The sequence below is a fragment of the Escherichia sp. E1130 genome (genome assembly GCF_005781065.1).
In the GTDB taxonomy this organism is placed as follows: Bacteria; Pseudomonadota; Gammaproteobacteria; order Enterobacterales; family Enterobacteriaceae; genus Escherichia.
Genome location: NZ_VATL01000007.1, coordinates 57,672 through 106,648 on the forward strand (window position 1 = coordinate 57,672; position 48,977 = coordinate 106,648).

A 48,977-nucleotide genomic window follows, 5' to 3' on the forward strand; every position below is an offset into this window, starting at 1 on the left:
CGATACCGCCGGTATGATCCAACTGATAAAGGAATTTGACGCTCAGGGCGTTACCGTCAGGTTTATTGACGATGGGAGCAGCACCGATGGTGATATGGGACAAGTGGTGATGACCATCCTGTCGGCAGTGGCGCTGGCTGTACGCCGGAGGGTCCTGGAGCGTACAAATGAAGACCGACAGGAAGCCAGAATGAAAGATGCGACAGTGTCATTTAATAAAACTGTCGCATTCAGAAGATAAAACCACAACGCCATAATTTACAAACAGAAATTCAAGGTGATATAGAAAATCATTTCAATTTTAAGACAATCCCATCTTTAAATGAAATATTGAAACTACTTAAAATATCAACTGGCATCTCATCTACGTACACGATTTTTAAGTCATTTAACGCCATTACATCTGGCAGGTTTTGAAGAGTTGCCGCAGCTAATGTTAGAGTCGCTTTTGAACCGGATTTAAAGTTAATCATTCCTGCCCAGCATTTTCCTGTTGGTTTCTGTAACTCTTGCACAGGAGCAATTGGGATAGTATTGTTCAATGGATTAATAGTTACCTTTGCACTACCTGACAACTGAATAATCTTACCCATCCCATTCCCCTGTGAAAACTGAGTTGTATGAATATCCACTGTCGAATTATCAAAAGCATCTATCGCAACATAATCTCCTTCGTTGTTATCAGGGACATCATTACATATAGTCCTTGCGAAAATATTTCCATAAGATGAATCATAAAAAGATAAACTACTCGAAAGGTTTAAATTTGAGTCAGTATGTTGCTCTAATCTAACATTTAGTAAGAGTGAAGAATTATTATTAAACCTCAATCCGCTAAGTATACTGCCCGCGATGTTATTTGTTGAAATTTCATTGGCTTGCACATCAAGTGTGCTGTATCCTGATATTATAGCGTTATAAAACAACTCAATATACTCTGCTGAAATGATGAATCTTGAATTCTGAATACCAGTAAGGTATGGGCTTTTAATTGTATCTAACCTTGACATTCCGAGGAAAACAGCGCGTAGATTTTCCAGTGTAACACGGCTATCATCGAACAATTTGAAATCAATTGCGAAATAAGGACGATGTCTCGAGGAATCAGTTAATGTTATGGTTTTTAAGTTTTTGTCACCTGCAATACGGAAATCAGCTTTTTCCAAAAACAGAAAAGTGGAATTTTTATCCTTCGTAGCTGGTACAGACCAATTAATAACGTCGGCTCCTGTACTATCCGGGAGAAGAATAAGAGGACCAGCTTGAACAGGACCAACGTGAACAGGACCAGTAGCCATACCGTAAACTTCAAGCCCGCATCCTTGCATTTTATTAAATGCTTCTGCAGGTCCCCTCAACGTGACTTCTCTGGGATAGTCAAAAGACTGATTACTTTCAGGATCCCAGTTAAACGTAGCGTCTATATTTTTCATAATAACCTATTTTCAAGTAGAAGTTGTAACCCAAAAAAGTATTAGGTTGCCGATGAACTGCCTGTTTTGTACTTGTAATGGATTAAAGTGTTAATTCATTAGATCTGAACATGAAGCACAATTGTTGTTTTATTTTACGGAATAGGATTACAACTATATATCACGTTGCTGCCATCAATATTTCATCATTACTGATGACCAAAAAAGCAACTGTATTTTTATTCATAAATAAATCTTCATTTCTAATGATGCAACATTTTATTTCATGGCCAAGTGACACTATAAATATTAATAGAATTAAAAAAGAGTTGTTGTTATTTACAAGTTATATATTGATATAGTTTGAGTTATTTTAAAATGATTAGATGTATATAGAAAATATTTTTATTATAAATCTGTGATATCAGTGATTGTAGTGGCACAGTAAATTTGACTACCTGATTAAAGGTGATATTCACACAAATAGCGGGTTGAGTCTCACCTATCCACTGAGTAGTAAGAATCTCTGGGCGTTATTCGCCAGATCGGAGCGGGGCAGAAGGCCGGTTACGTAGAGCTGATGACGTAAATAAAGCGCCTGTCTGGATGATATCGTTGTTGTGTTGCGTTCAACCTGATGGAACTCTGATGGCACTATTTTCAGTCAATACGCGTCAGGTCAATAGTCCAAAAAATCGGTAATCTCAGGATATTTTTGATAAAAAATGTCCTGCGCAATATTTATTGCACAGGACATTGGTGGTTATTCAGACTGATGCAGTAGGTAATCTCACTGCGTTAGCCAGGCACCCTTATCGGATGCTGGCGTGATTTCTGTTTAGTTAATGGTTAAATCCACCGTCATATTGTATTCAAATTTCCATGTTCCGTCGGTGAGAATGTAATGGATCAAACCGGTGTAATGTCCAGCAGGAAGGTCGGGGTTATCGCTGCGCGACCAGTCAAATAAACTTCTCGCAAGAGAAAGCCCACAACCAATCACAGTGTTGAAGGAATAAAGACCACAAGCTGTAAGCTTTCTTGCCCTTAACTTGAGCGTATACTCCTTGCCGTGTTCATCGATGATCGGTGTCTGAATCACTTCATTATCGGGATTGTTTCCTGATGATAGTGTTGTTGGGCCCATCGTGGGGGGAGCAACGATAAATGCTGTGTAAAGGTTAGGGGCGCTCAGATGCGCAGACATAGTTTGGGCTGTGTCAGTATTGATGACCCAGTGTTCAGATATCTCTGTCATAAACGCCATGTCTGGATCTGTTATCGTTGAACCATTCGTGCTTGCCGTTGTCGTCGCCATTCCTACTTTAGTACTTCGAATAGTGACACTTGTAATTCCGTTGGCATCGGTTTTTGACGTTTCCGCAGAAAGGAAGAAACCAGGTGTTGTCTGCCAGCTAACGGTAGCATCAGGGACCCTGTTATTGTTGATGTCCGTCACTATCGCTTCATAGGTTGCGTTATCCTTACCATCAGGGGCAACAATAGACTTATTACTATATATTGTATCCATTTTTGCGGTTTTAATATCTCCAATAAAGGTGACTCCAGGTGCCGCAAGCTGTGTGCCATTCACCGGTATGGTGGCGGTGACAATTGTTACGGCTGCGATTTTCGTGTGTCCGCTGACGGTGGCAACGCCCTGGTTATCCGTCAGACTGTTGGTGCCGTCTAACGTCAGATTCGGGGCGTTACTGGTCCAGTCGATCTGCACGCCCTTAACCGGATTATCGTGGGCATCTTTGACAGTAACCGACCAGGTTACGAGTTCCTTGTCATCGGCTACGGCCTGGGTTTTGTCCACTTTGCTGTCAGACAGGGCCGCTGTAGCAATATTGCCAGTCACATTCACCGTTACAGTCTGGCTGGACTGATTAATACCCGCAGTAATTTGCGACGCACCTCCTTTGGTGGTGGAATAAGCAACTTCCGCGATACCCTGACTGTTGGTGTCGGTGACATTACCAGGCTGGAAAATCCCGTTGGTATTATCGGAGCTCCAGTTAACCCGTTGGTTAATAACAGGATGTCCGGCTTCGTCCGTCACTGTGGCTTTCAGCGTTATGTTATCACCTGCTGCCACATCCGTTGTTGTGGACGGGGTGAGCGCAGAGACTGCGGCAGTAGCCGCATCGGCACCAAAGCTGATGGTTTCAGATGACTGACTTACACCATTGATGGTCGCCACAGCCTGACAGGCGAGTACATCCTCTGAGGTGAGCGTTGCTGTAACCTGACCCTGGGCGTCGGTTTTTTGCGGACTGCCGGTAAGATGATATTTACCTGTTGCTGGCTGAACCTGCCAGGTCACCTCACTCTGGCTGACGGGGTTCTTGTATTCATCTTCCACAGTGGCGGTCAGGGTAACCACATCCTTGTTATTCGCCATTGCGCTGGTTTTACTGGCGCTGACGTTAACCGGTTTTGCACTCTGTATATCAGGCGTGATGGTTAGCTGAATAGTTTTCTGGCTGTGATTGTCGCTGGATGCCGTAATGGTGGTGGCTTTCGCGAGCGTGCTGATGTAAGTCACCTTCACGTTACCCTTCGCATCGGTGTTCGATGTTGTTTCACTGAAAACACCTGCGGCATTGTCAGACTGCCAGACAACAGGTTTATTCGCGACCGGGTGACCGGATGCGTCCAGAACCTGAGCGGTCAACGTAACAATACCTTTACCGGCAGTGACACTGGTGTTATCTGCTGTCAGGCTTTGCAGCGTAGCAGACGTCGCATCCTCAGTGAATTTCACTGTGCCTGATGTTACCAGTGCTCCGCTGGCAGCATGGCCAATGTTACCGCTGATCTGATGCTCCCCACGTTGTTTTGAGGTCAGAGATACCGTCACGTTGCCGTTGCTGTCTGACGTGCTGGAGGCCGTTGACAGGAGACCTGTAGCAGGTATTGCTGCCCAGTTGATACTGATGCCCGACAGTGGGTTGCTGTTCGCATCCGTCACGATCCCCGTGAAAAAAACTTCATCGGCGCCGTTAGCGAGTGCGTTCTGTTTACTGAGTTTCAGGTCGGTAAGCTGCGCAGTGCGGGCGTCACCGATAAAGGTTACCTGTGGCGCATTAAACCCGGCACCTGTTTCTGCCTGGGCCGTGACTCCGGCATTTCCGGCTTTCAATGCGGACAGCGTGACGGACGCGACGCCCGAGGCACTGGTTGTTGTGCTCGGTGCTGAAAGCGTAACACCCGTACCAGAGGCGCTCCAGGTCACTTTATGATTTGTAACAGGGTTGCCTTTAGCATCTTTTACTGCTGCGGTGTAGGTAATAAGCTCCTTGCCGTCGGCAATAGCCTGCGTTTTATCCACGGTGACGTCAGTCACTTTTGCCGAAGTGCTGTCGGCAGTAAAGTGCAGACTTTGTGAACTTACTGCGCTACCGCTCGCGGTGCTGGCAGTAACCACCACATCCCCGCTTGACTGTGACGTTAGTGTTACCAGGCTGTTGCCACTGGCATCGGTGGTGTTCTGCGCGTTACTGAGCGTTCCCTTACCGGATGTAATAACCCACTTCACCTGGCTGCCGATCACCGGATGCTTACTGGCATCAGTGACCAGCGCCGTCAGTTGAATGGCATCATTCAGGTTGGCGATGGCAGTTTTTTTGTCGGCGTTAAGTGAAGTTACCGCGGCGGTTTTACTGTCCGCCATAAAGTGCAGGACCGGAGAAGCCAGCTTCTGCCCCTGCAGCGTGGCTGTCAGCGTAACCTCTTCCACCGCCGGAGAACTGACCTGAACAGTGACATGTCCCTGTTCGTCCGTCTGGGTGGTCGAGGCGGATAACTGCGCGGTATTGCTGGTTGAACTCCAGTCGATCTGGACATTCTTTAACGGATTACCCTGTGCGTCTTCTGCGACAGCAGTCAGCGTAGCGCTGTCCTTTCCATCGGCCAGCAGGGTGGTTTTATCCGGTGAAATGCTTTTCAGCACGGCGCTTTTGGCGTCGGCAACAAACGTCAGCGTGGTGGTTTGTTTCGCTGCACCGTTCGCGGTGGTGGCGGAAACAGTTGTCTGCCCGGCGTGTGTGGAGGTGAAATGCATGGTTGCAACCCCCTGATTATCCGCAAGGCTGCTGGTGCTGACGAAGATCAGCTTCGGATCGCTGCTGTTCCAGTTGACCAGTGCGCCAGGCAGAGTATTGCCGTTCGCATCTTTCACCGTGACCGACCAGGTCATCGGTTCGTTGCCATCGGCGACGGCCTGAGTTTTGTCCACTTTGCTGTCAGACAGGATCGCGGTGGCCATATCACCGATAATATTCACCGCTATATCCCGGCTGGTTTGATTCGTGCTCGCCGTGATGTGCGTGGCACCGGAACGGGTGGCCTTATATTTTATCTCCGCAATACCCTGACTGTTGGTTTCGCTGGCATCAGCTGGAATGAAATCGCCAGTGGTGTTATCAGAACTCCAGTAAACTATTTGCTTTGCAACAGGGTGGCCGTTGCTGTCAGTCACTACGCTCAGCAGCGTAATGACATCTTTGCCCGCAACGACATCGGCTGTTGTGGACGATGTCAGGGCGGAAACACGGGTGGTGGCCGCGTCGGCGCTAAAGTTGATGGTGGCAGACGATTTGTTCACACCGTTGGCGGTTGCCACGGCCTGACAGGCGACCACATCCTCTGAAGCCAGCGTTGCGGTAACCCGGCCCCGATCGTCGGTTTTTTGCGGACTGCCGGTAAGATGATACTTACCTGCCGGCTGGATCTGCCAGTTAATGTCGTGCTGGCTGACAGGGTTTTTGTATTGATCTTCCACCGTGGCGGTCAGGGTGACCAGATCCTTGCCATTCGCCGTTGCGCTGGTTTTATTGACAGTGACGTCAACAGGTTTTGCGCTCTTGACATCGGGCGTGATGGTCAGCTTCACGGTCTTCTGACTGTTATTGTCGCCGGATGCGGTGATCGTGGTGGCCTGTGCACGGGTGCTGCTGTAGGTCACCTTCGCGTTACCCTGGGCATCGGTATTTGAGGTGGTTTCACTGAAAACACCCGCGGCATTGTCAGACTTCCAGACAACAGATTTATTCGCTACCGGATGGCCGGATGCGTCCAGCACCTGAGTGGTCAGCGTGACGCTGCCTGTACCGGCGGTGATACTGGTTTTGTCTGCATTCAGGGCAGACAGGCTGGCCGTGGCGGCATCCTCGGTGAATGTCACGCTGTTTGAGGTAACTGATTTACCGTTCACCAGAGCGGTAACCTGATGCGCCCCGCGTTGTTTTGATGTCAGGGATACCGTCACGTTACCGTTGCTGTCTGACGTACCAGAGGCCGCGGACAGGTGGCCAGTGGCAGGTGTTGCGCTCCAGTTGATGCTGATACCCGACAGCGGGTTACTGTTAGCATCCATCACTGTACCCGTGAAGGTGACTTCATCGGTGCCGTTGGCGAGTGCATTCTGTTTACTGATTTTAAGGTCAGTAAGCTGTGCGGTGCGGGTGTCGCCGGTAAAGGTTACCGGGGAAGCATTAAACGCAACGCCTGCTTCAGCCTGTGCAGAGAGGCTGACCGTGCCGGCTTTCAGCGCCGACAGTGTGACCGAGGCTACCCCGGAAGCATCAGTTTGCGTGGTTGCTGCAGAAAGGATGACGCCAGCGCCGGAGGCATGCCATGTTACTTTATGGTTTGCCAGGGCGTTGCCTTTCTCATCTTTTACTGTCGCGATATAGGTTACAGATTCTTTTCCGTCGGCAACGGCGTGTTTTTTATCCACGGTGACGTCGGTGACTTTTGCCGAAGTGCTGTCGGCAATAAAATGCAGGTTATGAGAAGCCACTGCGCTACCGCTTGCGGTGCTGGCAGTAACCACCACATCCCCGCTTGAGGCTGACGTCAGCATGACCTTGCTGTAACCACTGGCATCGGTGGTGTTCTGCTCGGTGCTGAGTACCCCTTTACCGGACGTAATGGTCCACTTCACCGGGCTGCCGGATACCGGATGCTGGTGCGCATCGCAAATCAGTGCGGTCAGCTGAATGGCGTCGTTCAGGTTGGCAACGGCGGTTTCTTTACTGGTGTTAAGCGACGTTACCGCAGCACTTTTATTATCAACCGTAAAATGCAAGGTCGGGGAGGTCATCTTCTGCCCCTGGAGGGCCGCCGTCAGTGCCACATCTTCCACAGCAGAGGAGCTAACTTGGGTGGTGGCTTTGCCTTCATCATCCGTCAGCGCGGTTGTCGGGGCAAAATGCGCGGTAGTACTGAGGGTACTCCAGTCGATCTGGACATTTTTTAATGGGTTACCTAACGCATCTTCTGCAATAACGGTTAGCGTTGCGCTCTCTTTCCCGTCGGCCAGCAGCGTGGTCTTATCCGGTGTAATATTTTTCAGCACGGCGCTTTTGGCGTCGGCCGCAAAAGTCAGAGGAACGGAGTGTTTTGGTACCGCTTTCCCGGTTGTCTTGTCTCCGGTGGTGGCGGAAACAGTAACCTGTCCGGCACTGGTGGAGGTGAGAAGCATGGTTGCCACGCCATTCTCGTTGGTTTGGCTCTGGCTGCCAGCCAGATGTGCCGTGGTACTACCGGAACTAATGGCCCAGTTCACGGTCTGATTCGATAATGGGTGGTTGCTGGTATCGGTCACGATGGCCTGCAGGATGATAGTGTCCTGGCCATTGGCGATAGCACCGGTTTTATCGCCATCAATCTGGCTGATCACTGCGTTGGCATTATCCGCAATAAACTGCAGCGCTTCACTTTTAATAATTTCGCCGTTATCGAGATGGGCGCTGATTGTTGTACTCAGGAGCTGGGAACTGGTCAGCGAGATGCTGGCGTTCCCCTGGGCATCGGTGCGAGCGGACGTTGCCGACAGGAGAGCTTGCGCATTATCCGTGGTCCAGGTAACGGGGACGCCCGATACAGGATTTCCCGTTGCATCCACGATGTGCGCCGTGAGGCTGATGGCATCTGTGCCGTTAGCCAGTGCTGACGTTGCCGATGCGGTTATCCCGTGGGCAGCAAAGCGCTCGCTGGCAGCGGGAGATTCCAGAGTAATGGTCGTGCTGCTAATCTTCTGAGTCTTGTTATAGAAAACATCAACAGTTGTCTGCCCAGGCATATTGCCGGCATGGAAGGTAGTGACATATACGCCGGGCGAGTTTTCTTTAAACGCCGAGATACTGGCTGGCACCTGCGTTGGTGCGGTTGCCGGAGAGAGGCTGGTTTTCTTTTGCAGCCTGGCTTTCTTTTGTGGCTTCTGTTGTTTTGAGTTGGCTTCCGTGATTTGAGCACTGAGGTTAGCTGCCTGACCTGTGATTTTCTCACCACTGGCGGTGGTCAGCGTCACGCTAATCGGTGTGCTGCTTACTCCGTCTGCTGGTAGCGTCATTTTAGCGGCGCTGGCGGTGGTGACTGCGTGTTGAATATTAAAACTGTCAACCTGCACAGTCATGTACGCCGGGGGCGACTGGTTACCTTTCGTATCCAGAGCCGTCGCGGAAACAACATAGACATTCTTCACGGCGTTGCCGGTATGATAATGCGGGAGCGTGACGGACCAGGCGCCATTTTTCTCGCTGATGTTGCCGCCGTTTTTCAGCAGACTGTCGGCCTGCCAGTGGATGTGATCAAGCGGATATTTGCTCTTCACCTGCACATTTACCGGCAGGGTCATAGATTCAGTGCCGGAAATTTTATCCTGCAGGGTCAGCCAGATAACCTGTTGCTTACGGTACTCCAGCACAATGTCGTTGTTTCTGTTTACCAGCTCGTAACGGCTACCCATCAGCGTTCTGCTGGCGCCGACGGCGTCTGGATCGAGATGACTCGCCAGGGATTCGCCCATCTTCCAGTTGAGATTGAGGTTCACCTGGGTGTCGTTCTGATCACCTTTACCCATTTTTTGGTTCAGGCCCACGGTCATCAGCGGGAATGGCGTGTAGTTGACGCCCAGCGTCATGGCCCACGGGTTGCTCAGGCGCTTATCACTGCTGTTCTGCGAGAGCGCCACTTCCTCACCAAAGTATTGTTCCCACGCCAGTTCTGCACCTAACTGTGGATAAACGGGTAAATAACCCTCGGCGCGAATGTCATAGCCATTGGCAACACGTTCCTGATAATCGGCATAGCGTTTTGAATTTTTCCAGCCGGAAAGTCGGCGGTAACCGTTTGCGCTAAGGCGGAAGAAATCGCTGCCCAGCTCTGTCCCGACGCCCAGACGCTGATGCTTATTACCGGAGAGCTGCTGGTCGTAAAAAGTGTTGACGCCCCACATCCAGTGGTCAGCAAAGTAACGATAACCAATACCGATATTGACGATATCGCGGTCATCATTGCGGCGGGCACCAACTTGCGTAAACAGGAGATCCTGCTTCTTGTTGTCGTAGAGAGGCACCAGAAGATCTACGCTGGCATTATTAAGTGCCATTTTGCGGTCCAGCGTTGCATTAACTTTGGCAGTTCCGAACTGCTGCAACCATTGCTGCACTTCACTGGTGGCAATCGACGAGGTGCTGCCGATGGCAGAGGAGATCAATGCATCTGTTCTATTGCTCTGTTTTAATAATTCGGCAGTGCTGGTAAGAACTGAGGCGATTTTTTTATCGTCTTCATCATCCTGTGCTGTTGTTTTCGCATCGTGCTTTCCTTTTGCTTCTTGTCCGGACTTATTCTCTGGCGAATTCGTTACTGCCTGAGCAGGGAACGTAAAGACAAAGGAGTTCATAAAAATAACCATGAGCTGCAAAAATATTTGCAGGCAGGCTGTGAGTCTCTGTTTCATAATAACATCAGTCTGTTGTTTGAAATTTGTTAATAGACGGCGGACAATATTTATTTATCCGGACTAATCTTCCTTAAGGTGCTTTATTATTCTGTTCATTTTGTCTGAGACAGACACACGAAACAGTGTGTAACTAAATTCATTCAAGTGCTGTTGTAATAAATTTGGTTTTTGCTCACCCCTCCAGCTACATGTTACTGATAATAAAAACTAACGAATGTTAATGATTTTCTGTTGATAATGGAATGTTAGGATGATTATGTGTTAGTGCGTTTTTTTCAATAAGAACATGTCGTTGCGCGCGTCTATTGTTATAATTCCTGGTAGAGGGGGCGTTAACAAGAGAATATAGGTCTGTCTGCTATGTGAAATTACAGCATAAAATTCCGTTATTGATATGTTAGCTGGTGAGGATACTGTTATGATTTATCTCTGATTTATGTTTATATTTAGTGATATCAATGGGTTGATTGGTTGTTGTATTTTCATTTTGTGACATTTCATACTGATTTTTGTTGTCTGGTTTCTTTTTTGTCTAGGGTGTTTATCTTAATTTTTTTTTGGTGATGACAATTGTTGGGCTTAAAATGATAAATAAGCGCAATTTTTTTGTGTGATTTGATTTATTGTTGTAATGAAATGTATGGCATTATAACGATATGGCTATGCTATTTATCTGCTTTAATACTCTGTAATGCCGAACTTAAAGGATTTGATATCTTCAGGTTTGAACACCGTTAAAGGACGTAATTGGCTAACTGAAACGTTGATTAAGGTGGCAGTGAAAATATCAGAATCCAATTAGGTTAAATATATTCATTAATGGCAGCATTTCCACCATTTATTATGGCTAATTGCTGTTACGGTATAACTGAACAATTTATCGGTGCACAAATGTCAGTCAGAAGACATACACCAGGTTATAAGGATGAGAGCGATGTTGAAAAGTGTATTACTTACCGGGGCAGGTTTACTTGCATTAATGCCATTGGCATATGCTGACCAGAGTGTCAACTTTTCTCCTGAGAGTGTGTCAGTTGGAACTTCTCTTTCGGTGTTAAACGGGGAGTCTCGCGAATTTGTTTATGATGAAGGTGTGAAGTCGAGCCAGCTTAACTGGAAAATAAACAATGCGCCGGTTATTAAAGCTGGAATTACCTGGGACCCATTATCATGGTTGTCGCTGAATGCTAATGGGTGGACGACGTTGGCATCTCGCGGTTCTGGTATGGATGATTATGACTGGTCTTATCCTTCGCAAAGCCACTGGAGCGACAGGTCAAGCAGTCCTGACACGCATCTGAATTTCGCTAACCAGCTTGATCTGAACGTAACCGGCTGGTTGCTGAATGAAGATAATTTGCATCTCGGCGCAGTGGTTGGGTATCAGGAAACCCGTTTCAGTTGGCTGGCTGAGGGGGGGCATTATACCTATGATAATGGTGCGAATGTGGGCGATTTCCCGCGCGGTGAGCGCACCATTGGTTACCAGCAGAGATACCGGGTGCCTTACTTAGGGCTGACGGGGAAATATGTTTACCAGGATTTTGATATCACTGCACAGTTTAAATTCAGTCCGTGGGTAGAAGCTCGCGACCACGATGAGCATTACATGCGTGACCTGAGTTTTAACGAAACTGCCAGTAATTCAAACTATTACTCAGGAACTATCAACGCGGGATATAATATTACTTCCCAGGCTCGTGTCTTCACTGAATTGAGCTGGACGCGTTTCTCTGAAGGCAGGGGGGACTCAACTGTGCATGATAAAGTCACAGGTGACTCTGAACATTACAATGATGCTGCAGGTATTCAAAACTATAACTACGCCATTGGCGCAGGGATTGAGTACCGCTTCTGATGGTTAAATGCGTCTTCGGGGGGCAGTAAACGCCCCCGAATTTAAATAAAAATTACGTAGTTACAACATCCTGATAATTTACCCATCCGTTGCAGCAGCCGTCTTGCCAACATTAAGTACCTTTAGTCAGTAACTCTCTGGTGAAAAATTCAGTTATCCGGTATGTATAGCAATTGCTACACAGCAATAATCTGCTATGCTGTATAGCAAATGCTATACGGAGTGTTACCATGAAATCAGATGTCCAACTCAACCTTCGCGCCAGAGAATCCCAGCGGGCGCTGATAGATACGGCAGCAGAAATTCTGCATAAGTCGCGCACGGATTTTATCCTCGAAATGGCTTGCCAGGCCGCAGAGAATGTCATTCTTGAACGCAGAGTATTTAATCTGAACGAGGAGCAGTATGCCGAGTTTATCGATATGATCGATGCGCCGGTAGAATCTAACCCAGCATTAGAAAAACTTCTGGCAAGGAAACCACAGTGGGATTTGTAACTCAGCCTGAACCTTTATCGAGTTCTCATCAACTTGCGGAATTTGTTAGTGGTGAGGCTGTTCTGGATGAATGGTTAAAACACAGGGGATTAAAGAATCAGGCGCTTGGGGCTGCGCGGACGTTTGTTATCTGCAAGCAAGAGACAAAACGTGTAGTTGGTTATTACTCACTTGCAACCGGTAGTGTGAATCATGTCGAAGCAACGGGAAATATTCGCCGTAATATGCCTGACCCCATACCGGTGATTATCCTGGCTCGTCTGGCGGTCGATCTTTCGTTCCACGGTAAAGGACTGGGCGCCGATCTGCTTCATGATGCGGTGTTGCGCTGCTACAGAGTAGCTGAAAATATCGGCGTTCGCGCCATTATGGTTCATGCGCTTACCGACACTGCCCGACGCTTTTACCTGCACCATGGTTTTAAAGCATCACAAACGCAGGAGAGAACGTTGTTTCTCAGACTGCCGTAATAATGGGGGGCAAGGGAGATTGAAATGTGCATACTGAAGCCCTCCAGATACGATATTTAACATAATCTTTGTTATATGTACTTTAAAATCAATAAGTTACTTTTTTATGCGATTCATTGTACGCACTTAGGCATGGCTTGCGATAAATGTCACTCGGCCCCAGTCGGTTAACAGAACAGCAATATAGAACATTAAGCGCGATAGGTCAGTTATAGACGCGGACGGCGCTGTTGAGTGTCTGCTGTGAAGCAGACATTTAATTAAATAAATGACGGGATAACGATATTGCTCGTTCTCCACGGTTTACGGATTTTAAGCAAAGCTTTTTGTAAGTTATCAATTGTCACAGATCCAAGAGCAATCCTACAACGCTTATAGCGTTTATGCCTTGGGGTATACCCTAACTGTGCGACCATCGCTTACCACAAGCGAAAATTTCAATTTCATCTGGCGTGAGCCAACAACAATGAATAGCGGGTCCTTTGGGTTTCGATCACCGGTAGTTACGGTTAATCATCTTCTGCTGTACCAAGGGATGAAAAGGCTCAGGGTTCCTCCCCAGAATACGCCATCAATAAGTCCTGTTACACCGCCAAACAACATACAAAAACTTGCGGATGACCGTAATCCCGGTTGCAGATAAATGGCTGAAGTAAGTATGAACTTCATGCAAAAAGTAATCACAATCAGCCCCAGGGTCAGCGGCGTCCCAGCCCTGATAATCATGCCCGGATTATCTGAATCTCTCAGCGGTGGCTGTAAGCGCCACAACCTGTATCCAAGAGCCGTGCCTGCGAGCAGTCCTGCTGCCATCATTGAAAGGCTTGCGCCAGCAAGTGCAGTCTCAGTGATAACACCATATGCCCCCCAGACAAGAAAAAGCACTGGGAGAAAAAACAACCGCCTGATTGTCATCTCCCGGACATAAAGAGCAGCAAAGCCGCGTCGCAGTAAAAAAGCCAGCAGGATCCATATCCAGACAGGTGTATCTCTTAAAAAGATTGCAATATTCATAAGTTGTCCCAGTTACGAAAGTTAATCTTTTTCAGTACAGGTGAATCGGCACACCATTACTTTTCAGTGGTATTGTTATTCGATATTTTATTTCCTGACCGAAGAATTTTCTGCAACCTGCGTTGTTGCCATAAGGCGATTTTCCCTCGCATGATAAACACGCGTATTCCCCTGAGTATGACAAGTCCTCCCCATATAACAGCTACCACAACGGACCAGTAACTTTCCGGGGTAAACAGAGAGTTAATTATCATTAATGCTGTGCATACCAGAACAGCAGTAACCAGAATCCGATAAAACCGGGTTTCCTGTGCTACCTGAATTTTGGCTTCGCTGATGCGTTCATCAAGAGCCTGGCTGGCAACGTAAGTCTCTTCCGAGAGATCAGAAACATTTATATCAAAGGCTGAAGCAATCGCACTGAGTGTTTCCAGACTCGGCTTCTGGCCTTTTTCAGTTCGCTGCACAGTCCTTACAGAAAGAGAGGCGACTTCAGCCAGTTGTTCCTGCGACCATGCCTTTCTCAGACGATATGTTTTCACCTTTTCAGCGACAGTCATCATTGTTCCCGTTCTCTGCAATGTCTGTGACAATAATACTTGCACATCAGTCCGGCACCGTATACGACACCACCATGACAGCAAGGCGACACGCCAGTGTCATAAGGTCGGACCCCTGCACATTCAGTTGGGTCTGGGGTTGGGTGACAGCCGCAGCTTCCCGTTCTTTCCGTCGACTTCCAGCATCAGCGGAACGTCTGAATTTATGCTGAATATAGAGAAACTGAAGTAAAAGAGGAGCAGGGTTACCCCTTACTGGTGATGCCGCAGTAATGATGATTATCTCGTCTTATCCGGATTCCGGTCACAAGGTTATGCTCCGTTTTTGTGGATAACCAGCTGTCCGTCAGCATGGATCAACATATCATTCACCCGGCATAGTGGATTACCTACATACGGCTCGCGAGTCCTGCGACCAGTGTCTGTCATGATGGTGGACGCAGGGCTACCTGCGGCAAACTCCGATTCAGCCATGAAGCACACTATACCGGGTGCGCACTTTCACTGGATCCACTACACAGGGTACAGCTTTCACTTCAGTATCATCGCGTTATCAGAGCCGATCATCATTCACGATACACTGTACCAGGTAAAGTTTCCTAACCGTGCCATCACGCTATCAGGTATGGTGGCAATGACGTGATCCACTATATCGGGTACTGATCACATTCTTGGCTAAAATACACACAAAACACACAGAAAAGTCAGAAGAAAATGGACTGCATCGGGGTAATGGGGCTGACGCCACCCGGTGTAGTGGAGATGCACTATACCTGTATGGTCGTTTTTATCCGCGATCGCGGCTATCGCAGTGTTTATCCCGTAAAGCGGATAAAATGCGTTTGCAGATTGACTTTATCCTCACTAAAGGATAAAACTGAAAATATCCCCTAAAGCGGATAAACTTCTTGTGGACGTATGGCATGATAAGCTTTCCGATGATCTATAGCCCAACGCAATTAGCAAATGCAATGAAACTGGTTCGTCAGCAAAATGGCTGGACGCAGAGCGAGCTGGCGAAAAAAATCGGTATAAAACAGGCGACCATTTCCAATTTCGAAAACAACCCTGACAACACCACGCTAACAACATTTTTTAAGATATTACTGTCGCTTAAGCTATCAATGACGCTATGCGACACGAAAAATGCCTCGCCAGAATCAACTGATCAGCAAGATCTGGAGTGGTAATGCCTAAACTTGTCACGTGGATGAACAACCAGCGGGTAGGCGAGTTGACGAAGCTGGCCAACGGTGCCCATACCTTTAAGTATGCGCCGGAGTGGTTAGCCAACCGTTATGCCAGGCCATTGTCGCTTTCGCTGCCATTGCAGAGGGGGAATATCACCTCTGATGCCGTATTTAACTTCTTCGATAACCTGTTACCCGATAGCCCGATTTTACGCGACCGGATCGTTAAACGTTATCATGCTAAATCCAGACAACCGTTTGATTTATTGTCAGAAATAGGGCGAGACAGCGTTGGCGCCGTGACGTTATTACCAGAAGACGAAACCGTAACGCGCCCGATAATGGCATGGGAAAAGCTTACTGAAGCCAGACTTGAAGAAGTATTAACGGCTTATAAAGCAGATATCCCGCTAGACATGATTAGGAGGAAGATGACTTTCGCATCTCGGTTGCTGGCGCGTAGGAGAAGACCGCGCTGCTCAGAATGGGCAATGACTGGTGCATTCCGAAAGGAATAACGCCGACGACGCATATCATTAAATTGCCGATTGGTGAAATCAGGCAGCCCAACGCGACGCTCGATCTCAGTCAGAGTGTTGATAATGAGTATTACTGTCTGCTGCTGGCAAAAGAATTCGGGTTGAATGTTCCCGACGCAGAAATCATTAAAGCGGGAAAGGTGCGCGCGTTAGCGGTCGAACGCTTTGACAGACGCTGGAATACTGAACGAACGGTTTTACTTCGCTTGCCGCAGGAGGATATGTGTCAGACATTCGGTTTACCTTCATCGGTGAAATATGAATCTGACGGAGGCCCAGGCATCGCGCGGATCATGGCGTTTTTAATGGGGTCCAGCGAGGCGCTTCGCGATCGTTATGATTTTATGAAATTCCAGGTATTCCAGTGGTTGATTGGCGCGACGGACGGCCATGCGAAAAATTTCTCTGTGTTTATCTAGGCCGGCGGTAGTTATCGACTCACGCCATTTTACGACATCATTTCAGCATTTCCGGTATTGGGTGGCCCGGGAATACATATCAGCGATCTCAAACTGGCAATGGGGCTTAATGCATCCAAAGGCAGAAAACGGTAATCAATAAAATTTATCCGCGACATTTTTTGGCGACAGCAAAGGCACTGAAATTCCCGGAAGTGCAGATGCATGAAATCCTGAGTGACTTTGCCAGAATGATTCCCGCAGCACTGGATAACGTGAAGACTTCATTATCGGCAGATTTTCCGGAGAACGTGTTGACGGCAATTGAAACCAATGTGTTGAGGTTGCACGGTCGGTTAAGCCGAGAATATGGAAATGAGGGTATGAATTGATTAGATAAATTGATGTTTTTACAGATTTTGCTGCTGTTTCAAGTGTCTGATCATCACCTTTCCCTCTGGCATAAACTCGGTCCCATACCGTACAAGTCCGATACCTCTCAGTTCCGCATCTATGGCGTAACGCAGCTCCCCGGGCACTTGCTGTTCGAATAAAGTTACATTAAGGGACTGCAAACGTGGTTCATACTTGAGTAGAACACCGGCCAGCGTATCGATTAGCTCGTGGGCTGTTCCGGGCATGCCTTGCAGAATTTTGGTCATATCCGGCAAACCATAATCTGGTAGATGAGATATGGTCCCGGCCCGGGCGTTCAAGATACGCTGGATGTTATCCAGCACGGATAAAATGACCTGGTCTTCTTCGTTTACAACTTCAAGGGGAAGATCCCCTGTAAAGTTGCCAGTGAGAATTTCATATAACGATGGGGATTTTCTATTGGACATTTAGACCTCAAGAATCCGCTTCAGAGTCTTTAAAAAGTGGGAGGCCTTGAGATTTTCTCCACACCCTCACAATTTTGATAATATTATTGGGGTTCCCGTCTTCTGGTGATTCAGGATAGGCTATTAGGTCTCCTTGCTTAGGGTGCTCAGTAATAACTATGAAATGGTACATGAGCTTATCTAAGTAAGTATCTAATTCTTTCCCTTTTAGAAACTTATCTTTCCTTGTTGCTTTTCTAAATTCATGTAAGAATTCGAGAAATTCATTTTCAGTGTAATCATTAAACGTACGCATAAATTCAAACATATTTTTCTGTCTGTAATTATGGATTTAATAAAGTGTCATTTACTCTTGGAATTACATAGGGTTATAACGTTCTAGTTTAAATATCTTTGAAAATAGGAAGGCTTTGGGATATTCTCCAGTTTAAAACTGCCTCAATCAATCCTTCCGGAGTACATTTTGAATTATCCTTTGGGTGAAATATTAAATCGCTCTTTTCAGGATGCTCCGTGATTTTGTCAAAGTGATTCGATAATTTTGTCAAATAATCACTAAGAGATTCCCCCTTTGGCTTTGCTTTTCTTGAATTCTTAAAAAATTCATTCAAAAAAGCAAAAATTCTTGTTGTGTATATTCTGAAAATGAGTTTTTAAGTTCCATAAATTACCTTCTATTCATTTTGTGTGGTTTTATTAATCTTTAAAAAGAGCTAATCCATGGTTTTTTCTTGATTTTTTATTTCCTTAATTACGGATTCTGGATTGTCTTCTTCTGGGTGTTAGGGTAATATATAAAATCACTCGCAGTAACTGAGCCAACTAAGTAAATGATTTTATCCAAAAGCTTGTCCAAATAATTTTCTAATTCTGTGTTGCTTAATGATTTTTTTGATACTTGCTCGGGATAGAATTCACTTACAATTTCGGTGAATTCGTTCTCTGTATAATTGGAAATGTTTTCGCTCATCTCAGTTACATTTATCATTTCGTGTCTCCTATTTACCATAGTGAATAAATTTATGTTGAAATCGTGATGCCGATTTTACCATTCACACTGGTCTGCGCCAGACCGCATGGCATAAACCTCAGAGATCATCTTGGGCGAAAGTCATTTTGCGGGAATGATGTTAGTTATGGAGAAGTAGGAATTCCTTTAGCTCATTAGATAAATTTTTTTGCTCTACGTAATGTTTTTTCTTTTCCAGAGATAGCCTCCCCCAGAAAGGGTGCCAATATATACTCCACCATGCTTCTATATCGCCTTGTAGACTTCCGAATGTTTCTACATCCCGGTTAGGGAATACAGTGCTCGGTAGCGGTGGTTCTAAATATAAAGCGTAAATATTATCAATGAGGTTGTTGTCATTAGTTATTATATCTACTGCTGTTTGACCAAATTCTTTAAATTGATAATAGTGAAGAGTGCTGTTTTTGAGCGAATAAATAGCTTTATTGCTGGTTATCTTTTTGTTGAACCTTTCCTCGATCGTATCAACTAGCTTTGCTAAGTCATCGGATTTAATCATGAACCTGGTTGAGTATGCATATACCCCGCTCCCAACAAAAAAGAATGGTGGGTATCTTCTTTCTGAGTCTGGGATTGTGATAAAGGTATTTTCAGAATAGATATCCTGAAGGTTATTTTTTTTGCTAAATAAACGATCGAAATTAATTTTCATCAATATAATCCGCAACCAAGTCCGCTCCATAATATCCAGCGACTCCGAATATCATTCCCCAACAAGTCCATTTTTGTTACTAAATTAAGACCGTTACGCAGCAGTCATGATGATATTCTATTCATGATTCTTTGACCTAGAAGTCCTTAAATAATGGAAGCTCTTGATATTTTCTCCATTTAATTATTTCATTTAATGCACCTTCAGGCGAATCATTTTCAGGTGTGTCTGGGTAGTATATAAAGTCACTAACTTCTCCGGTCCCAACCAGTACAGTCAACATATCAAGGAGATTATCTAAATAAGTTTCTAGCTCGTTACCCTTAGGTGATGACGATGATCTATGTTCTGAGTAAAATTCATTCAATATTTTCATGAATTTATTTTTAGTATAATCTTCCAATTTGTTTTTAACACACCTATTATTAATCATAATCAGCTTTGCATTCCTCATAATGTGCAAGCAGAAATGTTTGGTTAGATTATCTCATCAGATAGCCATATTGAGTTCAGGTATTAATTCTTAACTATCTTTAAAAAGTGGAAGCCCTTGGGATTTTCTCCATCTTATTATTTCCCCGATCACCCCATCAGGGCTATCTTCACGGTCGTCTGGGGGATAGAATAACAATCCATTACCTTCAGGGTGATTTACAATTAGGTCAAAGTGCGCAACTAAATTATCTATATACTGCTGCCGCTCTTTTCCTTTTAATTTTTTTGGGTTCGTGAAAAATTCATTTAAAAAGGTTCTGAACTCATCCTCTGTATAATCCTCAAGCTTTGGCTTAAACTCCATAAATCACCTATTTTTCTTTGAGTGTAAATTAATATGATTTCTAACTGTGTTTACGCGCATGTTTTCAAAGTCATAAACAGCCCCACTATCAATAATACGTTCTATATGGTGTATTTCAAATCTTTTTCTTCCACCAACTTGTTCTGGCACTATGCTGAAAGGAGCATTCCCATCTCTTATTTCCATCTGGTTAACCCTTTTAAACTGACTCATCAATTCAGGACATTCTGCCACAGCAAGCCAAAACTCTTCTCTAAAATGGTCAAAGTTACGGAAGGGTTTTCCTCTAAGTTTATCAGCAACCTGCGCAGGTACAGGTGCCCCCAGACCAGAGCTCGCAGCCTCAAGCCATTTCTCTGAACCTGATAGCGTCTCCCCCTTCCCTGTTGCCACACCTGGCTCATCCCTCGCGGTTTTGAGATAAACATAAATCGGCTTAATCCCTGAATCCGCAGGGAACACCAGAATGTAATCGTTAAGATCGCGTTCTTCCGGCACCGGGAAAGGTGGTGTCGTGTATTCATCTTTACCGTCAGGAATTGGCGTGACGAGTATTGTTGCCTGGTCTATTGGCTTGATGTCGCTGCCGGTATGTGAGGGAAGGTCACTGCCCTCAGGTCTCTCTGGCGTCCAGGTAATCAGCGGACCATCGGCACCGTGAGCTGGAGTGAACTCATATTGATTATGCTCACTATTCCACACCATGTTTGCTGTGCGGACACCTTCATACGGGGTACCTTCACCCGTATGGACGCCATAGACCCGCATGTTGCCCTGTTCATCCTGGCGCCAGAAGAATCTCACCCGGGTTGTCGCTTTTGCCCCGGTGATGGCTTTCTGCCGCAGCTCTTCCTCGTACCAGAATTCATCCCGGCCAGGAACCCTGTCACTCCCCTCGCCCGCAGATGGAACGTAGAGTGCGGACATCATCGCTCCTACATACGGAATTCCCCGGGCCGCGCCCAATACGCCGGTCAGGGACCATTCTCCCCAGACCTGGGTCATCACGCCCGTAGCAGCCCCAAGAGCAAGTGGTGCAGCCGTTGCCTGAGCGCCCCCGGCGTCAGGCTTACGCTTTTTGGCTGACTGGGCATGCTGAACGACTTCATCATCTGCATGCTCATGCTGATGGCCATAACCGCAGCAGTCGTCCTCGACAGGCTGGGCAAAAATTGTCATCTGTCCAAAGTTATCAACGGGCTCTTCGGCAGTACCGGCATCCGTGCAGCCTTTCTCCTTCAGGCAGGATTTTGCATACACCGGCGTCACCCACGGGGTGAGCGTTTCGGGATTGAATTCTCTCATGGTCGCTGGAGGCGGTAAGGATAAGGCCTCCGGAGGTTTAGCACTGGCTGATGCCGCCATCGTCCTTTTCACCTTCCGTACATACGACGCTGTCGTACCATACTCGACCTTCCCGGCCTCAAGCTTCAGATAACTGCCACCACCAATCAGCGTGATACGTTTTTTTCCGGCAAAGGAGATGTCACTCGCTGAGCTCAGCGTCAGCTTCTTCTCAGCGAACAACCGCATACTGGCGTTTTGCGCCTGGACATCTATTGGCCCTTCCCCGGATTTCAGGCTCAGTTGACCGGTGCGGGCAAAGAGCCCCAGCTTCTCCCCGGTCAAAGCGGTCGCATTGCCCATCACTCCAGCACTGAAGTCTTCTCCGGCGTTAAGCGCAAGGTTCCGGCCCGCGGCCAGCTGCATATCTTCTCCACTGGTCAGTGCCATGCCTTCCGGCGCCGAGAAAAGCACCGCTTCATTGAGCGGTTTCAGCCGCTGCTCAAACATCTGTATCTGGCTGTCGACATCCCCCTTCAGCGCCAGGGCCTTTTCTGCGGCCATTTCCAGTTGTTGCAGTTGCTGATTAAGCCTGTCGATTTCCTTCAATGCAGCATCCATGTCCAGAGCATCACCCTGCGCTTTCGCCTGGACATCCGCAGCGACAAAGAGTCCCTTTCCTGCTCTCAGGACTCCCCACTCATCGGTGCGCAGCTCTGTGCCTTTACCGCGAAGTTGTCCTTTGCTGTTCACCAGGTGCCCGTTGTTGAGCTGCGTTTTACCGTATTCCGTGGCGAGTTTGATGTGCTCCTCACCACGCTTGTCTTCCATCCGCAATTTTGAGTTGGCCGGTGTCCGGAGGATGTTCCGGGTATGATTGTCCCGGTTCACAAGATCGGGATGTTCGGAGTCGTGTAGTGCACAGGCGATGTACGGCAGATCAATATCGCCATTGCTGTACGCAATCGCCACTTCGGTGCCATCGATGAGCGGCGTATGCCAGCCCAGCGTTTCACCGGCATAAGGCTTCGCCATCCGCAGCCAAAGGTAGCCGTAACCGGGTTCCGTCCCCTCCCGGTCGAAGTCCTGCTTCACCCGATAGCGCCCCTGCTCATCCAGATGTGCGTAGGTATCATTTTTTTCGCGACTTTCGATCCGTGCCGGAAGCGTACCCGCGATGACCGGACGCGGGATCTCTGCCGGACGGAAGCAGTAACGTTCGGTGTAAGGCTGGCCCCAGACCGACACATGCAGACGGGAATCACGGGCGCCCCGGAAGGTCACCAGCGTAAGGATGACGCCCTCTTGCAGGGCCGTAATGACATCGCCCTGCGGCTCCAGCACCTGCCCGGGTGTGAGGTGTGCAGCATTGCTGAACAGGTGAATACGGGCCGACCTGTTGAGCTCCCGCTCGTGGTGAAGTCGGGCCCAGAACGCGCCAGATTCGGTTTCCGGCTCCGGGCTGGCATCGTCTCCCGCTTCACGATAAGGGGCTGCGTAGCGGTAATGCTCCCCGGTGGTGACCACATCATTACGCACGCTGACCGCCGCATTCATCGGCATGGTGGCTGTCCGGTAGTTGTAATCACGCGTGGTGACAGTGCCGGTGGCAATGTTGTGCCAGGTCCGCACATCCCAGACCGATTCTGCCACACTGTCGAACAACCCCGACGGCTCGCTGTAGGGCAACTGCACATCAAACTGATAGTTAAGCTGGCTGTCGGCCAGTATGTAAGTATCCAGACCGCGCACGTCGTCCATCTCCGTACGCCAGTAAATACCCACCTCAGACAGAATGCGCTGAATGAACTGCAAATCCGTTTCCCGCCACTGAGTGATAATTTCACGTGGTGGGTAGGTGCGCTCCAGTCTGAATTCAAAATCGGGACCTTCCAGACCGTGTTTACGCAGCACCTGCTCAACCACCTCAGGAACAGACTGGTTCTGATAGACCACGCACTGTCGGGTATATCCCAGGAGCGCCAGGCGCGAACTGATCGTAAGCCGGCAGTGAGACTGGTCCTTTGAGGTGGAAAGCCATTCCAGGCGGGTCACCATGCCGTGCACACTTTTACCGCTCCGCATCCGGAAAGAGGCATATTTCATCAGCACCTCTTCCGGGGGGATATTCGCCTGAAGCGTTGTGAACTCGATGTCCCAGCTGAAGGGTTCGCTCAGTGCTTCCCTGCCGTAAAAGCGCAGAACATCCGGCTTCACTGAGCTGTCAAAAATATCCAGAAAATATCGGGTCTGTCCGTCAAAAAGCGCTAACCAGTTATCCATCACGTCACTCCTTCACCGGCACGAGGCTGAGCCAGCCATCACCCAGTTCAATCGTGCGGGGGGTGTCCGGGTCCAGATCGTCACGGGTCAGCACCAGGCGCCAGCGGTTGTCCTTCTGATCCGGGCGGTTAAATAATCCCACCACCGCCACGAACTGAGCGTCTTCATCCATGGGCATATTGAGTGTCATGCTGCCTTCTGGCATCACCAGCAGCTCTTTAGACGCCAGTACGTCGTCTTTAAGTACCGTATCGGCATTGCGCAGCAGTGTCTGGTAATCGGCGGCATCAACCGCTTTACGATCCCTGAGCTGATAAACTCTCACCATCGTTGCCAGCGGTGTCTGTGCGCCATCAGCGTTAATGGCCGTACGCGGGGTAAAATCCAGATGCAGCGTTTTGATTTTCTTGTAGAAGATGGATTTCGTGATGCTGACCGTACCGTCCGTGACAGTCTGAGTCAGACCGCAGCCAGCGAGCAGGCTACAGGCAATAAGCGTCAGCGCCCACCAACGGGTTACTGTTGCCATTCAAAAGTTCCTTTATTGAGAGTGGGAGTACGTGATTATTCGAAGCGGTAGTGCCCGTCTTCAGCGGACGGTAGCGCAGAACATTGCAACCCTTCATAGCAGCCCAGACTGACGGTCAGACTTCCCCGACTATTGCTGAGCTTGCCTGCTTTCAGGCCCAGCAAGCCGGTGCGGCCCAGCTGGATACGTCTGCCTTTGCCAAGGCGTGGCTCAGGCAACAATCGTACGGGTACGGTGAGGCGCAGTCGGGCGTCACTGCGGTAGCCGAGATAAACGCGCAGCAGGACCAGTAAATCGGTATGGAGGAAACCACCTGGTAACCACCCTTCGGCTTCCTCCGGATCTTCTGTCTCCAGCGTCACCAGTACCCGACTGCATGCTTCCTTTGCCGTTTTACCCAGCGTGGCTCGCTGAGAAAGACAGATGCGGTTCCCGGTACCCAACCCGCTACGGTTATCGATATGGACCTTAACCGGATCGGGCTCGGTGATAATTGCCCGGGTATTCGGTGCCAGTAGGCTTACCAGGGCCCGAATGCCTTCTGCATTGCGGGTGGGTAATCGCATGGTACCCAGCAAGGCCAGAAAGCGTGAAACCGGCGTTGCCACCTGTTCAGCGGTGCCCGGTATACCAAGGCCGACCAGCCCCAGCAGACACTGAGATGTGGCATCGCGGCCACCTGCCTCGAAGGTGGCCGGCCAGGCGTATTTCCGCCAGATCCGATAATACTGGGTGGTGATACGGTGGCTGAAAATATCCAGAAACGAGGTAACTGCCTCGTGCCCTTCGCGGCGCTGCGCAATGTCGTCCAGCCAGGACGTCGGCAGAGGGGAGTCCACGCCATATATCCCCAAAAATGTCGTACGGACCGTTGGGGGTAATTCCGGGTGGTCTTCGTCAGTCTCCACCGCTTTGAGGGTACTGACCGGGAAACCCATACCAGGCCAGGGCCTGAAGCGGACCGGATCGTTGGCTGGATGGCTGGAGGCGCCCAGTTTCGGCGCGTCCGGATTTTCCTGCTCCAGCAGCTGGCAGAAACGATAAAAATTGGCCCGCCAGATATCTTTGCTCAGGACTAGTGTTAGCCCGGGACGTACTGGCTGTGATTCTCGCGCCATCTCAGTCGTTTTCCTGTCGGTTGCAGCACCAGCGTAAGCTGGTTGAAGAGGTGAATATCAGCGTAGCGCGCGAAGAACCGGTGCAGCATTTCGCCGAAGAGATTCACATCCCCCTCGCCTGCAAAATTATCCATGTTCAGCGTGACCTCTATGTCTACTCCCCGGAGCATAAAGCCCTTCTCAAAACGGCGGAGCAGGGTGTGCTTCACGGCGACGATAGCTTCAAGCCGACGTCGGTTCATTTCATCATCGGTCCAGTCGTACAGCGCCAGCGTTCCCCGCAGGACTTCCGGATTGTCCATCATGCTGAGGAAGTTTGAGCCGAGGTGGCTCATCACCCGCCAGTGAAAACGGTCGTTTGCAGGGGGATACAGCGGTATCGTCGGTGCGGTGACGTTCAGTACCCTGACGGGCACTTTGCCGGTTTTTGCCACCCTGTCCAGGAGCGTACTTTCCAGCGCTGTGCGCGGAAGCTGCCCGTTGGTACCGGTTATTCGCATCGAAAGGGATTCTGGTTTATCGGACAGCTGCTCCAGCTCGAACGAACGCCCCCCGAGAATCAACCAGGTGTCATACAGGCCAGAGGGGCCGCGTTTCACGCGGGTGTGGTAATAACGTTCAGGGGCATCGTGGCGCATCATACCGCCCCGGTGCCGGAAGCTGGTGAACGGTACATAGGGGTGTTTGCCATTCTTTACCGCGCCATGGATATCATCGACGCTGTAAATCTCGGTGTGACCATCCTGAAGACGCAACGGCCTGAGCAGGTATTCGTTATCCAGCGGGTTAAGCGTCAGCGGATCGGCCTCCAGGGTGAAGAGGTTGATGACCGGTGCACAGTGCAGCCGGAAGTTTTCCGTTTCAAAAGGCAGATCGGATGACCAGGCTTCACTGAGCACGATGTCGATTTCAAACCAGGAGCTGGCTTCAGTTAGCCCGATGGTGTCGAGGCCACGCAGTTCAACAAACATAAATTTCGGTCGGAAGCTGAAATACTCCAGCAGCAGCTGGTAACCACTGAAGGCAGTATCGGCTTTCTTCCACAGGCCGTCATTGTCGTCAAAGCCCATGGGTTTGCACCAGCCATCAAACTGATGACGTTCGGTGTATGTCCCTGAATGGCGGGCGTACATGGCGTGAACGCGACGGGTCAATGCCAGGTGGAGTGCTGAACTGATCGGACTCTCTGCGTTGAGGAATATGGCGACTTTGTCGATCCCGGCTTTGCTCCAGTCCACTTTTTCAGGGCATTCGAAGCGCAAACGGATAGCAGAGCGGCCATCGGTTTCAGTATGAAGGCGGGCATCCGCAAGATGCAGTGGTTGCAGAGGAACATCGCGAGTCGTCCGGTACTGGCAGGCGGTTTTATGCGGCCCGACAGGGCGTGATTGTACGGAGAAACCTTCGGCAAGAAGTTCAGCCTGACGAAGGCCACGCCAGTCAGGAGAGAATTCGACGATAGCCAGCGACGGGATGGTCCGCATATAGTGTGGCCACAGCAGACTCACCAGCCCTTCGGTCAGTTCCGGCAGGTCATCATCCAGCTTCTGACGCAAACGGCCCATCAGGAAGGCAAAACCTTCAAACAGGCGCTCTACATAAGGATCGCGGGCGCCGGGTTTATCCAGATTAAGCATCGCTGCCCGATCCGGATGGGCACGGGCGAACTCTTTGCCCGCCTCACGCAGATAGCGCATCTCTGCTTCGTAATAGCGAAGGGTTAAATCATCCATGCATGGTATTCCTGAAAATTATTAAAGAGAATATTAGCCACAGAGCACCATGGCACTGGCCGGGTCAATGGCGATCAGACCCACCAACGGGCTTTATCAGATTCACTGTGACCGGCTTTCATTCGTAGCAGCTTCAGGCGTTGGGCCAGGACTTCAAACAACAGAGCGGGCTCCGAGTCTTCCAGCGTCAGCACTGGCGAAACGTCATCTACCGGCATGGGGCAAGTGAATCGGTTTCCCGCCACTTATCAACCTGACTGAATACACCTGAAGACCAGCCATCTACCTGTTTAGCAAAGGCCAGCACAGGATGAATGCCTCTGTTCATATTTACTCAACACCTTCAGTGCCAGCAGCAACGTTAAAAATGGACGCGGGCAGCGTAAATCCCTGTAGCTTTAGTAAGGCTAGCGGACCGTCGCCCAGCTCGCTGCGCATGATGAACTTCAGAGGATTGCTATCGGCGGTGATCCACACCAGTTGTGTACGGCTGGCATCGAGTGGAGTGATCAGGGCTTTGTCCAGCAGGCGAATGAAGCCCCAGTTACCCTGGTTACTGGCGAAGAGTTGCATACCGCTGTTTACACTACGCCAGATGAGCGACACACCTGGATAGTAAGTATTCCCCGGCCAGGTGAAGCTCTGCCAGCTTTCCATCTGATTGAAGTAATCCAGGTTCTGCTCATCGAGGGTAAGCTGCACTCTGGCAACATCCCGTGAAGGACGCGCCATCAGTTCGAAGTGAACACTCGCATCGCCCTGAGAGAACATGATATCTGACAGTTCCGCCAGCTGATTAATCGCCCGGAGAAAATCCGGACTCACAACCATCCCCTGACTTGCGGAAGGATCAACGACCCAGCGATTCCCTTCCTGGCGGAGGATCCCGCCGAGATTAGTTTTCAGGAAGGTAGTGATTCGACCCGAGTCGCTACGCAGGAACTGAGCCAGTAGCGGCAGGGAGGCATCGCTGCCGGTGGCTTTAAACGGGTACCGTCCCGCAAAGGCCTTATTCCACTGATCGACAATGGTTGTCTGCCAGCGGACATTGAGGCTACCCGCAGCCGGGGCAATTACCTGCCGCCAGGCCAGATCAAGCGGTTGCACAAATAACGACTGGCCAAATCCATTCCACCCCTGCCCCAGACTCGCCGCAACCAGACTGCCGTAGTCGCGGGTATCGGTCAGATCGATGGCTTTGCCCTGGAATACTGTCTGGGCCAGCATCTGCGACATAGCCTGCGGATCCGGGGCGCTGGTGACTTGCTGAAGCTTCAGCCGCACCTGAGTTACGCGGGCCAGCCAGGACTGGAAACTGAGGTTACCGTTGGCACCGGTACCCTCTTTACCTTCCATAAGCCCCATCAGCGGTCCAAACACGCCATCAAGCGGACCTTTAGGGCCCTGTGCCTGTTCAATAAACTGTCTGGCATTTTTTTTCTGACCGATCAGCTTTTTCGCTGAGTCCACGATTGAATCAGCCAGAGCCTCACCTTTCTGCCCTGTTTTCCCCTGCCAGGCCAGCGTGTTCATCAGTGCCACTAGCGGGGACTGGCGGACATCACCGATCAGACTGAGCTGGGCAATCGCCTCAGACAGTGACGTGGCTTCCTGCCACTGTATGCTGTTGACCATGTTGAGCCAGGCGTTACCAAAATCGGTGAAATAGCGTTCAGTCAGGCGGGCCTTCAGCGCCTCCGGGGAGATATCGCTCCCTGTCTGATGGGTCTTGTCCGACAGTACCCAGTCAATTTCATCGCGGCGGGTTTTCACGACCTCATCAATCGCATCCTGTACCTGCTCTTCCCAGGCCTGACGCGTAAACATTCCAGGAACGACTTCATCAGTGCTGAATACCGTTGAGGCATCGGTGTCGCCAGTCATATCAGCAAGCGTTAAATCAGGCCAGTTGCTGGCCACGCGCTTAAGCATCTCCTGATATAACCCGGACTCAGCGTTCCGCTGGCCAATTTGCTTAAGCAGAATTTGACGGACTGTGCTGATTAATTGGGCATCAGGCTTAATTTTCCATTCCGGATGAGCCGGGAGGTTTTGCGCATAAAAACCCAGCAGTTTCGGTGCGATGTTCTGCCATATGCCATCCGGCACATTCTGGCGTTTCGGTAAGGCTTTCAGCGCGTTTTTTGCCAGCCAGCCGGCGTCCGCTTTGTCCGGACGCGCCAGCATCAGATAACTTTTGAGTATGTCATATGTATGCTGTGTGCCCTGCGTACGGGCATCACTGGCAGGAGGTAGTTGCACAAAGGCATTCAGCTGCTGCCTGAGACTGTCTGCTGTAGCATCCCTCATTAGCTGTGCGTTATTTTTCGCATACAGCGGCCAGAGTGCGGCCAGCGTGTCGCTGTCCTGATTAAGACCAAATCGTGTGTACCATGGCGCGCCGGTCGTCTCACGATGTTGCAGACGGGCAATGGCCTGCTGGAGTACGAGCTGATTGTGCAGACGTTCAGCCAGTGATTTTGCAGTATCCGCTGCCTGTCTTGCCGTTTCCTGCGCCTGATAAATCTGAGTACGGTTAACGATCAGAGACAGCAGTGTAGCGGCCCCCCACAGGACAATCAGGGAAAGCAGAATTAACCGCAGCATCTTCAGCCAGTCGAAGCCCAGCTTCCTGCCGCTGACGGCATCACAGTCATCAATGACGGCTTTCCAGGTCAGTGTGTCGGGGCGTGTGTTTGGGACCGAACCGACAACGGCCACTTCAGGACTGAACATGACACCGCGTAAACGCCAGACCGCAGATCCCTGCATCAGCCCGCCGAGCAAAACATCCAGACTGGCTTTCAGCTCCTGCCGCAGTTGGAGGGATAACTGAAGCAGACCGAAATCAGCCGGATTATTCAGTATCTGTGCCATACCTGCTTTTTGCAGATGCAGTGCCAATGTAGAAAACCCTTCACCCGCGTCTTTCACGGTGCCATCAGGCCCGAATATGACCCCTGTCGCAGCAGTTTCCGCGCCCTGCTGAGCATCGGTGGCGTTGTCAGTCAGCCACAGCCAGACAGGCACCTGCCAGCCCAACTGATGGTCGGCTTTCTGACGGTAACGCAGGAGGGCATCCCGTTCGCCATCCGTTGGAAGGGCTGAAATACTCATCACCTGAATGATGCCATCAACCGGTTGCCCGGATCGCAGGCGCTTCAGTTTTGAAAGGAAGATCTCGTCCGGAAGTGACTGCGCGTCACCGCCATAAATCAGCACATTGCCGTCGCCTTCCTGCCAGAGGTCATTACACAGGCCCGGGGCAGCTTTGTGAACGTCGTCCTGGTTGCCCATCACCAGAAGGAGTCGCACTCTACGCTTCCAGCGACGTCCATAGCGAAAGCGCAGGTGTTCGGATACGGCGTCTTCGCTGAAGACCGGTTCATCGTCGTCTTCTTCACCGGGAATGGTGCTCATTACCGGAGTGACGCTCTCAGCCTTTTTCCGTCCCCACTGGAAATACAACCCAGATTTACCGGCGAGGTCGAAAGCCTTCTCCGTCAGCCAGCCGAGTAAAAACAACGTGGCAACCAGTATGGCGCAGAATGTGAGTATCCGTTGGCCGTCATACGGACCGAAGCCGGTGGCCGAAGCTACGTTTTCCGGAAAGGCATAAAACAGAAATGCCACGATGGCTGTCAGGAAAAAGGCGACAGTTACAACGGAGCCGATGAGAGTTTTTACTTTTACCTTAGACATTCTTGGGCGATTCCTTGCGAACTTCTTCTTTGGTGATGACAGCGATCCAGACGTCGTCTTTGTCAGCGGTGGGTTGGGCGGCGATAACCTGCGGGCCATTATCTCTGCATGCCACTGAGGCAAGAATAACAGCGAGCCAGGGGGCGGCACGTCTGGCATATCCCAGAGCAGAATCAATGCCATGATTGTCTTTTGACAAGCTGAATGTTACCCCGTTATCTTCACAAGCCATATTCCATCCACTTCCGCCTGAAAGGACTGGACCTGTATACCAGGCCGTTTTTAGTGCCTCAGGGGCTGTTGCGGCCCATAACAGCGCCCTGTCCAGCGTTTTTACAAGCTGGACTTCCTTACCCTTTTCTGGGCGATGAAGGCATACTGCATCTGGATAGCCAGCAGCCTTACGGTTGCTGAACACCACAAGAGTAATGGCATCGGCGTCACCTTCATCAGGTTGCGCGGGCAATGAAAACGTCACCTCTGCAAGAATGCCTGGAGTGTTCCAGCGCTGATCAAGCCAGGCATCAAATCCCGCCAGACCTTTGCCTGCGAGGACTCTGAAAACTCTCCCGGTTCTGGCCGTGAGTTCATTTCTGAAGTGCTCCTCCAGTCCGGGACGGATATCATCGTCACAGTCCAGCATCAGGCAGCAAGGAATATCCTGCGAAAGGATGTCGGTAATTTTTTGTACATGGGCGACGAGTGTTGACGTTACAGAGATGAGTTCTGTATCCAGAGCTGTCTGAAAACTGGGTAAGGCTGCATACCTGACAGCAGATTTGGAACCACGTGGCGTGGAGGTCTCTGAAGCTGGAACAGTATGATTAACAGCTTTAACCAGTGCAGCGGGAGTATTTCCTGAAAAGTGTTGAACATAGGTATCGAGTATCCAGCCACAGCGCTGACCACGACAAGTTTCGCTATCAATAAGCGCTTCGCGTTCCGCATTCCTGGACTCAGCCCCTACCTGCTCTACTTTATATGCAAACCTGCGCAGGGAGAAAAGAAGCCCCCAGAGACAGAAAGGCAATCCCAGCGCAGTAAACCAGAAAATAAAGCCAGTGCGTTCTGCCGTCCAGTTCCAGAGCGTTAACGCAATTCCTCCTGACATGACAAATGCCAGGAACAGCAGCCATCGGCGGGTATCAGGTCGTGGAACCTTCGACGCCTTTTCAGGGATAGCATCCAGCAGGACTGGCATACTCAGGCAACCTTTGCAGAAGCAAAAGAGCTGATCAATGTACAGCCACAACCACATTTATGGCCGTGAAAGGCGACCGGGATCCCGTTATCAAGATAATCAGGATTACCTTCGATGATGGTTGTCGGACCATGTAGAGGTATCGGGCAGAAAACCATATCACCTTTACGCGCCACGCCAATCCCACCAAATATCATGGTGTCAGAACAGGTCATGACTGAACCGCCGTGAGTGGTTTTGTCGCCTTTTCGAATAATTTGCAACATTTGTATCTCCATTAATTTATTGTTTACAGGGCGGAATAAATTAATATTTATTATTCAAGTGTTTCAGCGTTGATCCAGAATATAAGAGGTAAACCTTTGGTATTGATATAACCAATATTTACCCATTTATTATCTTGTGAAATCCGTATAACCCTTACCTTATCTCCGGAAACAAGCTAAGCACTGGTCTTATTATTGCGCGAAAAATAAAATAAATTTTATTTATTTTTTGCTTTGACTTTCATAAAAATTCCGCTCGGATATTCAGAAATGGTTTTTAATGCAATTTCTTTCGCCTTTTTGTTTTTCTTTGATATATATCCTATTTTCCTTAGATGGTAAGACGCACTGAAGCATGTAAGCCATTCCAGAACTGACTAATATTTCTTTTCCTCCGTCCTGGTATATCCATATACCTCTCCATCCCAGTCGCTAACCTGACACCTGGCTATCTTATTCACCAATTTAACAATCAATGCATTAACATTAAATTTAAAACTCTTCGATGAGTTAAAATGAAATTTATTTTTGTTGGGGGGCTTATGGAAAATTAAATCTTTCCTCATTCACGTAAGGAATATCAAGTATATATTACTTATAATACTATCGTGTCTAAATGAACTCGGTAAGCAATCACTGGATTGAATAATCCTTCCATTTTTCTTGATATCAAACGATATTGTATATTTATTTTTTTCAGAACCTTCGATTACATTAATGACATAATTGTATTTGCCGCGCTTGAAGCCATAATAAGTAATTCTCATTTTGCTATCTTTGGTGTGCCTCAGGTTATTCCTTTCATTAAAAACCACTTTTAACTCTGTTTTACCATTCTTTTCAAAACTATAATTAATTTCTTTTGTAATATTATCAATGAAGAATGAAGCTTCTTTACCTCCCTCTCCAGGTAATGAGCAAGTAATGATTTTAGTGGATTCTTTGTAAATAGACCCGTTTTAGTTCCATGCATTTTTTGAGAACCCGGCCAAATTGACCCTGGCCCAAAATCAGTGCAGTGCTAAATCAGAGATCTTCGTCTTTGCCTGAGACTTGCACTATTTTTTTTTAAAATATCACATTGGGCACAGACATATTAGCATTCACAAATGGAGTAGGATTAGTGATGGTATATTTAAGGACATTCTTTTTAATTGATATAGTTGCCTGACCAATACCCCCAAATGTACTTTCAAAGTCCACAATTCCAACATTATCTTTGATTATACCGTTAATGTTTCTATCATTGCCTTCAGAACAGTCAATTCTATTTCCGTCATTAGTTATAAAGCAATATTTACCAACAAGATGAGCACCATCTTCGTCTAAATCCAATGTTAGCGATTGTGAGTCATTCTCCTTTACCCAATGACCAGAAAAATTAGCTATTGAGTGAAATGAAATAAAAATTAAAAGCAATAATATTCTTTTCATATATCAACCCTCAAACAATCATTAACTCTATTTATCCAGCCATTGAGGAATTTAATCTGTGCATTAGGTTCACCGTTGGTTATAGTTAAAGAACGGTAATAATCCTTTCTGATTTCTGCAATACGTGATAACAACTGCTCTTGATCTTCAACTGCATTTATACAATGAGTCATGTCATCATCCATTATGTAATTTACTATCAGGCGATTATTGTATTCATCATGAAGCATTTTTCGTATTCATTTGGTGTAATTATCACGACCAGTAATCTGTAACACACCTCTGCATTTAAACAGCAGGATATCCTTGATATAGTACCATTTACTGGTGTGATTACCAGATCACAACCATATTCAACTGTAACACTATTTGCATTACTGACTTTAGATACATAAGAATTCTTCTGATATCCTTTAGCTTTTAAAATCAGTTCTGCTGATTTTTTAGATATCCTCTAAACGCCTAAGTCAGTATAAAAGTCCAAAATAATATTGCTTTACTCTGTAATCATGTCATATTTCTGTGTTTGCTTATTAAATATGTAATTAACACTAATATCCGGCCCAATACTGTAACAATTCAGGTGAATCTGAGCTCCATCGTTTTCTAAGTTTTGAAAAATAGACGTCATATATGAACCAAATTCACAGCCATTCAATTGTGGGTTAATGACTTGTATTAATTTACCACTTACTTTATCAATTACATTTACTTTATTGATAACAATACCTTCCTCCCCCTCTATATATATCCCAATGAAAGCATGCTGTTTAGTTTGCCCCCAAAATGGAATATCCAGTTCTTTAGCCTCCCCTTTCAAAACACCATCACTAAGTCTGGATGTCTCCCTTAAGTCCACTTTTAAAGTGGAGCGAGCATTGCTCCATTCACCTGAAAAACCAACAGAGTTTCGTGTTAACTTGAAAGGACATTTTGCAATTTCAAACTTCTCACCTTGAATAATATATTTATCGAAACTCTCATTACTAACGGCCTCACATAACACAATCAAATTTGATTCATTCACACCATATAGTGGAATGGAGGTTCTATGATTATCGTAATAATAATTTCCCTCTACGTTCACATTTTTCCCAAAGTCATAATACTGGAGGGATAAATGCACAGGATATTTCCCTATATAACCTTCATAATTATTTACTACGTATGGAACGTATGCTGCCTGAATTGAAGCACTTAGCGACAGCACGAAACAGCCTAAAAAAGCTTTAATTTTAACCATCGTCTAACCTTGATTTTCAGTTAATTAAAATGCATCAGTAAAGACGTTAGTTGATTTGATTCTTTCAAAATGTTCCCGACGTTTTGCATAGCTAGTTGTATTTAAATTCACTTTTGCTGTTATTTTATCCACTATTGAACCTGTATCCCCTTGATCAGCAATGTCATAAAGTTTTTCGCGAAGCCAAAAATAAATAGCTGATCGCATACAGTAAATTCCTTCCTCAAGCAATGATGGATTCTTTATAAAATCAATATCATCCACCCAATTCTTTTTATAGTAATCAGAAAATCCTTGGTAATTTATTTTTCCTGTAAGATGAATACCTCCTCTACCTCTATATGCACTACCATCACCTGACGAAATATTTCCATTTCCTAATCTATTAGCATAAACTCTATCAGCAATAGCAATCTCATTTGCATGCTTCGTAATTCTTCCATTAAGTTTCGTATATGAATATTCATTTGCTTCTACAGGGTGTCTTCTAAAATAACTAAAGTTTGCCTTCAAACCCTCTTCGCTATAATTAAGGGCTTCAACAGGGCTAGCCATCCCTCCCATCTCTTCTCTTATTTGAGCAAAAAAATGATTGACTCTCAATACATTGTCTAGTTTGTATTCAATCGCATGATTATTAATTTCATCGGCAATATCCTGAAGAAATGAAAATTTCGCTGGTGATCTTAATCCATTGAATACTTTATAAAGCATATCCACTGTTATATGAACAATACGTTTATCTCCTATAGCCTCCAAAAACACCACCGGATGCATATGCCACGGCTCCGGTCCCAGCGCCACGCCCTTCTCAGACACTGCCTTCATCCACGTCATCTTATCCAGAAATGCTTCCAAATACGTTTTCCATAACGGTGCATCTCCGGTTAATGTATCCAGATAGTTTTTCCACAACGGGTCATCTTTACCGTAGTACCATTCACTGGCGTGTTTCGCAATTACACGGTATAAGCGATCGCGGTAAGAGATATTATGGATCGCCTGAAGATACTCCTGCTCCGAGTAATACCCGTCCTGGTTATTGTCTATCATCTCCAGCAGTTGCTGGTAGTTATATTTGTTCAGGGCATGAGTGGTACGCGTTTCATCCTGTGCTGCTTTATACAACTGCTCCAGAATACCCTTAACCACGTTATACGGTTGTTTTATCCCATCAATCAGGTCAAAGCTCGTTGGTGCTTTATTCAGCGTCACAAACCCCAGCTCGCCTAACGCGTACTGCGATACCTTTTTTACACTGGCAGCAGGTAACCAGCCACCTTCCGGGCGTATCTGATAATACGCAGCATCCTGGTTACTGGTCAGTGTATTCCCCCCGGCATCAACGCCAGGGACTTTGGCCAGCGTCAGAATTCCTGAGGCTTTTGTTTTTCGACTGCCCGCAACCATTCCCCGCTCACCCTTTTCAAATAATGGAGCGTTGGTTTGCCAGGTCAGATACACTGGCGCATCCTCTCCTGCTCTTCCGGGGTTGGTGATGAACTTTTCTATATCATCCATGCTCAGGCACTCTATATGTACCTGGTAGCGCGAGCGTTTACCGTTTTCCTCAGGTAGCTGATAAAAACCCATATGGCCGAGATTAGCCCCTGCACTGACAGTCACAGGGACTGGCGGGACATACACATCATTAAAAACGGATCCACTACCGGATGCTGCTGGTGCAACCGGCGTCAGACTGTCGCCGTCTGATACTACCCATACCCGGTCGCCCTTTTTCAACTTATCCTTATCCCGGCCCAGAGTGACCAGACTGAATGTTCTTGCTGCATCGCCTGGATTCTTACCTGGACGGATGATCTGCTGTGCGGTATTACCGGGCTCGTATGAAAGCGGGAAATCGGCTGTCAGTCTGCCTGCATTTTTATCTTGCAGCACATCGTCACTGCTCAGATAGTACGCCCAGTCTGTACGCGAAGTGCAGTTCACCACGCCTTCTGACTCATTAGTGTAAGCCGGAGTACATTTTGCCCACCAGGACGGAACGAGTGCTGATTTAACAGCCTTCAGAGCCCCCCTGTCTGATACCGTCCAGACTTTTGTTCTCGCTGCAAGCGTGTCTCCCGCTGCATTTTTCGTCTCTCTGATAATGGTCACTTCGGTAAACTGACGCAGGTCGCTGGTGCGGGTCACAATAGCGTCACTCAACGTGACTACCGTGTCTTTATTCAGTTTTCCGGCTGCGCGGCATGTCTGCACATCTTCCGCACTGGTGTAATAGCGCTGGACGCCTGCCACTTTTCTGTCCGCCTGGCTACCCTGTTGTTCATAAGCAGCATAGGGCGCCAGATTCATGTACAGCGTAAAAAACGTCAGTCCACTTTCTGCGTTATCAGCCGGCTGGATATAATGTTTCACCAGCACAAAAGAGGTCGAAATGAACAACTTTTCACCTCGCCATTCAATCGCGGCACTCTCGTAATCCTTGCATACCCGCCAGGCAACTATTTCACCATCGGCCATACAACGAATAAATTGCTCCCCTTTATAAAGCTCACGACAATATTCATTCTCAGCTTCACTGTCAGTACTCAGGGCGCACCAGGGAATGGTGGCATCAGTAATATGAATACCGCCATGCCACATTCCCTGACTTCCCACCAGATACAGTCCTGAGCTTTCCCCTCCGATCATCGATAACAACGCTTCCACAGAGGAAAAGGCATGGCCATTTTTGTTTGACGGTACGGGGTAACTGATTTTGGGTAACTTTGCTGTCATAAATCCCCTTCCATGCTATTCACTGCTCCATTTGGAGGAATTTTTAGCCGTGACCGTAACGTCTGTCATTTTAAAGTCCGGTGTTTCCAGTGGCAGGCTGCTGCCATTTCCGGGCACCAGATAGCTCGCTACCTTCATCACCATATTCCCTTTGGAGCCATGCTCAATCCCGTTCTTACTCAGTCTCAGGTAAGAGCCGCCACCGTTCAGCGTCAGCGTTTCCGGGGTGCTGATAATAATTTCGTCTTTACTACAGGTCACCGTCAGCTGTTTTTCAGAAAACAGGGCCATCGTGTTGTGCTGAGCCTGAATCTCGATGTCTCCCTGGTTGGCAACCAGCTTCGCCCCGTCTTTATGGACAAACAGACCAAGGGCTTTTTCCACCGTTACCGACAGATTTTTCATCGCACCGATATCAAGATGTTGACCGGCATTGATCATGGTATTGCGGGTACTGCTGAGCTGAAGATGTTCACCTGAGGTAAACGCCACCCCCTGCGGAGCGCTACCCAGTAGGACCGCAGACTGGAGGTCCCTGATTTTGTCAGTCACAAGACTAATCTGAGTATTGATATCAGAGATCAGGGCTCCGGCGGCTTCAGCGGCGCTGTTCAGCGCCTGCATCTGGCTGTTGGCCTGATTAATCTGACTTATCGCAGGGGCCATTTCCAGTACCGGTCCCTGGGCTTTGGCCTGGGCATCAGCCGTCAGGAACAGCCCTTTTGCCGCACGTACAGCACCATGTTCATCCGTTCGCAGTTCGAAACCGGCTCCGCGCTTTTCACGCTGGCCATTGACCAGGTGTCCCATGTTCAGTTGCGTTTTGCCATATTCCGTCGCGAGCTTGATATGCTCTTCCTGGCGCTTATCCTCCATCCGCAACTTATTGTTCGCAGGAGTGCGCCACACGTTTCGCGTATGGTTGTCACTGGTGACAGGGTCCGGATGTTCTGAGTCGTGCAGGGCATAGGCGATGTAGGGACGATCCGGGTCTCCGCTGTCAAATACGACGGCCACTTCCGTTCCGTCGATAAGCGGTGAGTGGAAGCCGTACGTATCACCGGCATAGGGCCTGGCCAGCCGCAGCCACAAACAGGCATAACCCTGTTCAGCACTGTTGCGGTCAAAGTCCAGTTTTACCCGGTAGCGCCCGTCCGGATCGAGCCAGGAACAGGTGTCACCTTTCTGTGTGCTTTCCACCCGGGCCGGAAGCGAGCCGGATATCACCGGGCGACTGAGCAGCGCCGGACGATAACAGACGGTTTCGCTATACGGGATGCCTTCAAAGGTCAGGGTAAAGCTACTTTTTCGTGAGCCACTGGTGCGCACCGTGGTGATGACAATGCCTTCTTTCACGGTATCGGGAAGCGTTCCGTCAGTTTCCAGTACCTGACCCGGAGCCAGATGAGGGCTGGAGGAATGCCCGCTGACGTGATATTGCGCATTCAGAATACGTTCGTGACGCAGACGGGCAAAGTATGCCCCGGTCTCCGGGCTTTCAGCGTCACCTGCTGTCAGGAAAGGTTCAGCATAATGGTATGTTTCTCCGGTGGTGATCCCTTCTTTGCTGAAAATGCTCTCGATACTGTCCTGAGGTTGTAGCGCTTCACGGTAGTTGTAGTCCCGGGTGGCCACACCTCCGCTCACCACGTTATATGCGGTCTGAATATCCCAGATGCTCTCCTGCCCGTTGTCACTCATCCCGGCCTGGTTGCGTAACGGTAGCGTGACACCAAATTCATACTGCTGCTGGCTGTCCTGGAAAATCACCACGTCCTGTTCAAGACGGCTGTCCATTTCATAGCGCCAGTAAATGCCCACTTCTGCCAGCAGACGCTGGATAAATTCAAGGTCGGTTTCCCGCCACTGGGTGATGAGCTCCCGGGAGGGGTATTCGCGGGAGAGGCGGAACTCGAAATCAGGCCCTTCCAGACAGTGTTTACGCAGTACCTGTTCAACCACTTCAGTGACTGACTGATTGAGGTAGATCTCGCTCCCTTTCGTATAGCCCAGAAGGGCAATACGGGGAACGATCGTCAGCGCGTAATAGGTTTCATCGTTCGAGGTAGACACGCGGCGAAACGACTCAACCACGCCAAATACCGTCCTGACCGGCTGGGCCGGAGTTCCGTCAAACACGGGTGTCTGGAAAGTGAATGAAGCGGGCTTCAGCAGTAACGAGTCACAAGCAATATCCGCAGAAGAGCTGGTGACCGCCACGTTATAGCGCCAGGGCTGGCTGAGTGATTCAACGGCGTTGTAACGTAACACATCCAGGAAATGGTCGCATTCATGCACTTCAACCCGGTACCGTGATTGCCCTAAAAGCTGATGTACCAGGCTGGTAGCCTTGTTGGAGAGGGAACTGCTCATGACGGCTCTCCTTCTGCCTGCTCCAGCAGTTTCAACAGCCAGTGCTCAGGCGTGATTTCCGCATGCGCACGGGTCTGACATAAAAAAGCCGCCCCCTCCAGTGCTCTGGCGCAATAAGGGGTAAGTCGTCGTAGCAGGACTGCTGAATGATGTTCCATTTCGTTCCCTCTTGTTCAGGCACGCTACCGCCCCTGGCCGTCAACCGATGCCCATAAGGTTCATGCCGATAAATTGTGAGACTGCTCTGCAAAGCGTCCGTCTGACAGGCGCTGTGCGGAGTAAAAAAAAGGCGGGCAGAAAGGATCTGCCCGCCAGAGTCTTATGCTGTGGTGCGTTCGTTCCAGGAATTGGAATGAATGATGTTGCCGTCTTTGTAGGTCCAGGTGATTTTTTCGTAGTGCAGCTCGATCTGCTCAAGGTGGTTATGCTTCTCGAAGGAGGCATCCTTGATGTCAGCGCCGCCATCGTCTTTCAGCCACAGATAAACTGGGATTGCCATGTTTACTTCTCCATTTCTTTAGTTGAAACGTCACGTACATCCTGTGACGTGTGTTACGCGCCTGGCAGACGACAGGCGTCAGCCTGGGGTACCAGACTGATCTCGACACGGCGGTTATGCGCACGGCCATCAGGCGTGTCGTTTGATGCAACCGGTCGGCTGTCACCGTAACCCTGCACGTCAATGCAACTTTCCGGGACGTCCCAAGTATCACGCATCCAGTTACGAACGGCCTCCGCTCGTTGTAAAGACAGGGTCTGGTTAAGCTGAACGCTGCCGGTATTGTCTGTGTGGCCACTGACCACGATGAGCCAGCCTGGTCTGGCTTTGACCCCTGCCAGTGCATTGACGAGTATTTTGGCAGAGCCGTCTTTGAGTGCCGATTTGCCGGAATCAAACAGCGACATGCCGTCGAGACGAACAATTTTCGGTACTGGTTTTTGTTTAGATGCTGGTTTTGGTTTAGGTGTTGGTGGTGGAGTCCAGGTATCGATAGCCTGTTGCACGGCCAGCCACAGGCGTAGCCCCGGGTAATAGCCCAGGCTGTAACGGAAAGGCTCTCCCTGACGCTGCCAGCGTTCAAGCAGGAGCGCATCCTGCTTCAGGGCAACCAGTGATTCTGCCTTAGGGCGATAGTGGTTCATCGGGATTGCATTCCAGCGCTGCAAATCGGTGCTCACCTGACAGATCAGGTCACGGTTATTGAGCGCAGAAATACCCAATGCGGTCAGAGCACACACCCACATCAGCAGGACCAGGCGACGGGTACGTTGCCCCCCCTGCACCGTTGATGCAAAAGGTGCCAGCAGCGGCAGAACCGCATCCGGAAATAAACTTTCCGGATCTATCTGCCCAGGCTTTCGGGAAAACTGCAAACAGGTGCGGGAATATAGCCAGTCGGTCCAGACTGACTGGGTTTCGAGAAGGACGGTACCGAGGCGCAGTGCCACGGAAAACGCTCGTTCAGGCGGGGTTAACCGATCAGGTTTCTCAAGCTCATCAGTCAGGGTTTTACGGATAAATGAAAATGCCTGACTGATCACGGGTAGTGCCGTAATATTGTCATTAGCCTGCAACCAGTCGATGAAAGCCTGCGGCGAATCATTTACCGGACATACAATCGGCTTGTCACCACGAACGATTATCCACGGAGTCTCAGGTCCGGAGAATTCGGCACTCACCACAACCGGTAGTGTGAAACCCGTCAGAGTTTTGATTTGTTTACTCTGCTGGCGGAGCGTCTTTAATGTGGAGCGCAGAACCGCTTCATCCTGATGATGGTCTGGCAGGCAACGGTACATAACCGAAAGCTGACCGACCTGGCGTGGGAACTGCGCCTGTATGCTGCGGACAACATCCGTTAACCGGCTGACGTCATCGGCCCGGAGCCACCAACCCTGAGCTGTTTTACGCAGAGGACTCCCCTGAAACAGCGCACCCAGCCCGTCACCGCATACCAGTACAACGGGGCCCTGGGTGTCGAGTAGTGGCAGGTCAGCAGCTGAAACGGAGGTGTCGGATACCGGCTGCTCCCGGCTGCAGTTATTAAAAACAGTCCAGTCTGCCAGCAGGAGGATCAGCACCGTGGTCAGACCTTTAAACACGTTCCCTGTTGGGATGAAATACCAGAGCAACCACAGCAATGTGCCAACAGCTGCAAAGGTGTGCAGGGCAACCGGAATAATGACTGATCTACGCATTAGTTACGTAGCTCCGGTATTTGTGCTGACAAGAGTGCCTGGAGCCACAGATGACCGCCCCACCAGATAACACCGGTAAGGATGATGGCAAGCGCTATCCAGAACCAGACTGAACGCATCAGACTCCAGCGATGTTTCCCCATCCGGTGAACAATCAGTGACAGGCCTGCATCAGGCGGAGAGCATCGCTCAGACAGGGCTTTGACGACTTCATCCCGCTGCGACTGACTGACCGCCTTCAATCCGTACACACCCTGAAAACCCAGGGCAATTACCCGGTGATAACACGTCAAAACGGCCGGGTTCGGTGAAGGCTGACGCAGGACCTCTGCAATGCTATCCCACAGCGCCTCACCTGCTCGAAGTGATCCGAAAAATCGTGCCTGAAGCGGGACTTTACGCCATGCCACCTGGCCCTCATCAATTTTCGGCTCTTCTCCTTCCTCGCACTTTTCAGGCTTACGGCTCATCACCGCCTCGTCCAGCAAGGCACATTGTGCGTAGGAAATATGCCCGACACTGTCCTCGTCATAACCGGCACGCTCCAGCGCTTCCCGCACACTTTCAACCTGTTTAACGCACTTGTCGTAAAGCGCACTACCATTGAGCGTGACGGCGCCTTTCTTCAGCATGGTGACGGTGAGCCAGGTCTCTGTCATCAGCTGGTCGATATCGATATCCTGTTTCATGAGCGCAATACCGCAAACAGTTCAAGTTCCAGTGCGCCAAGCATTTCAGGCACGTAGAACATACACACGCCCTGCTCCTGCATTTCATGCGCAGCGGGGCTTTCCATATCAAGCGCGAAGTACTGGTTTTCCATGCGTACAGGCAAAGCCGCCGGGACCCTGCTGACAGGGATCAGAGGGATCCCCTTGAGTGCAACACCATAGATCTCATTGACGTCATCAGGTGAACCCGCCTGACAAAGTGCCGGGAATTTATCGGCAACCTGCCAGGCCGGTATGTCTGAGCGAACAGAGAGGTAGAGGTCCGCCTCTTCGCGCAGACGAATATCGTGAAGGTTTGCTTTCCAGGTTTGGCCGTCCGGACGGGACATTTCCAGAGCAATGACCCGGGATGGCAGACTTGCCTCAAGTAACCCCGAGATCAGGTCAAACAGCGGAGGAAACGTATTGGCGGGATCCTCGTGGTCATACCCCGGTATGGCGTCGAGATCATGGTCCAGGGAAAAGGTCAGCATGCTTCCTGCCAGGCGTGCAAGCTCAGCCCACACCTGTTCAGGCGGACGGGAAGGAAAACGTTCGTATTCCGTCAGCACCCCAGCGTGGGAATTTAGCGCATTCAGCAACCAGAAAAGGGAAACATCGGCGACGGCAAAATCGGCAAGTCTCTCGTTGCTCTCACGACGCATTGTCATCAAACGTTGGCGTCGGGAACGTAACTGGCGATTTAACAGCACCAGACGTTCGCGAAGAACCGGGCTTGCCGAAAATGACGCAACGGGAGGAATGAAAGACGGGTCCAGTAGCCACGCATTATGTCCGTCCCGGATTAGCCTTGCTACAGGGCAGACTTTCCAGGAATCATTACTTTCATGGGCAAACCGGATGGAGAAATTGAACCGGGCAACTGCCATTGATTCTTCTTCAGGCCCAAATGCATCCGGCAACGTCACCCATTCTTCGCGATAGCGAAGCGGTCGATCCGGGAAGATGCCTTCCTGCTCAACGTTGGCAACACCCGGCTGCATATGAGGCAGTGCGATAACGACAGTTACTGCATCAAGACCTGCCAGCTGACTGGCATCTAACTCACGTGGCGCCGGAGGCAGATCGCTTCTTTGCGCATCAATCAGCGTTCCATCTTCCAGCCAGAGGCGTAACTGCGTAATCTGGATCAGACCCGATGAAAGAAGACTGTCGTTAAACTCAATCTTTTCCACACCCCAGGGGAATGCAGATGCCAGTGCGGTTGCACCGGCGCTGCGAAAAGACTCCCATTCTGCCTGTTGCTGGAACTGCTGAGGGGACAGTAAAGCCCCCTCGTTCCACAATGGACGATAAATTTTCATCTCTGCGCCCGCCTTATGCTTTTGCTTTCGGCATCTGAGATACCAGCGACAGATTGACGTCCATACCCTCTCAGGGTGTTGGCAACATCAATACTGAACTCTGGGTTAAGCTCGGATAGAACGCTATTAAAGTTGTGTTTTGAAATAGTTAACTTGCTGCGTTCAGAAAACGGGAGAGTTTCTTTGCCGTTGCTGAAATTTCCCACCGCGAGAAGTTTTAAGGGCAACTCTACTTTCTTTTGGGCAGAACCCGTGTGCAGGTCAGGCTGGATGTTGACGCGTGCTTTTGGCACTTCATTCTGGAAGCTGGAATCTGCCATATCATTCCCTTTGTTGGGCAGTGGTGATAGTTACCACGAGGTATCTTTACAAAGCGATGATAGAGCGTTTTGCTAAAAAATATCAACTTTGCAGATCAAAAATCTGTCATTGTAATTCTATTAAGAATTTTCATCTACCCTGTAACAGGGCGCATCTCTAAGTATTGGGGTAAAGGTTTTTTTGTTCACTGCTTATGTCGTCATTTACAGGGGGATTAACTATAAATAGGTGCCCTGGCGGTTGAATGTTTCATATGTGATCTTTTATTGGTTAAGATCAATGCAATGAGTGGGATGATTGCCTAGTGCGGATGTGTACCTTTGCACTGATAACTCACTGTAACAGTTACATTTTTTGTTACATGCTGTTGTGATAAAAATCCGAAAGCGGACTTATAGGAAAAACATTGTAAGTAATGGAGGGTATTTCGTTTTAAAAACTATCTGATTTGTATGACGTTGAATAAGTTACGGGTTATGTGGCAGGTTTCAGCATCAAAATCGTTGTTTCTCAACCGGTCGTTTACGAAACCGCGCCCGTGGTTACTGGGCGCGGAAAAATCCAGGTTTCCGGTGAAAAAAAACTATACGGCATTTCTTAGGGGGTCTTGACTCAATCGGATAACCTAAATGCGATGACCACTGACTTTAAATCAGGCCCTTACAAATCAGGAGTGGTTAAATAATGCGCTTAACGTACAAAATTTTCCATTTCCCAAACCGACCCCACATACGGCTCGCGAGTCCTGCGGACAGTGTCTGTTATGATGATGGATGCAGGGCTACCTGCGGCAAACTCCGATTCAGCCATGAAGCACACTATACCGGGTGCGCACTTTCACTGGATCCACTACACAGGGTACAGCTTTCACTTCAGTATCATCACGTTATCAGAGCCGATCATCATTCACGATACACTGTACCAGGTAAAGTTTCCTAACCGTGCCGCCACGCTATCAGGTATGGTGGCAATAACGTGATCCACTATACCGGGTGAGGATCACATTCTTGGCTAAAATACATACAAGACACCCAGAAAAGGCAGAAGAAAATGGACTGCATCGGGGTAATGGGGCTGATGCCACCCGGTGTAGTGGAGATACACTATACGAGGTAAATCAAAGCGAGTTTCTGCCCTACCCGGATCCGACATGCCCGGTAGGCCGTAGTGGCTTATATTCGTATCATGAAGCGCAATAAGCTCTTCCTGTGATATATATGCCTCATTATCGGTTAACCAGTTCCTTGTTGGTGGAATCCAGTGTGTCAAACAGGGATGCAAATTCGGCATCCTGCGTCGCTTTTTTGTAGGCTTCGAAAGTAACCTTGTTGACAATTACAGCTGTCTCGCGGCCTCTGCGGGTGATTTCAACCTTTTCCCCGGCTTCAACATTGTTGAGCACTTCAGTAAGGTTGCTGCGTGCGGTACGGAAGTTGATGGATTGCATAAAAACCTCGTGTACTCGTTATGTGTATACAATCATGGGTTTTAATGACACGAAATACCACTTCTTTGCGCCTTAAATCACCGGGCAATCGTCAAATTTCCCCACTCCAGGCATCATTGATGATGTGAGTGATCACACCAAACACGGCATTACTGCCCATGCATCCATCGTCATCCTTTGGCAACCTTCCTCCTTCCAGGCTCTTAAATTCTTCAGGTGCTGACGCGGATACTTTCGGTATCTCTTTACGCTATAAGTGAACTATCAACTGGTGCGAGTGTAGGGGCTCAATGCTAATGTCTATTTGAGGACTGCAGATGTTTTCCTCGGCTGGGTAAGTTGTTAACCCCAGAATTTGGGCCAAGTATTGTATGTGGCGAAGCTGGCACAGGAACAAAGGGATAACCGTCGTTTTAAAGCTCTTCCATCGGTGAATAGCCCCGATGTGACCCGGAACAAGTCTCAGCATTCACGGGATGAAAACGATTTGCTTGATGCGATGATAAAACTACAGAACGGCTCTGGGCAGAAGGTCTAAGAATACACGCCTTGCTCTAGTCGTGTTATTAACGCTATTACCGTTTGGATTCCTGATTCGCTCCCCATAAGTTCTTCAGGGGGTTGCCACCGTAACGCTCGGTTGGGTTCATGGCACCACTTTTGGGCCGCACTTTCGTTACCTTCAAACAATTGCGTAGCCAGTTGATGGACATCTTCTCTGTTCAAGGAACCAACTCCACTAATTAGTTATCGTTTTCTTAATCTGTTTAATAACTGGATATGCACTTCGCTACTCATTTTCGCAATGAGTAACAAGGCAATGTGTCAGATCTAATCACGACTAATTACAAATGAATCTGTATAACTCCTTGACAATAAAGGGTTAGATGAAAAAGAGAGAGTGAAATTGAATTTCACTCTCTCCATTCAGGCGCTGGACTGGTTAGTCTCATTAAAAATGATATAACCAACGCGTACCCCTGTATGCTAGTCGTTTACAACTATAATCACTGTATATCAAGGATGCAAGGTTGATAATAATATTCAGCAGAGGTTGCAGTGAAGTGTATGTCGCACGCTGCCAACCTGCATCAAGGAATGGAACCTGTTGAGTTGTTCAGCTATATCGACGTTGTTTGATTTACTTTCCATTGCCCTTGCATAAATACAATTGCAATAATTTTCTACTCGAATTAAAAGATCGGTTTTGGAGATGGAAAAGTAACTTTTATAAATTTTGAACTATCGATTTAAGCTTCTAAACCATCCATTAAACTATTGTCCTTACTTGTATCACTTTTTAACCAAAGTCTCCAGGGTTTTCTCAAAACCCCTGAGCCTGCTAACGAAAATTTTACAGCTTAAAAAAACGCAATACTGCAATCAGTATCTGCGATATGCCGAGAAACTTTCGCGAAAAAACGTCTTTGCGTGATTATATCTCTAATTGCTTAGGATGACTACGACATAGGGTCACTTTTTCCTTAAAAATGGCCCTATGTGCACCTCGCATAGGGTCACTTATTGATGAAAAGTGACCCTATGTAATCACGATATAGGGTCACTTTTTTTAAAAGTGGCACTATGTACAAAAATCATAGGATCATTTTTCTCGAAAAAGTGGCACTAGATATATGTATAACTTAAATGACAAAACAGTACCTATCAACTCACAATAATACCAATACCCATTGTCAAAAAAGTTACTTTTATGTAGCATTAGAAAACATCCTCATACGACTCTCCCATTCCCATCTGACGTGCTTTTCAAACTGTTAACTTCCAGCTGCACTCCAAGCATTCAAAATGCCTCAAAAAAACACAAAAAAAAGTCCCATTTGTGAAAAAAAACTGATAATCTCTTCGGTATGGTTATTTTAAACCGAGAGGTCGTATATCTAATTCGAAACTATTAAAGTCACCGGAGATATCACTCAGTTTGTTGTGTTCACAAATTTATGTGTTTCGGGAAGAAACTGAAGACATGATTACAATTTACTGGATCGTGTGGAAGGAAAGGAGTCATCAGGAGATAAATTTACCGTGACCAGGCAATACGGTGAAGAAGGAGTATCTGGGGGTGTATGTACCAAAAGTTGCATTATAATTGGTAATGCAAAGAAAGTTACAATTACATGGCATAAGTTTAGCACGTATAAAACGAGGTCACTGAGTTACATTTAAAAACTTGTTTTTGTAATGAAGAGCGAAAATATGCGAAAAACACATTTTGTGAACCATGCGTTCTGGGAATATTGGATGATTGCGGAGACGGACGGATTACTATAACTATTACGGCAAGAACGTTCTATTTTAACAGCACGAAATTAAGAGGCTTTGATGATGTAAGTACCGCTATTTCATTATTGTTTAGAACAGTTAATGTTGACGAGTGTGCCCCAATTTTCTCATCTGCTAAATTTTCTCCTGCACAGTTAAACTTCGGCAATCAGAATACTATACACTTTTACAAACATATTTTTGAAATGAACAGCTTGTTTACTCTGGCATATAAATTAAATTTTCTGGATTATTTGTCGGTTAGCGATTATAACGTATATGGTTTACAGTATTACTCGAAGTCTCAACATGTAAAGAGAACGCATAAAGAAAATACCTAACGTTTATTTTATTTACTGTTTTGATTATTTTGTCGAAAAAAATATAACAGAACTAAAGCGTGCGGATATATATATCTACGGGATTGTCCACCACACTGAACATCAAAAGAGAAAGCTGCCGGTTAAAGGAAAAACGCAAAGTGGGAATGCTGGCAAAAAACGCTACGCCAATCAGTGATGATGAAATGGCGGAAACAGACATCTGAACCTGGCTCTTGACAGATTGTGTAATGGTTCATGCTAATGTCACACGTGATAATACCCAGCCAGAAAGGCTGGGTATTTCCGATGACTACGGATACATATCAATGAACACTTCGCGCAGATAAGAGTATTCCTGCTTATTCTGACAATAGTATTCCACTCTCAGCGTGCTCTGATCCACGCCCTGCGGGGGCATATCACAGCCCGCCAGATCGTCTAT

The 48,977-nt window shown here is 48.3% G+C and carries 32 protein-coding genes and 7 pseudogenes (1 of these 39 only partly in view); 7 read left to right on the forward strand and 32 right to left on the reverse strand.

The annotated features are described in order from the left end of the window. Positions 1–241: pseudogene (locus tag FEK66_RS07785) on the forward strand (recombinase family protein) (its annotated part extends 126 nt beyond the left edge of the window); the annotation flags it as partial. 49 nt (positions 242–290) lie between these two features. Here the strand turns inward: FEK66_RS07785 and FEK66_RS07790 are convergent. Together FEK66_RS07790 and FEK66_RS07795 are read right to left on the reverse strand one after the other, a co-directional pair. Then, positions 291–1,433, reverse strand: coding sequence for a hypothetical protein (locus tag FEK66_RS07790; RefSeq protein ID WP_135380942.1), 1,143 nt, complete (start codon positions 1,431–1,433; stop codon positions 291–293). An 817-nt stretch (positions 1,434–2,250) separates the two neighbouring features. Beyond that, positions 2,251–10,110: an Ig-like domain-containing protein gene (locus tag FEK66_RS07795; protein WP_171023567.1), complete on the reverse strand. Its 7,860-nt coding sequence runs from the start codon at positions 10,108–10,110 to the stop codon at positions 2,251–2,253. A 994-nt stretch (positions 10,111–11,104) separates the two neighbouring features. On the opposite strand from FEK66_RS07795, the gene FEK66_RS07800 reads away from it, so the two are divergent. The 3 genes from FEK66_RS07800 (at position 11,105) to FEK66_RS07810 (ending at position 12,995) form a co-directional block, all read left to right on the forward strand. Further along, the gene (locus tag FEK66_RS07800; RefSeq protein WP_130261399.1) at positions 11,105–12,028 is read left to right on the forward strand and encodes an omptin family outer membrane protease; all 924 of its coding nucleotides are present in this window, start codon (positions 11,105–11,107) and stop codon (positions 12,026–12,028) included. A gap of 230 nt (positions 12,029–12,258) precedes the next feature. After that, entirely contained in the window at positions 12,259–12,525 is a 267-nt protein-coding gene (locus tag FEK66_RS07805; RefSeq protein ID WP_130209503.1) for a DUF1778 domain-containing protein, read from the forward strand. Continuing rightward, positions 12,513–12,995 carry a GNAT family N-acetyltransferase gene (locus tag FEK66_RS07810; protein ID WP_130209501.1) on the forward strand — a complete coding sequence of 161 codons (483 nt, stop codon included), beginning with the start codon at positions 12,513–12,515 and terminating at the stop codon, positions 12,993–12,995. Before FEK66_RS07805 ends, FEK66_RS07810 begins: the two co-directional genes overlap by 13 nt. Before the next feature lie 513 nt (positions 12,996–13,508). On the opposite strand, the gene FEK66_RS07815 is transcribed toward FEK66_RS07810, so the two are convergent. The 3 genes from FEK66_RS07815 to FEK66_RS25635 all read right to left on the reverse strand — a co-directional run bounded on the left by FEK66_RS07815 (position 13,509) and on the right by FEK66_RS25635 (position 15,043). Next, positions 13,509–14,009, reverse strand: coding sequence for a DUF6622 family protein (locus tag FEK66_RS07815; RefSeq protein ID WP_130209499.1), 501 nt, complete (start codon positions 14,007–14,009; stop codon positions 13,509–13,511). 56 nt (positions 14,010–14,065) lie between these two features. Continuing rightward, complete coding sequence (locus FEK66_RS07820) at positions 14,066–14,569, reverse strand: helix-turn-helix domain-containing protein (RefSeq protein ID WP_130209643.1); 504 nt, start codon at positions 14,567–14,569, stop codon at positions 14,066–14,068. A gap of 312 nt (positions 14,570–14,881) precedes the next feature. Further along, complete coding sequence (locus tag FEK66_RS25635) at positions 14,882–15,043, reverse strand: hypothetical protein (RefSeq protein ID WP_165382765.1); 162 nt, start codon at positions 15,041–15,043, stop codon at positions 14,882–14,884. Positions 15,044–15,492: 449 nt separating this feature from the next. Between FEK66_RS25635 and hipB the strand changes: the two genes are divergently transcribed. Together hipB and FEK66_RS25640 are read left to right on the forward strand one after the other, a co-directional pair. Further along, positions 15,493–15,759 (forward strand): type II toxin-antitoxin system antitoxin HipB, encoded by a 267-nt coding sequence (gene hipB / locus FEK66_RS07825; protein WP_130209497.1) that lies wholly within the window; start codon positions 15,493–15,495, stop codon positions 15,757–15,759. Then, a pseudogene (locus FEK66_RS25640) lies at positions 15,759–17,088 on the forward strand (type II toxin-antitoxin system HipA family toxin). The gene hipB and the pseudogene FEK66_RS25640 overlap by 1 nt, the downstream one beginning before the upstream one ends. 18 nt (positions 17,089–17,106) lie before the next feature. On the opposite strand, the gene tssE reads toward FEK66_RS25640, so the two are convergent. The 27 genes and pseudogenes from tssE to FEK66_RS07985 form a co-directional block, all read right to left on the reverse strand. Then, a complete protein-coding gene (gene tssE / locus FEK66_RS07845; protein ID WP_130210702.1) occupies positions 17,107–17,541 on the reverse strand; it encodes a type VI secretion system baseplate subunit TssE in 435 nt (144 codons plus the stop codon). A 7-nt stretch (positions 17,542–17,548) separates the two neighbouring features. Further along, positions 17,549–17,848, reverse strand: a complete 300-nt coding sequence (locus FEK66_RS07850) for a bacteriocin immunity protein (protein WP_130210704.1) — start codon at positions 17,846–17,848, stop codon at positions 17,549–17,551. 823 nt (positions 17,849–18,671) lie between these two features. Beyond that, positions 18,672–19,223 (reverse strand): hypothetical protein, encoded by a 552-nt coding sequence (locus FEK66_RS07865; RefSeq protein ID WP_130259207.1) that lies wholly within the window; start codon positions 19,221–19,223, stop codon positions 18,672–18,674. Positions 19,224–19,359: 136 nt separating this feature from the next. Continuing rightward, on the reverse strand, positions 19,360–19,656 hold the full coding sequence (locus FEK66_RS07870) for a bacteriocin immunity protein (protein WP_165382762.1): 297 nt from the start codon (positions 19,654–19,656) through the stop codon (positions 19,360–19,362). Between the two features lie 90 nt (positions 19,657–19,746). Next, positions 19,747–20,022 (reverse strand): bacteriocin immunity protein, encoded by a 276-nt coding sequence (locus tag FEK66_RS07875; RefSeq protein ID WP_130210710.1) that lies wholly within the window; start codon positions 20,020–20,022, stop codon positions 19,747–19,749. A gap of 3 nt (positions 20,023–20,025) precedes the next feature. Further along, positions 20,026–21,327 (reverse strand): S-type pyocin domain-containing protein, encoded by a 1,302-nt coding sequence (locus tag FEK66_RS25945; protein ID WP_346475856.1) that lies wholly within the window; start codon positions 21,325–21,327, stop codon positions 20,026–20,028. A gap of 27 nt (positions 21,328–21,354) precedes the next feature. Beyond that, a pseudogene (vgrG, locus tag FEK66_RS25950) lies at positions 21,355–23,589 on the reverse strand (type VI secretion system tip protein VgrG); the annotation flags it as partial. 4 nt (positions 23,590–23,593) lie between these two features. After that, entirely contained in the window at positions 23,594–24,118 is a 525-nt protein-coding gene (gene tssJ / locus FEK66_RS07885) for a type VI secretion system lipoprotein TssJ (protein ID WP_135408881.1), read from the reverse strand. 35 nt (positions 24,119–24,153) lie between these two features. After that, positions 24,154–25,236, reverse strand: a complete 1,083-nt coding sequence (gene tssG, locus FEK66_RS07890) for a type VI secretion system baseplate subunit TssG (RefSeq protein ID WP_130210716.1) — start codon at positions 25,234–25,236, stop codon at positions 24,154–24,156. Further along, positions 25,200–26,969 (reverse strand): type VI secretion system baseplate subunit TssF, encoded by a 1,770-nt coding sequence (tssF, locus tag FEK66_RS07895; protein ID WP_130210718.1) that lies wholly within the window; start codon positions 26,967–26,969, stop codon positions 25,200–25,202. The genes tssG and tssF overlap by 37 nt, the downstream gene beginning before the upstream one ends. A 33-nt stretch (positions 26,970–27,002) precedes the next feature. Beyond that, positions 27,003–27,169 (reverse strand): annotated as a pseudogene (locus FEK66_RS07900) (type VI secretion system protein TssA); the annotation flags it as partial. A gap of 130 nt (positions 27,170–27,299) precedes the next feature. Continuing rightward, entirely contained in the window at positions 27,300–30,671 is a 3,372-nt protein-coding gene (locus FEK66_RS07905) for an ImcF-related family protein (RefSeq protein WP_135495485.1), read from the reverse strand. Beyond that, positions 30,664–31,872: a hypothetical protein gene (locus FEK66_RS07910; protein WP_135495484.1), complete on the reverse strand. Its 1,209-nt coding sequence runs from the start codon at positions 31,870–31,872 to the stop codon at positions 30,664–30,666. Before FEK66_RS07910 ends, FEK66_RS07905 begins: the two co-directional genes overlap by 8 nt. A gap of 2 nt (positions 31,873–31,874) precedes the next feature. After that, positions 31,875–32,138: a PAAR domain-containing protein gene (locus FEK66_RS07915; RefSeq protein WP_130210724.1), complete on the reverse strand. Its 264-nt coding sequence runs from the start codon at positions 32,136–32,138 to the stop codon at positions 31,875–31,877. Between the two features lie 1,068 nt (positions 32,139–33,206). After that, positions 33,207–33,572 carry a hypothetical protein gene (locus FEK66_RS25955; RefSeq protein ID WP_130210728.1) on the reverse strand — a complete coding sequence of 122 codons (366 nt, stop codon included), beginning with the start codon at positions 33,570–33,572 and terminating at the stop codon, positions 33,207–33,209. Beyond that, positions 33,569–33,802, reverse strand: a complete 234-nt coding sequence (locus FEK66_RS07925) for a hypothetical protein (RefSeq protein ID WP_240780278.1) — start codon at positions 33,800–33,802, stop codon at positions 33,569–33,571. Before FEK66_RS07925 ends, FEK66_RS25955 begins: the two co-directional genes overlap by 4 nt. A 266-nt stretch (positions 33,803–34,068) precedes the next feature. Beyond that, positions 34,069–34,815 carry a hypothetical protein gene (locus FEK66_RS07930; RefSeq protein ID WP_130210730.1) on the reverse strand — a complete coding sequence of 249 codons (747 nt, stop codon included), beginning with the start codon at positions 34,813–34,815 and terminating at the stop codon, positions 34,069–34,071. Between the two features lie 24 nt (positions 34,816–34,839). After that, the gene (locus FEK66_RS07935; protein WP_130238306.1) at positions 34,840–37,557 is read right to left on the reverse strand and encodes a hypothetical protein; all 2,718 of its coding nucleotides are present in this window, start codon (positions 37,555–37,557) and stop codon (positions 34,840–34,842) included. 15 nt (positions 37,558–37,572) lie between these two features. Continuing rightward, positions 37,573–39,930: a type VI secretion system Vgr family protein gene (gene vgrG, locus FEK66_RS07940; protein WP_135495483.1), complete on the reverse strand. Its 2,358-nt coding sequence runs from the start codon at positions 39,928–39,930 to the stop codon at positions 37,573–37,575. Further along, positions 39,927–40,088: a hypothetical protein gene (locus FEK66_RS25655; RefSeq protein ID WP_165382800.1), complete on the reverse strand. Its 162-nt coding sequence runs from the start codon at positions 40,086–40,088 to the stop codon at positions 39,927–39,929. Before FEK66_RS25655 ends, vgrG (FEK66_RS07940) begins: the two co-directional genes overlap by 4 nt. 161 nt (positions 40,089–40,249) lie before the next feature. Then, a pseudogene (locus FEK66_RS07945) lies at positions 40,250–40,384 on the reverse strand (type VI secretion system tube protein Hcp); the annotation flags it as partial. 98 nt (positions 40,385–40,482) lie between these two features. Then, the gene (locus FEK66_RS07950) at positions 40,483–42,129 is read right to left on the reverse strand and encodes an OmpA family protein (protein ID WP_130210738.1); all 1,647 of its coding nucleotides are present in this window, start codon (positions 42,127–42,129) and stop codon (positions 40,483–40,485) included. Further along, positions 42,129–42,818, reverse strand: a complete 690-nt coding sequence (tssL, locus tag FEK66_RS07955; RefSeq protein WP_130210740.1) for a type VI secretion system protein TssL, short form — start codon at positions 42,816–42,818, stop codon at positions 42,129–42,131. The genes FEK66_RS07950 and tssL overlap by 1 nt, the downstream gene beginning before the upstream one ends. Then, positions 42,815–44,164 (reverse strand): type VI secretion system baseplate subunit TssK, encoded by a 1,350-nt coding sequence (gene tssK / locus FEK66_RS07960; RefSeq protein WP_130210742.1) that lies wholly within the window; start codon positions 44,162–44,164, stop codon positions 42,815–42,817. The genes tssL and tssK overlap by 4 nt, the downstream gene beginning before the upstream one ends. Positions 44,165–44,217: 53 nt before the next feature. Continuing rightward, positions 44,218–44,484: pseudogene (locus FEK66_RS07965) on the reverse strand (type VI secretion system contractile sheath small subunit); the annotation flags it as partial. A gap of 1,226 nt (positions 44,485–45,710) precedes the next feature. After that, on the reverse strand, positions 45,711–45,932 hold the full coding sequence (locus tag FEK66_RS07975) for a type II toxin-antitoxin system prevent-host-death family antitoxin (protein WP_135495481.1): 222 nt from the start codon (positions 45,930–45,932) through the stop codon (positions 45,711–45,713). Between the two features lie 534 nt (positions 45,933–46,466). Continuing rightward, the gene (locus FEK66_RS07985; RefSeq protein WP_135488323.1) at positions 46,467–46,658 is read right to left on the reverse strand and encodes an MbcA/ParS/Xre antitoxin family protein; all 192 of its coding nucleotides are present in this window, start codon (positions 46,656–46,658) and stop codon (positions 46,467–46,469) included. Between the two features lie 1,981 nt (positions 46,659–48,639). On the opposite strand from FEK66_RS07985, the pseudogene FEK66_RS25660 reads away from it, so the two are divergent. After that, a pseudogene (locus FEK66_RS25660) lies at positions 48,640–48,759 on the forward strand (AAA family ATPase); the annotation flags it as partial. Positions 48,760–48,977: the final 218 nt, after the last annotated feature.

What these genes read in the sequence shown, in the direction of transcription:
- FEK66_RS07790 (WP_135380942.1), bottom strand. Translation starts at nt 1,433, where the DNA reads ATGAAAAATATAGACGCTACGTTTAACTGGGATCCTGAAAGTAATCAG.
- FEK66_RS07795 (WP_171023567.1), bottom strand. Translation starts at nt 10,110, where the DNA reads ATGAACTCCTTTGTCTTTACGTTCCCTGCTCAGGCAGTAACGAATTCG.
- FEK66_RS07800 (WP_130261399.1), top strand. Translation starts at nt 11,105, where the DNA reads ATGTTGAAAAGTGTATTACTTACCGGGGCAGGTTTACTTGCATTAATG.
- FEK66_RS07805 (WP_130209503.1), top strand. Translation starts at nt 12,259, where the DNA reads ATGAAATCAGATGTCCAACTCAACCTTCGCGCCAGAGAATCCCAGCGG.
- FEK66_RS07815 (WP_130209499.1), bottom strand. Translation starts at nt 14,009, where the DNA reads ATGAATATTGCAATCTTTTTAAGAGATACACCTGTCTGGATATGGATC.
- FEK66_RS07820 (WP_130209643.1), bottom strand. Translation starts at nt 14,569, where the DNA reads ATGACTGTCGCTGAAAAGGTGAAAACATATCGTCTGAGAAAGGCATGG.
- FEK66_RS25635 (WP_165382765.1), bottom strand. Translation starts at nt 15,043, where the DNA reads ATGGCTGAATCGGAGTTTGCCGCAGGTAGCCCTGCGTCCACCATCATG.
- hipB (WP_130209497.1), top strand. Translation starts at nt 15,493, where the DNA reads ATGATAAGCTTTCCGATGATCTATAGCCCAACGCAATTAGCAAATGCA.
- tssE (WP_130210702.1), bottom strand. Translation starts at nt 17,541, where the DNA reads ATGTCCAATAGAAAATCCCCATCGTTATATGAAATTCTCACTGGCAAC.
- FEK66_RS07850 (WP_130210704.1), bottom strand. Translation starts at nt 17,848, where the DNA reads ATGTTTGAATTTATGCGTACGTTTAATGATTACACTGAAAATGAATTT.
- FEK66_RS07865 (WP_130259207.1), bottom strand. Translation starts at nt 19,223, where the DNA reads ATGAAAATTAATTTCGATCGTTTATTTAGCAAAAAAAATAACCTTCAG.
- FEK66_RS07870 (WP_165382762.1), bottom strand. Translation starts at nt 19,656, where the DNA reads ATGATTAATAATAGGTGTGTTAAAAACAAATTGGAAGATTATACTAAA.
- FEK66_RS07875 (WP_130210710.1), bottom strand. Translation starts at nt 20,022, where the DNA reads ATGGAGTTTAAGCCAAAGCTTGAGGATTATACAGAGGATGAGTTCAGA.
- FEK66_RS25945 (WP_346475856.1), bottom strand. Translation starts at nt 21,327, where the DNA reads ATGAGAGAATTCAATCCCGAAACGCTCACCCCGTGGGTGACGCCGGTG.
- tssJ (WP_135408881.1), bottom strand. Translation starts at nt 24,118, where the DNA reads ATGGCAACAGTAACCCGTTGGTGGGCGCTGACGCTTATTGCCTGTAGC.
- tssG (WP_130210716.1), bottom strand. Translation starts at nt 25,236, where the DNA reads ATGGCGCGAGAATCACAGCCAGTACGTCCCGGGCTAACACTAGTCCTG.
- tssF (WP_130210718.1), bottom strand. Translation starts at nt 26,969, where the DNA reads ATGGATGATTTAACCCTTCGCTATTACGAAGCAGAGATGCGCTATCTG.
- FEK66_RS07905 (WP_135495485.1), bottom strand. Translation starts at nt 30,671, where the DNA reads ATGTCTAAGGTAAAAGTAAAAACTCTCATCGGCTCCGTTGTAACTGTC.
- FEK66_RS07910 (WP_135495484.1), bottom strand. Translation starts at nt 31,872, where the DNA reads ATGCCAGTCCTGCTGGATGCTATCCCTGAAAAGGCGTCGAAGGTTCCA.
- FEK66_RS07915 (WP_130210724.1), bottom strand. Translation starts at nt 32,138, where the DNA reads ATGTTGCAAATTATTCGAAAAGGCGACAAAACCACTCACGGCGGTTCA.
- FEK66_RS25955 (WP_130210728.1), bottom strand. Translation starts at nt 33,572, where the DNA reads ATGAAAAGAATATTATTGCTTTTAATTTTTATTTCATTTCACTCAATA.
- FEK66_RS07925 (WP_240780278.1), bottom strand. Translation starts at nt 33,802, where the DNA reads ATGCTTCATGATGAATACAATAATCGCCTGATAGTAAATTACATAATG.
- FEK66_RS07930 (WP_130210730.1), bottom strand. Translation starts at nt 34,815, where the DNA reads ATGGTTAAAATTAAAGCTTTTTTAGGCTGTTTCGTGCTGTCGCTAAGT.
- FEK66_RS07935 (WP_130238306.1), bottom strand. Translation starts at nt 37,557, where the DNA reads ATGACAGCAAAGTTACCCAAAATCAGTTACCCCGTACCGTCAAACAAA.
- vgrG (WP_135495483.1), bottom strand. Translation starts at nt 39,930, where the DNA reads ATGAGCAGTTCCCTCTCCAACAAGGCTACCAGCCTGGTACATCAGCTT.
- FEK66_RS25655 (WP_165382800.1), bottom strand. Translation starts at nt 40,088, where the DNA reads ATGGAACATCATTCAGCAGTCCTGCTACGACGACTTACCCCTTATTGC.
- FEK66_RS07950 (WP_130210738.1), bottom strand. Translation starts at nt 42,129, where the DNA reads ATGCGTAGATCAGTCATTATTCCGGTTGCCCTGCACACCTTTGCAGCT.
- tssL (WP_130210740.1), bottom strand. Translation starts at nt 42,818, where the DNA reads ATGAAACAGGATATCGATATCGACCAGCTGATGACAGAGACCTGGCTC.
- tssK (WP_130210742.1), bottom strand. Translation starts at nt 44,164, where the DNA reads ATGAAAATTTATCGTCCATTGTGGAACGAGGGGGCTTTACTGTCCCCT.
- FEK66_RS07975 (WP_135495481.1), bottom strand. Translation starts at nt 45,932, where the DNA reads ATGCAATCCATCAACTTCCGTACCGCACGCAGCAACCTTACTGAAGTG.